This is a genomic window from Streptomyces sp. NPDC028907 (assembly GCF_055564995.1).
In genome coordinates, this window is sequence record NZ_JBVHVE010000007.1 from 112,359 (window position 1) to 167,272 (window position 54,914).

At 71.5% G+C, this 54,914-nt stretch carries 53 protein-coding genes and 1 tRNA gene (2 of these 54 cut by a window edge); 27 read left to right on the forward strand and 27 right to left on the reverse strand.

The window, feature by feature from the left end; translation table 11 throughout:
• Positions 1 to 539: the 5' portion of a TetR/AcrR family transcriptional regulator gene (locus ACZ4UU_RS22605; protein ID WP_471905194.1), read on the reverse strand. The gene continues 103 nt to the left of window position 1, outside the view; the window shows 539 of its 642 coding nt (coding positions 1-539); it begins with the start codon at positions 537 to 539; the stop codon falls past the left edge of the window.
• Positions 540 to 628: 89 nt separating this feature from the next.
• Here ACZ4UU_RS22605 and ACZ4UU_RS22610 point away from each other — a divergent pair, with 89 nt between their 5' ends.
• The 3 genes from ACZ4UU_RS22610 (at position 629) to ACZ4UU_RS22620 (ending at position 2,892) form a co-directional block, all read left to right on the forward strand.
• Positions 629 to 1,780 carry an acyl-CoA dehydrogenase family protein gene (locus ACZ4UU_RS22610; RefSeq protein WP_471905195.1) on the forward strand — a complete coding sequence of 384 codons (1,152 nt, stop codon included), beginning with the start codon at positions 629 to 631 and terminating at the stop codon, positions 1,778 to 1,780.
• Positions 1,781 to 1,851: 71 nt separating this feature from the next.
• Complete coding sequence (locus tag ACZ4UU_RS22615) at positions 1,852 to 2,139, forward strand: YiaA/YiaB family inner membrane protein (RefSeq protein WP_030054237.1); 288 nt, start codon at positions 1,852 to 1,854, stop codon at positions 2,137 to 2,139.
• A gap of 129 nt (positions 2,140 to 2,268) precedes the next feature.
• Positions 2,269 to 2,892: a TetR/AcrR family transcriptional regulator gene (locus ACZ4UU_RS22620; RefSeq protein WP_471905196.1), complete on the forward strand. Its 624-nt coding sequence runs from the start codon at positions 2,269 to 2,271 to the stop codon at positions 2,890 to 2,892.
• Positions 2,893 to 2,917: 25 nt separating this feature from the next.
• On the opposite strand, the gene ACZ4UU_RS22625 is transcribed toward ACZ4UU_RS22620, so the two are convergent.
• Complete coding sequence (locus ACZ4UU_RS22625; RefSeq protein ID WP_048586061.1) at positions 2,918 to 3,379, reverse strand: MaoC family dehydratase; 462 nt, start codon at positions 3,377 to 3,379, stop codon at positions 2,918 to 2,920.
• Between the two features lie 120 nt (positions 3,380 to 3,499).
• Here ACZ4UU_RS22625 and soxR point away from each other — a divergent pair, with 120 nt between their 5' ends.
• A complete protein-coding gene (soxR, locus tag ACZ4UU_RS22630) occupies positions 3,500 to 3,991 on the forward strand; it encodes a redox-sensitive transcriptional activator SoxR (protein WP_471905197.1) in 492 nt (163 codons plus the stop codon).
• Positions 3,992 to 4,098: 107 nt separating this feature from the next.
• Here soxR and ACZ4UU_RS22635 read toward each other — a convergent pair whose 3' ends face one another.
• On the reverse strand, positions 4,099 to 5,166 hold the full coding sequence (locus tag ACZ4UU_RS22635; RefSeq protein WP_471905198.1) for an RNA ligase (ATP): 1,068 nt from the start codon (positions 5,164 to 5,166) through the stop codon (positions 4,099 to 4,101).
• A 151-nt stretch (positions 5,167 to 5,317) separates the two neighbouring features.
• Here ACZ4UU_RS22635 and ACZ4UU_RS22640 point away from each other — a divergent pair, with 151 nt between their 5' ends.
• Positions 5,318 to 6,058 carry a hypothetical protein gene (locus tag ACZ4UU_RS22640; RefSeq protein WP_471905199.1) on the forward strand — a complete coding sequence of 247 codons (741 nt, stop codon included), beginning with the start codon at positions 5,318 to 5,320 and terminating at the stop codon, positions 6,056 to 6,058.
• Here ACZ4UU_RS22640 and ACZ4UU_RS22645 read toward each other — a convergent pair.
• Entirely contained in the window at positions 6,004 to 6,735 is a 732-nt protein-coding gene (locus ACZ4UU_RS22645) for a 3-keto-5-aminohexanoate cleavage protein (RefSeq protein ID WP_471905200.1), read from the reverse strand. The two genes, ACZ4UU_RS22640 and ACZ4UU_RS22645, sit on opposite strands and share 55 nt — an antisense overlap.
• Before the next feature lie 88 nt (positions 6,736 to 6,823).
• A complete protein-coding gene (locus tag ACZ4UU_RS22650; RefSeq protein ID WP_471905201.1) occupies positions 6,824 to 7,429 on the reverse strand; it encodes a hypothetical protein in 606 nt (201 codons plus the stop codon).
• A 231-nt stretch (positions 7,430 to 7,660) separates the two neighbouring features.
• Here ACZ4UU_RS22650 and ACZ4UU_RS22655 point away from each other — a divergent pair, with 231 nt between their 5' ends.
• A complete protein-coding gene (locus tag ACZ4UU_RS22655; protein WP_471905202.1) occupies positions 7,661 to 10,459 on the forward strand; it encodes a penicillin acylase family protein in 2,799 nt (932 codons plus the stop codon).
• Between the two features lie 34 nt (positions 10,460 to 10,493).
• Here ACZ4UU_RS22655 and ACZ4UU_RS22660 read toward each other — a convergent pair whose 3' ends face one another.
• Together ACZ4UU_RS22660 and ACZ4UU_RS22665 are read right to left on the reverse strand one after the other, a co-directional pair.
• Positions 10,494 to 11,837 carry a serine-threonine protein kinase gene (locus ACZ4UU_RS22660; protein WP_471905203.1) on the reverse strand — a complete coding sequence of 448 codons (1,344 nt, stop codon included), beginning with the start codon at positions 11,835 to 11,837 and terminating at the stop codon, positions 10,494 to 10,496.
• A 108-nt stretch (positions 11,838 to 11,945) separates the two neighbouring features.
• Positions 11,946 to 13,184 carry an exo-beta-N-acetylmuramidase NamZ family protein gene (locus ACZ4UU_RS22665; protein ID WP_471905204.1) on the reverse strand — a complete coding sequence of 413 codons (1,239 nt, stop codon included), beginning with the start codon at positions 13,182 to 13,184 and terminating at the stop codon, positions 11,946 to 11,948.
• Between the two features lie 185 nt (positions 13,185 to 13,369).
• Here ACZ4UU_RS22665 and ACZ4UU_RS22670 point away from each other — a divergent pair, with 185 nt between their 5' ends.
• Genes ACZ4UU_RS22670 through ACZ4UU_RS22680 form a run of 3 tightly spaced genes read left to right on the forward strand, consistent with a single transcriptional unit; the run spans position 13,370 to position 16,445 of the window.
• On the forward strand, positions 13,370 to 14,143 hold the full coding sequence (locus tag ACZ4UU_RS22670) for an SDR family oxidoreductase (RefSeq protein ID WP_471905205.1): 774 nt from the start codon (positions 13,370 to 13,372) through the stop codon (positions 14,141 to 14,143).
• On the forward strand, positions 14,140 to 15,813 hold the full coding sequence (locus tag ACZ4UU_RS22675) for a class I adenylate-forming enzyme family protein (protein WP_471905206.1): 1,674 nt from the start codon (positions 14,140 to 14,142) through the stop codon (positions 15,811 to 15,813). The genes ACZ4UU_RS22670 and ACZ4UU_RS22675 overlap by 4 nt, the downstream gene beginning before the upstream one ends.
• A 38-nt stretch (positions 15,814 to 15,851) precedes the next feature.
• Positions 15,852 to 16,445 (forward strand): TetR/AcrR family transcriptional regulator, encoded by a 594-nt coding sequence (locus tag ACZ4UU_RS22680; RefSeq protein ID WP_471905207.1) that lies wholly within the window; start codon positions 15,852 to 15,854, stop codon positions 16,443 to 16,445.
• Between the two features lie 219 nt (positions 16,446 to 16,664).
• Here ACZ4UU_RS22680 and ACZ4UU_RS22685 read toward each other — a convergent pair whose 3' ends face one another.
• From ACZ4UU_RS22685 to ACZ4UU_RS22695, 3 genes are all read right to left on the reverse strand, one after another.
• On the reverse strand, positions 16,665 to 17,879 hold the full coding sequence (locus tag ACZ4UU_RS22685; protein WP_471905208.1) for an acyl-CoA dehydrogenase family protein: 1,215 nt from the start codon (positions 17,877 to 17,879) through the stop codon (positions 16,665 to 16,667).
• Positions 17,880 to 17,885: 6 nt separating this feature from the next.
• On the reverse strand, positions 17,886 to 18,908 hold the full coding sequence (locus ACZ4UU_RS22690; RefSeq protein WP_471905209.1) for a phosphotransferase family protein: 1,023 nt from the start codon (positions 18,906 to 18,908) through the stop codon (positions 17,886 to 17,888).
• Positions 18,909 to 19,090: 182 nt separating this feature from the next.
• On the reverse strand, positions 19,091 to 19,387 hold the full coding sequence (locus ACZ4UU_RS22695; protein ID WP_471905210.1) for a hypothetical protein: 297 nt from the start codon (positions 19,385 to 19,387) through the stop codon (positions 19,091 to 19,093).
• Positions 19,388 to 19,499: 112 nt separating this feature from the next.
• Between ACZ4UU_RS22695 and ACZ4UU_RS22700 the strand changes: the two genes are divergently transcribed.
• Positions 19,500 to 20,570 carry an NADP-dependent oxidoreductase gene (locus tag ACZ4UU_RS22700; RefSeq protein ID WP_471905211.1) on the forward strand — a complete coding sequence of 357 codons (1,071 nt, stop codon included), beginning with the start codon at positions 19,500 to 19,502 and terminating at the stop codon, positions 20,568 to 20,570.
• Here ACZ4UU_RS22700 and ACZ4UU_RS22705 read toward each other — a convergent pair.
• From ACZ4UU_RS22705 to ACZ4UU_RS22720, 4 genes are all read right to left on the reverse strand, one after another.
• Positions 20,527 to 20,856 carry a DUF202 domain-containing protein gene (locus ACZ4UU_RS22705; protein ID WP_471905212.1) on the reverse strand — a complete coding sequence of 110 codons (330 nt, stop codon included), beginning with the start codon at positions 20,854 to 20,856 and terminating at the stop codon, positions 20,527 to 20,529. The two genes, ACZ4UU_RS22700 and ACZ4UU_RS22705, sit on opposite strands and share 44 nt — an antisense overlap.
• The gene (locus ACZ4UU_RS22710; RefSeq protein ID WP_471905213.1) at positions 20,853 to 21,245 is read right to left on the reverse strand and encodes a YidH family protein; all 393 of its coding nucleotides are present in this window, start codon (positions 21,243 to 21,245) and stop codon (positions 20,853 to 20,855) included. Before ACZ4UU_RS22710 ends, ACZ4UU_RS22705 begins: the two co-directional genes overlap by 4 nt.
• Positions 21,246 to 21,434: 189 nt before the next feature.
• Entirely contained in the window at positions 21,435 to 21,953 is a 519-nt protein-coding gene (locus ACZ4UU_RS22715) for an NUDIX hydrolase (RefSeq protein WP_471905214.1), read from the reverse strand.
• A 207-nt stretch (positions 21,954 to 22,160) separates the two neighbouring features.
• Positions 22,161 to 23,057: a DMT family transporter gene (locus ACZ4UU_RS22720; protein ID WP_471905215.1), complete on the reverse strand. Its 897-nt coding sequence runs from the start codon at positions 23,055 to 23,057 to the stop codon at positions 22,161 to 22,163.
• Between the two features lie 305 nt (positions 23,058 to 23,362).
• Between ACZ4UU_RS22720 and ACZ4UU_RS22725 the strand changes: the two genes are divergently transcribed.
• The 4 genes from ACZ4UU_RS22725 (at position 23,363) to ACZ4UU_RS22740 (ending at position 27,318) form a co-directional block, all read left to right on the forward strand.
• A complete protein-coding gene (locus tag ACZ4UU_RS22725; protein WP_471905216.1) occupies positions 23,363 to 24,313 on the forward strand; it encodes a hypothetical protein in 951 nt (316 codons plus the stop codon).
• Between the two features lie 36 nt (positions 24,314 to 24,349).
• On the forward strand, positions 24,350 to 25,894 hold the full coding sequence (locus ACZ4UU_RS22730) for an APC family permease (RefSeq protein ID WP_471905217.1): 1,545 nt from the start codon (positions 24,350 to 24,352) through the stop codon (positions 25,892 to 25,894).
• An 88-nt stretch (positions 25,895 to 25,982) separates the two neighbouring features.
• The gene (locus ACZ4UU_RS22735) at positions 25,983 to 26,711 is read left to right on the forward strand and encodes a molybdopterin-dependent oxidoreductase (protein WP_471905218.1); all 729 of its coding nucleotides are present in this window, start codon (positions 25,983 to 25,985) and stop codon (positions 26,709 to 26,711) included.
• Entirely contained in the window at positions 26,695 to 27,318 is a 624-nt protein-coding gene (locus ACZ4UU_RS22740; protein ID WP_471905219.1) for a cytochrome b/b6 domain-containing protein, read from the forward strand. The genes ACZ4UU_RS22735 and ACZ4UU_RS22740 overlap by 17 nt, the downstream gene beginning before the upstream one ends.
• Here ACZ4UU_RS22740 and ACZ4UU_RS22745 read toward each other — a convergent pair.
• Positions 27,272 to 28,102, reverse strand: coding sequence for a hypothetical protein (locus ACZ4UU_RS22745; RefSeq protein WP_471905220.1), 831 nt, complete (start codon positions 28,100 to 28,102; stop codon positions 27,272 to 27,274). The genes ACZ4UU_RS22740 and ACZ4UU_RS22745 overlap by 47 nt on opposite strands.
• Before the next feature lie 175 nt (positions 28,103 to 28,277).
• On the opposite strand from ACZ4UU_RS22745, the gene ACZ4UU_RS22750 reads away from it, so the two are divergent.
• Positions 28,278 to 28,442: a hypothetical protein gene (locus ACZ4UU_RS22750; protein WP_471905221.1), complete on the forward strand. Its 165-nt coding sequence runs from the start codon at positions 28,278 to 28,280 to the stop codon at positions 28,440 to 28,442.
• Positions 28,443 to 28,521: 79 nt separating this feature from the next.
• Here ACZ4UU_RS22750 and ACZ4UU_RS22755 read toward each other — a convergent pair whose 3' ends face one another.
• From ACZ4UU_RS22755 to ACZ4UU_RS22770, 4 genes are all read right to left on the reverse strand, one after another.
• Positions 28,522 to 29,574, reverse strand: a complete 1,053-nt coding sequence (locus ACZ4UU_RS22755) for an L-idonate 5-dehydrogenase (protein WP_471905222.1) — start codon at positions 29,572 to 29,574, stop codon at positions 28,522 to 28,524.
• A 14-nt stretch (positions 29,575 to 29,588) separates the two neighbouring features.
• A complete protein-coding gene (locus ACZ4UU_RS22760) occupies positions 29,589 to 30,350 on the reverse strand; it encodes an SDR family oxidoreductase (protein ID WP_471905223.1) in 762 nt (253 codons plus the stop codon).
• A 10-nt stretch (positions 30,351 to 30,360) separates the two neighbouring features.
• Positions 30,361 to 31,788: a GntP family permease gene (locus ACZ4UU_RS22765; RefSeq protein WP_471905224.1), complete on the reverse strand. Its 1,428-nt coding sequence runs from the start codon at positions 31,786 to 31,788 to the stop codon at positions 30,361 to 30,363.
• 82 nt (positions 31,789 to 31,870) lie between these two features.
• Positions 31,871 to 32,389 (reverse strand): gluconokinase, encoded by a 519-nt coding sequence (locus tag ACZ4UU_RS22770; protein WP_471905225.1) that lies wholly within the window; start codon positions 32,387 to 32,389, stop codon positions 31,871 to 31,873.
• A gap of 137 nt (positions 32,390 to 32,526) precedes the next feature.
• On the opposite strand from ACZ4UU_RS22770, the gene ACZ4UU_RS22775 reads away from it, so the two are divergent.
• Positions 32,527 to 33,228, forward strand: coding sequence for a FadR/GntR family transcriptional regulator (locus ACZ4UU_RS22775; protein ID WP_471905226.1), 702 nt, complete (start codon positions 32,527 to 32,529; stop codon positions 33,226 to 33,228).
• A gap of 145 nt (positions 33,229 to 33,373) precedes the next feature.
• Here the strand turns inward: ACZ4UU_RS22775 and ACZ4UU_RS22780 are convergent, their stop codons facing one another.
• From ACZ4UU_RS22780 to ACZ4UU_RS22790, 3 genes are all read right to left on the reverse strand, one after another.
• On the reverse strand, positions 33,374 to 33,748 hold the full coding sequence (locus ACZ4UU_RS22780; protein WP_471905227.1) for a YchJ family protein: 375 nt from the start codon (positions 33,746 to 33,748) through the stop codon (positions 33,374 to 33,376).
• Between the two features lie 13 nt (positions 33,749 to 33,761).
• Positions 33,762 to 35,105 carry a M1 family metallopeptidase gene (locus ACZ4UU_RS22785; RefSeq protein ID WP_471905228.1) on the reverse strand — a complete coding sequence of 448 codons (1,344 nt, stop codon included), beginning with the start codon at positions 35,103 to 35,105 and terminating at the stop codon, positions 33,762 to 33,764.
• Positions 35,106 to 35,182: 77 nt separating this feature from the next.
• The gene (locus ACZ4UU_RS22790; protein WP_471905229.1) at positions 35,183 to 39,040 is read right to left on the reverse strand and encodes a Pls/PosA family non-ribosomal peptide synthetase; all 3,858 of its coding nucleotides are present in this window, start codon (positions 39,038 to 39,040) and stop codon (positions 35,183 to 35,185) included.
• A 350-nt stretch (positions 39,041 to 39,390) separates the two neighbouring features.
• Between ACZ4UU_RS22790 and ACZ4UU_RS22795 the strand changes: the two genes are divergently transcribed.
• A complete protein-coding gene (locus ACZ4UU_RS22795; RefSeq protein WP_471905230.1) occupies positions 39,391 to 40,656 on the forward strand; it encodes a hypothetical protein in 1,266 nt (421 codons plus the stop codon).
• A gap of 12 nt (positions 40,657 to 40,668) precedes the next feature.
• Here the strand turns inward: ACZ4UU_RS22795 and ACZ4UU_RS22800 are convergent.
• Positions 40,669 to 40,756: transfer RNA gene (locus ACZ4UU_RS22800), tRNA-Leu, on the reverse strand.
• Between the two features lie 189 nt (positions 40,757 to 40,945).
• On the opposite strand from ACZ4UU_RS22800, the gene ACZ4UU_RS22805 reads away from it, so the two are divergent.
• From ACZ4UU_RS22805 to ACZ4UU_RS22815, 3 genes are all read left to right on the forward strand, one after another.
• Positions 40,946 to 42,271, forward strand: coding sequence for a M20/M25/M40 family metallo-hydrolase (locus ACZ4UU_RS22805; RefSeq protein ID WP_471905231.1), 1,326 nt, complete (start codon positions 40,946 to 40,948; stop codon positions 42,269 to 42,271).
• Between the two features lie 157 nt (positions 42,272 to 42,428).
• Positions 42,429 to 42,662: a chaplin ChpH gene (gene chpH / locus ACZ4UU_RS22810; protein WP_234763821.1), complete on the forward strand. Its 234-nt coding sequence runs from the start codon at positions 42,429 to 42,431 to the stop codon at positions 42,660 to 42,662.
• Between the two features lie 153 nt (positions 42,663 to 42,815).
• The gene (locus ACZ4UU_RS22815; protein ID WP_471905232.1) at positions 42,816 to 43,640 is read left to right on the forward strand and encodes a chaplin; all 825 of its coding nucleotides are present in this window, start codon (positions 42,816 to 42,818) and stop codon (positions 43,638 to 43,640) included.
• Between the two features lie 103 nt (positions 43,641 to 43,743).
• Here the strand turns inward: ACZ4UU_RS22815 and ACZ4UU_RS22820 are convergent, their stop codons facing one another.
• Entirely contained in the window at positions 43,744 to 43,932 is a 189-nt protein-coding gene (locus ACZ4UU_RS22820; protein ID WP_030053310.1) for a DUF5703 family protein, read from the reverse strand.
• 47 nt (positions 43,933 to 43,979) lie between these two features.
• Between ACZ4UU_RS22820 and ACZ4UU_RS22825 the strand changes: the two genes are divergently transcribed.
• Positions 43,980 to 44,684: a hypothetical protein gene (locus ACZ4UU_RS22825; protein WP_471905233.1), complete on the forward strand. Its 705-nt coding sequence runs from the start codon at positions 43,980 to 43,982 to the stop codon at positions 44,682 to 44,684.
• A gap of 105 nt (positions 44,685 to 44,789) precedes the next feature.
• On the opposite strand, the gene ACZ4UU_RS22830 is transcribed toward ACZ4UU_RS22825, so the two are convergent.
• Both ACZ4UU_RS22830 and ACZ4UU_RS22835 read right to left on the reverse strand, forming a co-directional pair.
• Positions 44,790 to 47,123 (reverse strand): helix-hairpin-helix domain-containing protein, encoded by a 2,334-nt coding sequence (locus ACZ4UU_RS22830; RefSeq protein WP_471905234.1) that lies wholly within the window; start codon positions 47,121 to 47,123, stop codon positions 44,790 to 44,792.
• Positions 47,120 to 48,103, reverse strand: a complete 984-nt coding sequence (locus ACZ4UU_RS22835) for an aldo/keto reductase (protein WP_471905235.1) — start codon at positions 48,101 to 48,103, stop codon at positions 47,120 to 47,122. Before ACZ4UU_RS22835 ends, ACZ4UU_RS22830 begins: the two co-directional genes overlap by 4 nt.
• A 185-nt stretch (positions 48,104 to 48,288) precedes the next feature.
• Between ACZ4UU_RS22835 and ACZ4UU_RS22840 the strand changes: the two genes are divergently transcribed.
• Both ACZ4UU_RS22840 and ACZ4UU_RS22845 read left to right on the forward strand, forming a co-directional pair.
• A complete protein-coding gene (locus tag ACZ4UU_RS22840; RefSeq protein ID WP_471905236.1) occupies positions 48,289 to 49,344 on the forward strand; it encodes an LLM class F420-dependent oxidoreductase in 1,056 nt (351 codons plus the stop codon).
• A gap of 252 nt (positions 49,345 to 49,596) precedes the next feature.
• Entirely contained in the window at positions 49,597 to 50,385 is a 789-nt protein-coding gene (locus ACZ4UU_RS22845) for a ferritin-like domain-containing protein (protein ID WP_471905237.1), read from the forward strand.
• Position 50,386: 1 nt separating this feature from the next.
• Here ACZ4UU_RS22845 and ACZ4UU_RS22850 read toward each other — a convergent pair whose 3' ends face one another.
• Complete coding sequence (locus ACZ4UU_RS22850) at positions 50,387 to 51,385, reverse strand: magnesium and cobalt transport protein CorA (RefSeq protein ID WP_471905238.1); 999 nt, start codon at positions 51,383 to 51,385, stop codon at positions 50,387 to 50,389.
• A gap of 62 nt (positions 51,386 to 51,447) precedes the next feature.
• On the opposite strand from ACZ4UU_RS22850, the gene ACZ4UU_RS22855 reads away from it, so the two are divergent.
• The 4 genes from ACZ4UU_RS22855 to mshC all read left to right on the forward strand — a co-directional run.
• Complete coding sequence (locus ACZ4UU_RS22855; RefSeq protein WP_471905239.1) at positions 51,448 to 52,134, forward strand: histidine phosphatase family protein; 687 nt, start codon at positions 51,448 to 51,450, stop codon at positions 52,132 to 52,134.
• Between the two features lie 67 nt (positions 52,135 to 52,201).
• Positions 52,202 to 52,792, forward strand: coding sequence for a DUF3090 domain-containing protein (locus ACZ4UU_RS22860; RefSeq protein ID WP_217214396.1), 591 nt, complete (start codon positions 52,202 to 52,204; stop codon positions 52,790 to 52,792).
• Positions 52,756 to 53,574 carry an SCO1664 family protein gene (locus ACZ4UU_RS22865; RefSeq protein WP_471905240.1) on the forward strand — a complete coding sequence of 273 codons (819 nt, stop codon included), beginning with the start codon at positions 52,756 to 52,758 and terminating at the stop codon, positions 53,572 to 53,574. Before ACZ4UU_RS22860 ends, ACZ4UU_RS22865 begins: the two co-directional genes overlap by 37 nt.
• Positions 53,575 to 53,688: 114 nt before the next feature.
• Positions 53,689 to 54,914: the 5' portion of a cysteine--1-D-myo-inosityl 2-amino-2-deoxy-alpha-D-glucopyranoside ligase gene (gene mshC / locus ACZ4UU_RS22870; protein ID WP_471905241.1), read on the forward strand. The gene runs 4 nt beyond the window's last position; only the first 1,226 of its 1,230 coding nucleotides appear in the window; its start codon is at positions 53,689 to 53,691; the stop codon falls past the right edge of the window.

Sequence of the window (54,914 nt, forward strand, 5' to 3'; positions counted from 1 at the left end):
GCGAGGAGGTGGGCCTGCCCGAGGTGGGGGTAGTCGGCCGGGTCGTAGGCGCTCGCGTCGTCCACGAAGCCTCCGGCGAACGAGCCCAGCGCCGAACCCATGATGAAGTACCGCATCAGCGCGCCGATGGAGGTGGCCTGAGCCGGTGGCCAGCCCGCCTCGACCATCGCGCCGTAGACGGCGTCGGCGAGCCGCAGTCCGGCCGGGCGGCGGCCGGGGCCGCGGGCCAGGACCGGGACGATGTTCGGGTGGTCGCGCAGGGCGGCCCGGTAGGAGACGGCCCAGTCGTGCAGCGCGGTCCGCCAGTCCCTGCCGTCCTCGAACATCGACAGGTCGACCTGCGCGCTGACCGAGTCGGCGACCGCCTCCAGGATCTCGTCCTTGGTGCGGAAGTGGTTGTAGAGGGACGGTCCGCTCACGCCCAGTTCGGCCGCGAGCAGACGCGTGGAGAGGGCCGCGAGCCCCTCCGCGTCCACCAGTGCGCGTGCCGTGTCGACGATCCGTTCGGTGCTGAGCAAGGGCTTGCGCGGTCGGGCCATGGCGCACATAGTAGGGCTGCATCCAGAAACTAGCAGTGCTAATTTAAATGTGCAGCTTTCAAGGTCCGCTATCTGTGGGGTGACTCGGCATGAACCTGGAGCTCAGCGAGGAGCAGACCGCGGCCCGGCAGCTCGCCCGGGACTTCGTGGACCGCGAGATCGCCCCGCACGTCGTCGCCTGGGACCGTGCCGAGGAGGTCGACCGCTCGATCGTCAAGAAGCTCGGCGAGGTCGGATTCCTGGGCCTGACGATCGACGAGGAGTACGGCGGCTCGGGCGGCGACCACCTCGCGTACTGCCTGGTCACGGAGGAACTGGGCCGCGGGGACTCGTCCGTGCGCGGCATCGTGTCGGTCTCCCTCGGCCTGGTCGCCAAGACCGTCGCCGCCTGGGGGAGCGAGGAGCAGAGGCGGCGCTGGCTGCCCGGCCTCACCGCGGGCGAACTGGTCGGCTGCTTCGGCCTCACCGAGCCGGGCACCGGCTCCGACGCGGGCAACCTCGCCACGCGAGCCGTGCGCGACGGCGACGACTACGTCATCAACGGCACCAAGATGTTCATCACGAACGGCACCTGGGCCGACGTGGTCCTGCTCTTCGCCCGCTCCACGGACGCGCCCGGCCACAAGGGCGTGACCGCCTTCCTCGTCCCCGCCGACACCCCCGGCCTGACCCGCCGCACCATCCACGGCAAGCTCGGCCTGCGCGGCCAGGCCACCGCCGAGCTGGTGCTCCAGGACGTACGCGTGCCCGCCTCGGCCCTGCTGGGGGAGGAAGGCAAGGGCTTCTCCGTCGCGATGTCGGCCCTGGCCAAGGGGCGGATGTCGGTCGCCGCCGGATGCGTCGGCATAGCCCAGGCCGCCCTGGACGCGGCCGTCCGGTACGCCGGTGAGCGTGAACAGTTCGGCAAGCCCATCGCCCAGCACCAGCTGGTCCAGGAGCTGATCAGCGACATCGCCGTCGACGTGGACGCCGCCCGGCTGCTGACCTGGCGGGTCGCCGACCTGATCGACCGCGGGCTGCCCTTCGCCGTCGAGTCCTCCAAGGCCAAGCTGTTCGCCTCGGAGGCCGCCGTCCGCGCCGCCAACAACGCCCTCCAGGTCTTCGGCGGTTACGGCTACATCGACGAGTACCCGGCGGGCAAACTGCTCCGCGACGCCCGCGTGATGACGCTCTACGAGGGCACGAGCCAGATCCAGAAACTGGTCATCGGCCGGGCGTTGACAGGGGTTTCGGCGTTCTGAGGGCGCTTCTGAGTACCGGATGAGTACTTCAGCGGATGTGTCCGGGGCCACAGCCGTCGAGCCTGTTCCCCATGAGTGACACACCGGTCAAGCAGCAGAGCACGGCCGCCTTCTACGGCCAGTCCGTCGCGTCCTTCGCGGTCGCCATGGCCGCCACCGGCATCGGCATCTACCAGCTGAACGCCAACGCCTGGGTGCGCGGCTTCCTGGCCATCGCGGTTCTCTACCTGGTGACCTCGGCGTTCACGCTCGCCAAGGTCATCCGGGACCGCCAGGAGGCCGGGCAGATAGTCAGCCGGGTCGACCAGGCGCGGCTGGAGAAGCTGCTGGCCGAGCACGACCCCTACGAGAAGATCTGAGCCGTGAGGGCTCGCGGCCGGTGGCCGAGGCGGGCCCGTGCGTGCCCGTCCGCGCGCCGCGCTCACTAAGCGCTCGCTCAGTATCGGCGGTATGGTGGGGGCTCTGTCAGCGAGAGGGGCGAGTGAGCGATGAGTACGGCGGAGGAGACGGCCGGCGGCGAGACGTCGGCGTGGGGTGAGGTCACGCCCGACGCGGCCCGGCGGCTGCTGATCGCCGCCGTGGAGGCCTTCGCCGAGCGCGGCTACCACGCCACCACGACCCGTGACATCGCCGGGCGCGCCGGCATGAGCCCGGCCGCGCTCTACATCCACTACAAGACCAAGGAAGAACTGCTCCACCGGATCAGCAGGATCGGCCACGAGAAGGCCCTGGAGATCCTGCGGTCGGCGGCCCGGCGCGAGGGCAGCCCCGCCGAGCGGCTCTCCGACGCCGTGAGCTCCTTCGTGCGCTGGCACGCCGGGGGTCGTACCACCGCGCGGGTCGTGCAGTACGAACTGGACTCCCTCGGCCCGGACGCCCGCGCCGAGATCCTCGCGTTGCGCCGGCAGTGCGACGCGGAGGTGCGCGGGATCATCGAGGACGGGGTGGCGGCCGGCGACTTCGACGTCCTGGACGTGAAGGGCACGACCCTCGCCGTGCTGTCGCTGTGCATCGACGTGGCCCGCTGGTTCAACGTCGACGGCCCCTGGACGCCCGACGAGGTCGGCGCGCTGTACGCCGACCTCGTGCTGCGGATGGTGGGGGCCGAGTAGACCCCGCCGGGGCGGCGGGGTCGGCCTACAGGTAGTACCGCGAGACGGACTCGGCGACGCACACGGGCTTGTCCCCGCCCTCGCGCTCCACGGTGAACGCGACGGCGACCTGGACGCCGCCCGTCACGTCCTCGACGCCGGTGATGGTCGCGGTGGCGCGCAGGCGGGACCCGACGGGCACGGGGGCGGGGAAACGCACCTTGTTCGTCCCGTAGTTGACGCCCATCTTCACGTTCTCGACCTTGATGAGCTGAGGCCCGAAGAGCGGAAGCAGCGACAGGGTGAGGTAGCCGTGGGCGATGGTGGTCCCGAAGGGGCCCGCCGCGGCCTTCTCGGGGTCCACGTGGATCCACTGGTGGTCGCCGGTGGCCTCCGCGAACAGGTCGATCCGCTTCTGGTCGACCTCCAGCCAGTCCGTGTACCCCAGTTGCTCGCCCACCGCCGCCTTCAGGTCGTCGGCGGAGGTGAAGATCCTCGGCTCTGCCATGTCCAGGCCTCTCGCGTCGCGTGTTCCAGAGTGCTATGCCTAAGCAACTGCTTAGCATGCTAGCGGCCGCGGTCCCTGTCAATGCGCCGGGGCGGTGACACGGTAGGTAGGTTTGAGGGCGTGCCCCAGATCCCCGAGAAGATCCACGAGCTCACGGTCGGCCAGCTCTCCGCCCGGAGCGGCGCCGCGGTCTCCGCCCTGCACTTCTACGAGTCCAAGGGCCTGATAAGCAGCCGTCGCACCTCCGGCAACCAGCGCCGATACACCCGTGACACCCTGCGCCGGGTCGCCTTCGTCCGGGCCGCCCAACGCGTCGGCATCCCCTTGGCGACGATCCGTGACGCCCTCGCCGAACTCCCCGAGGAGCGCACACCCACGCATGACGACTGGGCGCGGCTGTCGGAGGCATGGCGTTCGGAGCTGGACGAGCGCATCAAGCAGCTGAACCGTCTGCGCGACCACCTGACCGACTGCATCGGCTGCGGGTGCCTGTCGCTGGACACGTGCGTGCTGTCCAACCCGGACGATGTGTTCGGCGAGCGGCTTACGGGGTCGCGGCTGATGGTGGAGCAAGGGGGAGGGCGTGGGCGTAAGGGTGAGGGCTGTGGTTGAGGGTGGTGGGTGGCTGGTCGCGCAGTTCCCCGCGCCCCTGGGTGGATGGCAGCGCCGGCACACCGCCGGCACGGGTGAGCGACGCCGCACCCGTGCCGTGCCGGCGCTCACTCGTACTCGGTCCCACCCTTCCGCGTCAGATACGCAGGGCTGACCGCCTTCGCGATGGCCCGGCCGCCGGTCACCGGGCTGTACCGCTCGGAGGCCGGACGTATCACCACGCCCTCCCGCAGGTGCAGCTCCCGTCCCGAGACCGTCTCCCGGCCCGTGGCCACCTCCAGCACCCGTTCGATGTCGTACGGGCCCTCGAACAGCCGCGGCACCATGGGCAGTTCGCCGTCCAGAACCTCCGCCGCGTCCAGCCACCGCACCCGGCCGTCGATCTCCGCGGACACGTCGAACACGGCGTACCCCAAGGTCTCCCGTCGGCCGTCGGCCCCGTACGTCAGGTCCTGCACCCCCGCGCCGTACACCTCGCCGAAGACGCCCACCCGGCGCGCCCCCAGCCGCTCGGCCACCCGAGCCGCGGCCGCGGCGACACCGTGTCCGCGCACCGCCCGCCAGTACAGGTTCCGCGCCTCCTCCTTCAACGCCAGCGACTTCGCGCCGAAGCCCTTGGAGGAGACGTACACCCGGTCCTCGTCGGCGGCGTACGTCAGCAGGCACGCCGACCCGTGCAGCTTCTCGGTCAGCACCACGGGCTCGCCCGCCGTGAAGATGTCCGGGTACCGCTGGATGTTCTCGATGTCGACCCAGGGCAGCAGATCCGGCGCCGACTCCACCTCACCGGACATCGTGGGCGGGATCGGCGGCACCCACTTGGTGACGCCGAGCCGTTCGGCGAAGTCGGCGCCCTCCGCGGCCGCCCGCGCCAGATCGACGTCGGCCAGCGCCTTCGGCCGGCACACGATGCCCTGCGACAGCTCGCCGCGCAGCCGGACCGCCTTGACCCGGTCGGCCTTGCTGCCCGCCAGCCGCCCGGTCAGCCCCAGCTCCTCGATCAGCTCGGCCGGCAGCACGGCCTGCTCGGGGATGTACACGGCGGCCTCACCGGTGCGGTACGCGCCCTTGGCGACGACGGCCCGGTACAGGCCCACCTGGGCCAGCTCCAGCGCGTCGGCGTTGGGATGTTCGTGGACGGTCAGCACTTCGGCGGTGACGCGCAGCGTCGACATGAGGGCTCCTCGGTGTTCCTCAGGTGGGTTTCATCGCCCCCAACTGTCCGTATGGGAAAGGGCTGGATCGAACGGTTTAGCGGCTGCTATCGTCGCGATCTTCGGCCGACGGCCCGCTGTCGCGCACGGAGTCCTGACGGGACGAACTCCCATGTCCTCCGCCCCTCTTCCCTCGCTCGACGCCGCCCTCGCGGACATCGACACGGTCTTCAACGGCTTCGCCAGCCCCACGGAGATCGGCTGTGAGCGGTGCTTTCACCCCGAGGAGACGGCATATCTGCGCACGCCGTACACGCGCGTGCCGGCCGAACTGCTCCGCCGGTTCGTCTACAAGGTCCCCACCCACTTCGAGGACCATCCCGCCGTGATGCGGCGACTGCTGCCGCAGACGGCGCGGGCGATGGCGGACGGGAGCCTGGACGTGGCGTGGTGGGGGCATGGGCTGGCGCGCGTGGACTGGCGTTCCTGGCCGGCCCGCCAGGCCGATGCCGTCCAGGTCTTTCTGGCGGCCTGGTGGCGGGATGCGCTGGCGACCCCCGAGCCCCCGCATCCGATCACGGACATCTTCGCGTCCTGCTCCACGATCGCCGGGACCGTGACCCCCTTCCTCGCCGACTGGATCCGGCACCCTGTCGCCGACGCACACCTCGTGTCCTGCGCACGCTGGTGGCTCCCCGATCTCCTCGCCGATGACGCGCCGGTCAGCGACTGGTCCGACGAGAGCAAGGAGGCGGCCACCGCGGAGCTGTCGTCCTGGTTCGCCCGCGAGGCCCCGGCCCGCCTCCGCGCCCAGGGCGAGCCCGGCCTCGCGACGGAGGCCGAACTCCTCGCCCTGCCCTACGACGACCGCTGGGCCCACCCGTACTGGTACCGGCCCTCGGCCACCAACTGAGCGTTGGACCCGGCCCGTTCCCCGTCCGGCAGGACCAGCGTGTCCTCCAGCCCGATCCGCGTCGCCAGCCCCAACCGCCCCGCCAGCCGCAGCACCGGCCACGCCCCGCCGTCCTCCCCGTGCAGCAGCACCGGGCGGCTGAACGCCGGGCCCAGGTCGGCGAGCAGTGCGCTGGCGGTCGCCTCGGCTGTCTCGGCCGACGGGTCGGTCACCTCGGCCAGTACGCGCAGTACCCTCGGCCCAAGCGGCGAGGCGGCGAACCGCGCCGCGCCGTCCGTGCCGGACCAGATGCCGGCCTCGACGGCCACGCCCCGCTCGATCAGGGCCGCGGCCACGTCCTCGGCGCCTTCCTCATGCCAGTTGACCGAGGCGTGGTCCGGCAGGACGGTCCAGCTTCGGATGCGGGTCACCCGGGCCGCCGGATCCGGTTCCGCCCAGGCGCCCGTGGTCACCCCTACCGGCACCGACACCACCCGGTCCCGTATCGCCTCCAGCGTCGGCGCGAGCACGCGCGGGGACAGGCTGTCCCGTCCGCAGGGAGTCTTGGCGTGGACATGGATGTCGGTGGCTCCGGCCGCGACCGCCTCGGCCGCGGAGTCGGCCAGCGCCTCGGGCGAGAGCGGCACCACGGCGCCGTCGCCGGGCCCCCGAGTCCCGTTCAGACATACCTGGATCATGCCTCGATGATGTCAGCGGGCACGGACAACGGGGACAGCGCGACGCCGACAGGAGGGGGTGCGGCATCCCCTGCGCACCCCCGTCTTACTAGGCGGACATGAGCAGTCGCCGTTCGCGCCGGGACGCCGACAGCGCTTCCGGCGTGAGAACCGGACGCGGTACGACGATCCCGCACTCCGTGCAGACCGGGCCCGACGACGGTTCATGGGCCAGGTCGTACTTGTAGATCAGCCGGTCCCCGCCGCACACCGGGCACTCGCAGCCCGGGTCCCGCTCCAGCGCGGAGATCAGCCGGCGCAGCACCTCGGCCAGCGGTTCGTTCGGGTGGACCCGGGGGTTGTCGCACCAGGCGACTCCGAAACCGCCCCAGGTCAGCCGGTGCCAGTCGTCCACACTGCCCGGCCTGCGCAGTCCGTCGTGCTTTTCCTTCTTGCGCCGCTCGGCGAACTCGACCTCATAGGCCAGCCAGACCGAACGCGCCTCCTCCAGCTCGTCCAACGCGGCCACGAGCCGCGCAGGATCGGGGGAGCGGTCCTCGGGACCGAACCCTGCCCGGGAGCACAAGTGGTCCCAGGTCGCCCTGTGCCCGTAAGGAGCGAACCGCTCAAGGCACTTACGCAGCGAGTAGCGCCGTAGCGCCAGATCGCACCGCGGATCGCGCACCTGTCTCGCCAGACTCCGGAAACCGGCCATCGCCCTGCACCTCCGTCACACCTGCACCTGTACTTCGGTCACTTCGGCGTCGCCGCACGGACTTCGCGCGACGTTGACGAATAGACGTATCGACATGCGATTCGGCTCCATCCGATTTCCGTTGACCTCCACAGCGAGCCCTGGCGACTCCCAAACGTGACGCATGTTCATCTTCAATCCCGGGGATACCGCCGGTAACATCCCGGCTCACCCTCGTCGGTAGGAGCGGCCATGCCACGGCGTACCCCACACATCGCCCTCGTCGGACTGAGAACTCCCGGCAGATTCACCGGGTTCCTGAAGACCGCATCCATATGCGTTCTGATTGCCGGTCTTTTGTCGCCGCTTTCCCCGGCGGTCGGCGCGCCCCCGGCCGCGGCGGCCGAGGCGACAGCCGTCACCGACCACTGCGGGAACCAGTGCTCCGACATCCTTCCGCCTGGTCAGAACGGCAATGCCACCCTTGCCCAGATCCTCCTCAACCAGGCCTTCGGCAGCATGCCCGAACACGCCTCGGACCAGCTCGGGCCCTACGCCAACCTGGCCAAGGGCTACTCCGGCCTCACCAACGCGACGATCAACAACTTCTTCAACGACGCCTCGTTCGGCGTTCCCCCCGATCAAGTCGCCTCCACCGTCAATCCGGCCGGGCGCGGCGACGTGACGATCGTCCGTGACAAGAAGACAGGTGTGCCGCACATCACCGGAACCACCAGATACGGCACCGAGTTCGGCGCCGGCTATGCGGCCGCCCAGGACCGGCTGTGGCTCATGGACGTCTTCCGGCACGTCGGACGCGGACAGCTCACCTCCTTCGCCGGCGGCGCGCCCTCCAACCAGGGCCTGGAGCAGCAGTTCTGGCGCCATGCGCCCTACACCGAAGCCGATCTCCAGGCCCAGATCGACAACGCCGTGGCCACCAACGGCGAACGCGGCCGGTTGGCCCTCGCCGACGCCAAGGCCTACCTCGACGGCATCAACGCCTACATCGACGCCTCCGACAGCGGCCGCTACTTCCCCGGCGAGTACGTCCTGACCGGCCACAAGGACTCCGTCACCAACGCCGGCACCATCGAGCACTTCAAGATCACAGACCTGGTCGCGCTGGGCTCCGTCATCGGCGCCCTGTTCGGCTCCGGAGGCGGCGGCGAGGTGAACAACGCGATCTCCCTGCTGGCCGCCCAGGAGAAGTACGGCGTCGCCGAGGGCACCAAGCTGTGGGAGTCGTTCCGCGAGCGCAACGACCCCGAGGCCGTCGTCACCGTCCACGACAAGAGCTTCCCGTACGCCACCAAGCCCGCCGACCCGCAGGGCGAGGCCCTGCCCGACGCCGGCTCGGTGACCGAGGAACAGCTCGTGTACGACCGTACGGGCAGCGCCGCCGGATCGGCCGCGAGCACCGCGTCGACCACGGCGGCCAAGACGGCCATGACCTCCGCCAAGCGCGGCATGTCCAACGCTCTCGTGGTGGGCGGCGAGCACACCGCCAGCGGTCACCCGGTCGCCGTCTTCGGCCCGCAGACCGGCTACTTCGCCCCCCAGCTCCTCCTGCTCCAGGAGATCCAGGGCCCGGGCATCAGCGCCCGCGGCGCCTCCTTCGCCGGCCTGAGCATGTACGTCGAGCTCGGCCGCGGCCAGGACTACTCGTGGAGCGCCACCACCTCCGGCCAGGACATCATCGACACCTACGCCGTCGAGTTGTGCCAGGACGACCACCACTACCTGTACCGCGGCACCTGCACCGCCATGGACAAGGTCGAGCAGAAGAACGCCTGGAAGCCGACGACCGCCGACAGCACTCCCGAGGGCTCGTACACGATGCGGGTCTGGCGTACGAAGTACGGCCCCGTCACACACCGCGCCACCGTCGGCGGCAAGAAGGTCGCCTACACCACCCTGCGCTCGTCCTATCTGCACGAGGCCGACTCGATCATCGGCTTCCAGATGCTGAACGACCCGGACTACGTCAAGGGCCCGGAGGACTTCCAGAAGGCGGTGCAGCACATCAACTACACCTTCAACTGGTTCTACGTGGACTCCGAGCACACCGCCTACTACAACAGCGGCGACAACCCGGTCCGGGCGACCGGCGTCGACGCGGAGTTCCCGGTCTGGGCGCAGTCGGCGTACGAATGGCGCGGCTGGGACCCGGTGACGAACACCGCCCAGTACACCCCGCCCTCGGCCCACCCCAACTCCATCGACCAGGACTACTACATCTCCTGGAACAACAAGCAGGCCAAGGACTACACCACCGCCCCCTGGGGCGACGGCTCCGTCCACCGCGGCAACCTGCTGGAGAACCGGGTGAGGAAACTGGTCGACGCGGGCGGCGTGACCCGCGCCGCGCTGGTGAAGGCGATGGCCGACGCGGGCCTGGCCGACCTGCGGGCCGAGGACGTCCTGCCGGATCTGCTCAAGGTCGTGGGCAGCTCCCCGGTGACCGACTCCACGGCCGCGGCCGCCGTGAGCAAGCTCCAGACGTGGCTGACGGCGGGCGGCAGGCGCACCGAGACGTCCGCCGGTTCGAAGAAGTACGCCGACGCCGACGCGATCCGCATCCTGGACGCGTGGTGGCCGCTGCTGGTGAAGGCCGAGTTCGAACCGGGTCTCGGGAGCGAGCTGTTCGGTGCGATGACGAACAACCTGCCCATCGACGAGTCCCCGTCGGCCGCACACGGCCCGACCGGCCCGCACGCCGGAAGCTCCTTCCAGTACGGCTGGTGGAGCTACGTCGACAAGGACATCAGGGCCGTACTCGGCGAGTCGGTCCAGGGCCCGCTGGACCGGAAGTACTGCGGCGGCGGCAGCCTCAGCGCCTGCCGGGACGTCCTGATCAGCACCCTGAAGGAGGCGGCCGGCAAGAGCGCGGCCCAGGTCTACCCGGGCGACGAACAGTGCTCGGCGGGCGACCAGTGGTGCGCCGACTCGATCGTCCAGCGCACGCTGGGCGGCATCAAGCACGGCAAGATCAGCTGGCAGAACCGCCCGACGTATCAGCAGGTCGTGGAGTTCACCTCGCACAGATGACGGACGTACGAGGCGACTTCTGAACGGCGGCGGGTCAGTGGATACGGCCCGCCGCCAGCACCACCCGCGCCAGCTCCCGGTGCACGATGTCGCTGTGCGCCCCGGCCGGCGGCCCGCCCCGCTTGACGACCGCCGACGCGTCGATGTTCACGCAGCCCGAGGTGGGCAGCTTCGCCCTCAGCGCGTCGGCCAGCTTCAACGACCGGGTCCCCGGCACCGCCTGCACCCCGTCGTGCCCCATCGCACCCCACTTGTCACCCAGCATCCGGCCGACGTCCAGGGCCGCGATCCCGCGCGCGTCCCCCGCCATCCGGGAAGCCAGCGGATACATGGTGGACAGGGCCGAGTCGTGCCGTGAGTAACAGCACACCAGCGGTCCGTCGACCCGGTTCTGCTGCCCCTCCAGCACCCCGCTCGCCCGTGTGTCGTGCGGCAGCCGGGACGCGAACGCGTAGTGCGAGAAGGCACCCTGGAGCAGGGTCACGGACTTCACCGTGCGCACGCCCTTCGGCAGCCCGCGCAGCGCGAACGACACCAGCCGGGCGCCGAAGCTGTGCCCGACGAGATGCACCCGCACCTCGCCCGTCCGCTCGGCCAACTGCCCGATCACCCGACCGAGACCCCGCTCACCGACCGTCCCCGCGCGCCGCTTCATGGCGTAGTACGTCGCCTGCCGCAGCAGCTCGTGCGCGCCCTCCCAGGGGTTCGGCAACGAGAACGACGCCGCGCCGTCCGGAGGCCCGTCCGGGGATGTCCCGTCCGGCGCTTCGAGTTGTGCCAGCGCCCGCGCGAACTCCTCGCACAGCGCGGCGGTCGAGCCGGAGAACATGTCCGGCGAGTCCTGCGGCACCCCCTCGCACAGCGTGTCCGCCGCGAACAGCGCCTGCGGCCCCGGCGGTACGACGTCCACCAGCATCCGCACCAGCCGCCCGAACTCCGCCAACTCCGCCTCCTCGCGCGGCTGCTGGTCGAGCAGCCGCGCGATCTGGTCGATCACGGTCGCCCGCCCGGGAAACGTGTCCAGCAGCGCGTGCCGCGTGTCCTTGTCGAGCACCGGCCGACGGGGCATCTCGGCCGCCACGGCCCGCGGGAAGTCCGGGATCGGCTCGTCGGAGAACCGCATCGACGGCCAGACCACTCCGACGTACCCGATCCTCGCCGCCGGAGCGAGCCGCGGGATCGGCGCGAAGAACCGGTCGTAGAGCCGCGTCGCCCCCGAGCGGTCGCTGTTCCAGCCGTGCGCGAAGACGATCAGATCACGGACGCCGTGCCGGGTCACCCCGGCCAGCAGCCGGTCCCGCCGTGCGGCGTCCGGGTCCCCGTCCGCGTCGAAGGTCAGCTCCCAGTAGGGAGTCACGCTCATTTCCGGTTCCGCCATGACAGGCCCCCTCGTCCCCCGAAAACGGTCCGATACGGGCGCATCGTCCTGCTGGCGGGCGGGATTGGCCATACGTCGTCACCCATCAGAGGCACTCGGTGAGGGCGCTCATTTGTACAGCAGGTACTCCTCGCGCATCCGCCGGAACGCCGCCAACTCCCGCTGCCAGCCCGCCACCACGTCGTCGGTGCCCGCGCCCGCGTCGATCATCGTGCGCACCCGGGTGGAGCCGGTGAGCTTGTCGATCCAGTTGTCGGGCCGCCAACCGAACCCGCTCCAGACCCTCTTGGCGGTCACGAGCAGGCCGATCCCGGTGCGGACGGGGTCGTACGCGGCACGATCGCGCACGTGGATCTGCACGCCGCCGATGGTCCTGCCCTGGAACTTCGAGAAGGTCGGCGCGAAGTACGCCTCCCTGAAGCGCACGCCGGGCAGGCCGAGTTCGTTCGCGGCCGCGGCCCAGCGGCCGTCGATGCCCTCGGCGCCCAGCAGCTCGAAGGGCCGGGTGGTGCCACGGCCCTCCGAGAGGTTCGTGCCCTCGAAGAGGCAGGTGCCCGAGTAGACGAGGGCGGTGTCCGGGGTCGGCATGTTGGGGCTCGGCGGCACCCACGGCAGGTCCGAGGCGTCGTAGAAGTCGGACCGGCGCCAGCCCGTCATCCGTACGGTCTCCAGCGGCACCGGCGCGGTGAGGAACTCCCCGTTGAACAGCCGCGCCAGCTCGGCGACCGTCATACCGTGCGCCTGCGAGATGGGCTCACGGCCGACGAAGGTGGCGAACTCCTTGTGCAGGACCGGGCCTCGGGCCGACCGTCCGGTCACCGGGTTCGGCCGGTCCAGCACGACGAAGCGCTTGCCGGCGAGTCGGGCGGCGTCCATGCAGTCGTAGAGGGTCCAGATGTAGGTGTAGAAGCGGGCGCCCACGTCCTGGATGTCGAAGACGATCGTGTCGACGCCGGAAGCGGTGAAGATGTCGGCGAGGGGCTGACCGCTCTTGAGATACGTGTCGTAGACCGGGAGGCCGGTCGCCGGGTCGTCGTAGCGTCCTTCCGAGCCGCCGGCCTGGGCGGTGCCCCGGAAGCCGTGTTCGGGGCCGAAGACGGCGATCAGGTCGACGCGGTCGTCGGCGTGCATGACGTCGACGATGTGGCGGACGTCTCTGGTGACGCCGGTGGGGTTGGTGACGATCCCGACGCGGTCCCCGCTCAGCTGGGTGTAGGCGTTCGCGGCGAGGTTCTCGAAGCCGGTGCACAGGTGCCTGCGGCGCTCAGTGGCGGCGGCGGAGGGGGCTGCGGAGAGGGTTGTTGCTGCCGTTGTCGCTGCGAGGAGAGCTCGTCTGGATAGGCGCATGAGGGGCACGGTATTGCTGCCGCAGGTTGTGGGGAAGGTGCCGGTACGTCGTGGCTTGTCGCGCCCCGCGGCGGGCCGCATATGTACACAGTCCCGCGCCTCTGGCGGCGATGCGGTCCCCCTTCCCAGTTACATACCGACCGGTTAGTCTGGCCATCTCCGCAGAGCCGTAGTCGAAGGAGCCGATGGTGGAAGCCGTTCAGGGTGCTGGAGTGGTCGTCACGGGGGCCGGGGGCGGTATCGGGGCGGCGCTTGCGCGTCGGTTCGCCGCCGAAGGGGCCCGGGTGGTCGTCAATGACCTGGACGGTGTGAAGGCGGCTGCCGTCGCCGACGAGATCGGTGGCATCGCCGTGCCCGGTGACGCCTCCTCGATCGTCTCCGAGGCCCGGGACGCGCTCGGCGGCACCGTCGACGTCTACTGTGCCAACGCCGGCGTCGCCTTCGGGTGCGCGGAGCCGGGGCAGGCGGTCGACGAGAAGTCCTGGTCGCTGTCCTGGGACGTCAACGTCATGGCACACGTGCGTGCGGCCAACGCGCTGCTCCCGGACTGGCTGGAGCGCGGCAGCGGGCGGTTCGTCTCCACCGTCTCGGCCGCCGGACTGCTCACCATGATCGGCGCCGCGCCCTACGCGGTCACCAAGCACGGCGCCTACGCCTTCGCCGAGTACCTGTCGCTGACGTACCGGCACCGTGGCGTGAAGGTCCACGCCATCTGTCCGCAGGGTGTGCGCACCGACATGCTGGACGCCACCGGCAGCGCGGGGGACCTGGTGCTGAAGCCCACCGCGGTCGCGCCGGAGGACGTCGCGGACGCGCTGTTCAAGGGCATGGCGGAGGACCGTTTCCTGATCCTGCCGCACCCCGAGGTCGCCGGGTTCTACGAGGCGCGGGCCGCCACGCCCGACCGCTGGCTGGCCGGTATGAACCACATCCAGCGGAAGTGGGAGGAGGCCCGATGACCGACGCCTCCGCCTCCCGGTACGCGGCCAAGCCCTGGCTGGCCCTGCTGTCCGACGCCCAGCGCGCCCCGATAGACCCGGCCCACACCCTCGTGCACGCCCTGCGCCGGGTGGTCGCCGAGACCCCGGACCGCACCTTCCTCGCCTACTTCGACGGCCGCCTGACCTACCGCGAGGCCGACGAGCTCAGCGACTCCGTCGCCGGGCACCTCGCCGCCCGCGGCCTGGAGCGCGGCGACCGGGTGGCGATCCTGCTCCAGAACTCCCCGCACTTCGTGCTCGCCCTGCTGGGCGCCTGGAAGGCGGGGGCGGTCGTCGTGCCCGTCAACCCGATGTACAAGTCGGGGGAGGTGGGCCATGTCCTGCGGGACGGTGAGGTGGCCGCGCTGATCTGCTCCGACCGGGCCTGGGAGTCGTATCTGCGCGAGACGGCGGCGGACTCGCCGGTGCGGATCACGCTCACCGGATGCGAGTTGGATTTCCAGACGCGCAACGACGCGCGCGTACTGTCCTTCGAACGGCTCGCGCAGGCCGACGACGCCGACGACCTGACGGCCGTCTCCCGCGCCGGCCACAAGGCGCCGCGGGGCCGTGACCTCGGGCCGTCCGACATCGCGCTGATCAGCTACACCTCGGGCACCAGCGGCACCCCCAAGGGCGCAACCAACACGCACGGCAACATCATGTACAACGCCGAGCGCCAGCGGACCGGTCTTGAACTGCCCGAGGCGCCCGTCTACTTCGCGCTCGCGCCCCTCTTCCACATCACCGGGATGGTCTGCCAGCTCGGCGCCTGCCTGGACAGCGCGGGCACGCTGGTACTGGCGTACCGCTTCGAGGCGGGTGTCGTGCTCGACGCCTTCGCCGAGCACGGCCCGCACTACACCGTCGGCCCGTCGACGGCCTTCATGGCGCTCGCCGCCCACCCGGCCGTCACCCGCGACCACTTCGCCTCCTTCCGGATGATCTCCTCCGGCGGCGCCCCGCTGCCGCCCGCCCTGGTGGAGAAGTTCCGGGCCGGCTTCGGTCCGTACATCCGCAACGGGTACGGCCTGACGGAGTGCACCGCCCCCTGTGCCTCCGTCCCGCCCGGCCTGGAGGCGCCCGTCGACCCGGTCTCCGGCACGCTGGCCGTCGGTCTGCCCGGTCCCGAGACGGTCGTCCGGATCGTCGACGACCAGGGCCATGAGGTCCCCTTCGGCGAACAGGGCGAGATCCTCGTCCGAGGCCCGCAGGTCGTCCCCGGTTACTGGCGGCGCCCCGACGCCACCGCCGAGACCTTCCCCGACGGCGAACTGCGCACCGGGGACATCGGCTTCATGGACGCCGAGGGCTGGCTGTACGTCGTCGACCGCAAGAAGGACATGATCAACGCGTCCGGCTTCAAGGTCTGGCCGCGCGAGGTCGAGGACGTGCTCTACACCCACCCGGCGGTGCGCGAGGCCGCCGTCGTCGGGGTGCCCGACGGGTACCGCGGGGAGACCGTCAAGGCGTACATCAGCCTCCGTCCGGGTGCGGAAACCGACCCCGGCGCACTCGCCGAGTACTGCAGGGAGAGACTGGCCGCCTACAAATATCCGCGTCAGGTGGAGATCCTGCCCGACCTGCCGAAGACGGCAAGTGGCAAGATCCTCCGACGGGAGCTCCGTTCCCGTGTGAACGAGGGTTAGACAGCAGCGGACATCTCGGAAGGGCAGGTGGCGGCACAGTGGCCAGGACGACGGACGGAGACGGTACGCCCGTCCCGCAGCGGCTGCTCGCCGCCGCCACCCGGCTCTTCGCCGAGCGTGGCTACGACCGCACCTCGGTGCAGGAGATCGTGGAGGCGGCCGGCGTCACCAAGGGGGCGCTGTACCACTACTTCGGTTCCAAGGACGACCTTCTGCATGAGGTGTACGCGCGCGTGCTGCGTGTTCAGCAGGAGCGGCTGGACGCCTTCGCGGACGCCGACGAGCCGATCGAGAAGCGGCTTCGGGGCGCGGCGGCGGACGTGGTCGTGACGACCATCGAGAACCTCGACGACGCGATGATCTTCTTCCGTTCGATGCATCACCTGAGCCCCGAGAAGAACAAACAAGTGCGGGCCGAGCGCCGGCGGTACCACGAACGCTTCCGCGCGCTGATCGAGGAGGGCCAGGAGGCGGGCGTCTTCTCCAAGGCGACCCCGGCCGACCTGGTGGTCGACTACCACTTCGGCTCCGTCCACCACCTGTCCACCTGGTACCGCCCGGACGGCCCCCTCACGCCCCAGCAGGTCGCCGACCACCTGGCCGACCTGCTGCTACGGGCTCTCCGCCCCTGAGCCGGGATCAGCGCCCCCGCCGCCCCTACCCGTCCCATACCTGGGGGCTGCCGCCCCCAGACCCCCGCTTCGGCCCTGCGGGCCTCGTCCTCAAACGCCGGACGGGCTGAATAATCCAGCCCCTCCGGCGTTTGAGGAGCGGGGTCTGGGGCGGAGCCCCAGAAGGATGGGACGGGTAGGGGCGGCGGGGGCGAGACACTTCCCCCGGCGCCCCCGGCGTCACATGTACTTCTTCAGTTCCCGCCGGGCCAGCGACCGCTGATGCACCTCGTCCGGACCGTCCGCGATCATCAGCGTCCGCGCCCCGGCGTACAGCTCCGCCAATGGGAAGTCCTGGCTGACACCCCCCGCACCGTGCAGCTGGATCGCCCGGTCGATGATGTCGACCACCGCACGCGGCGTAGCGATTTTGATGGCCTGGATCTCGGTGTGGGCGCCCTTGTTGCCCACGGTGTCCATCAGCCAGGCCGTCTTGAGGACCAGCAGCCGCAGCTGCTCGACCGTCACCCGCGCGTCGGCGATCCAGTTGTGCACGACTCCCTGCTGGGCCAGCGCCTTCCCGAACGCCGTACGGGACACCGCCCGCCGGCACATCAGCTCGATCGCCCGCTCGGCCATGCCGATCAGCCGCATGCAGTGGTGGATACGACCGGGACCGAGCCGCGCCTGGGCGATGGCGAAGCCGCCGCCTTCCTCGCCGATGAGGTTGGCCACGGGCACGCGCGCGTGGTCGAAGATCACCTCGGCGTGGCCGCCGTGGTAGTGGTCCTCGTAGCCGAAGACCTGCATCGCGCGCCTCACCGTGACGCCCGGGGTGTCACGGGGGACCAGGATCATGGACTGCTGGCGGCGGATGTCGTCCCCGCCGGGGTCCGTCTTGCCCATCACGATGAAGATCTTGCAGTCCGGGTTCATCGCCCCGGAGATGTACCACTTGCGGCCCGTGACGACGTAGTCGTCGCCGTCCCGCTCGATCAGCGTCGTGATGTTGGTGGCGTCGGACGAGGCCACCTCCGGCTCGGTCATCGCGAACGCCGAGCGGATCTCACCGGCCAGCAACGGCTCCAGCCACTGCTTCTTCTGCTGCTCGTCGGCGAACTGGTACAGCACCTCCATGTTCCCGGTGTCCGGCGCCGCGCAGTTCGTCGCGGTGGGCGCGAGCTGCGGGGAGCGGCCGGTGATCTCGGCGAGCGGGGCGTACTGGAGGTTGGTGAGTCCGGCTCCGTACTCGGCGTCGGGGAGGAAGAGGTTCCACAGGCCCTGCCGGCGTGCCTCGGCCTTGAGCTCCTCGACCACGGCCGGGGTGTCCCACGGGGACGCCAGCGCGGCCCGCTGCTCCTCGGCCACCGCCTCCGCCGGATAGACGTACTCGTCCATGAAGGCGAGCAGCTTGGCGCGCAGTTCCTCGGTGCGCGCGTCGAACGCGAAGTCCATGGCGGATCAGCCTTCCTGAAGGGTGGTGAGGCCGTGCTGGATGAAGACGGGGACCAGGTCGCCGATGCGGTCGAAGCCGCGGCCGACCGTCTGGCCCAGCGTGTAGCGGTAGTGGATGCCCTCCAGGATCACGGCGAGCTTGAACCAGGCGAACGCCGTGTACCAGGAGACCGCGGAGACGTCGCGCCCCGAGCGCGCGGCGTACCGCTCGATCAGTTCGGCCGGTTCCGGGTGACCCGGGGCCTCGGCCGTGGTGGAGACGGGTGAGTCGGGCATGCCCAGCGGCATGCTGTACATCACCAGCAGACCCAGGTCGGTCAGCGGGTCGCCGAGCGTGGACATCTCCCAGTCGAGGATCGCCTTGATCGTGTCGTCCGCACCGATCAGGACGTTGTCGAGCCGGTAGTCGCCGTGCACCACGGTCGCGGTGGGGGAGGCGGGCAGCCGGCGGCCGAGCGTCGCGTGGAGCTCGTCGATGCCGGCCAGCTCACGATTGCGGGAGGCGTCCAACTGCTTGCCCCAGCGGCGCAGTTGCCGGTCCAGGAAGCCCTCGGGCCGGCCGAAGTCCGCGAGCCCCACCGCCGCCGGGTCCACGGCGTGCAGTTCGACGAGGGTGTCCACCAGCGACAGCACCGCGCCCCGGGTGCGCTCGGGGCCGAGCGGGACGAGCTGGTCGGCCGTGCGGTACGGGGTGCCCTCGACGAACTCCATGACGTAGAACGGCGCCCCGAGCACCTCCTCGTCCTCGCACAAAAGCACCGGCCGCGGCACCGGCACGTTGGTCGGGTGCAGTGCGCTGATGACCCGGTGCTCGCGTTTCATGTCGTGCGCCGTGGCGAGGACATGGCCGAGCGGAGGGCGGCGTACGACCCACTTCGAGGTGCCGTCGGAGACCGCGTAGGTGAGGTTCGACCGTCCGCCCTCGATCAGCCGGCCGGTCAGCGGACCCTGCGCCAGACCGGGCCGCTCGCGCTCGAGCAGGCCGCGCAGCCGGTCGAGATCGAGACCGGGCGGATGGTCGGGGCTCATACATCGCTCCTGGAAGGCAGGTGAACGGGACCTGACTTATGATGCCGACCAGTCGGTATGTAGTCCAGTGGGCGAGCCGAACGTGATCGGGGCCACGATAGGCCGACAGCTCCCCGCGCGGTGCGTCGGGGAGCTGTCGATGGGGTTTTCCCGGCCAGTGCACCGGTGGTCTGGCGGTGGCCTCAGTGGTCGTCCCAGTGGCCCTCGTGGGCGGCGTGCCGGTGGCCGTCGTGGAGATAGTCGACGTGGTCGCCGTGCAGGACGCTCTCGTGTCCGCAGTCGGCGCCGTGCTGATGGGTGTGGCCCTCGTGTGCGACGTGCCCGTTCGCCTCGCACTCGTCCCAGTGCCCGCTGTGCTCGCGGTGCAGGTGGCCGTCGTGCGCGTAGTCGGTGTGGTCGCCGTGCGGCACCGCGGTGTGCCCGCAGTCCGGACCGTGGGTGTGGGTGTGAGAGGGGTGTTCCGCGTGCAGGGTGGTCATCGTGCTCACCTTCGGAGGCGGGGGTCGTGACGTCGGACAGGCTGCCACGCGAACGCCGCATATCGGGTCATTCGGCTTGCGTGGCGTCCTGCCACGCCGGAGGGTCGAACCCATGAAGGGGATCAGCTACACACGCTACGGCGGGCCCGAGGTGCTCGCATACGGAGAGCTGCGCGAGCCGCGCGTCGGCCCCGACTCCGTGCTGGTCAAGGTGCGGGCGGCGGCCGTCAACCCGGTCGACTGGAAGTGCCGCGAGGGCCACATGGACCGGCTGCTGGAGCCGGCCTTCCCGGTGGTGCCGGGCTGGGACGTCTCCGGGGTCGTGGTCCAACCGGGCGTGTCCGTCACCGAGTTCGGCGTCGGCGACGAGGTCATCGGCTACGTACGCGAGGACCTGCTCTCCCACGGCACCTTCGCCGAGTACGTCGCCGCCCCCCTGCGCACCCTCGCGCGCAAGCCCCGCAACCTCACCTGGGAGCAGGCGGCCGGACTGCCCCTGGTCGGGCTGACGGCGTATCAGGTGCTGACCAAGGTCCTCGACGTGCGGCGCGGCGAGACCGTCCTCGTGCACGCGGCGGCCGGCGGCGTGGGCTCGATCGCCGTCCAGCTCGCCCACCATCTGGGTGCCCGGGTGATCGGCACGGCGAGCCCGCACAACCACGACTTCGTCCGCGGCCTCGGCGGCGAACCCGTCGAGTACGGCGACGGCCTGACCGAACGGGTGCGCGGTCTCGCGCCCGAGGGTGTGGACGCCGCGTTCGACACGGTCGGCGGCGGCGCGCTGAAGGCCTCGCCCGACCTCCTCGCCCCCGAGGGCCGCCTGGTCTCGATCGCCGACCCGGATGTCTTCGACTACGGCGGCCGCTACTACTTCGTCCGCCCCGACGCGACGGACCTGCTCCGGCTCTCCGAACTCGCGGAGGAGGGCGTGGTGACCGTGCACGTCTCGGAGACGTTCCCGCTGGAACGAACGGCGGACGCCCACCGGCTCAACCAGGAGGGCCGCACCCGCGGCAAGATCGTGGTCACGGTGGACTGGGAGACGGAGGAGGAGCCGGTGGCACCGGAAGGGTTGTGGCAGGAGCCGGACCAGAGCGCGTGGTTCTTCGAAAGCCCTCGGGAAAGGCCCTGGAGAGGTCTCAGAGGACCAGGGCCGCTCCGCACACCGCCAGGGCCACCGTGAGCAGGACCGTGGCCGTGGCATACCGGGGGGTCAGGGGCGAGGGTTCGGGTGACGAGGCCAGGGCGTGGATGCGGCGGTGGGCGAGGGCCACGAAGGCCAGCCACAGCCCGCAGCACAGGGCGCACGCGACGATCCCGGCCACCGAGACGCTGCCCTGCAGCGCGGTCTTCACGGCGAGTACGGCGGCCACCGCGCCGGACAGCGTCGTACGGCGCCACGCGAGGCGCGTCCGCTCGGGCTGCAGTCCCGGATCCCGTACCGGTTCCGCGGCCGCCCCCGCGCTCACCCCTCCCACCCGACGAGGACGACGACGACCATCGCGACGGCGACGACCGCGACCACGAGGCTCAGCATCGCCGGGAACCGCGACACCGGCAGATCCTCGCCCCGGCGCATCGCCCGCTCGCAGCGCACCCAGTGGTTGACCGCGCGCAGCGAACACAGCACGCCCGCCGCGAGCAGCGCGAGCGCGAGCCCGACCCGCCAGCCCCAGCGCAGGTCCGGCAGGAACTGGTCCACCGCGAAGCCGCCGCCGATGAGGGCGAGCGCGGTACGCAGCCAGGCCAGGAAGGTGCGCTCGTTCGCCAGTGAGAAGCGGTAGTCGGGGGTGCCGCCCTCCTGCCGGACTCCCTGCGGCGCGAACCACAGCCGGACGTTTCGTACGTACTCGATCACATGCACGACCCTATCCGGGCGGCGACCGAGGGGCGTGTCAGTGCCGCCCGCTACGGTTGGGGGCCCGGCAGCCCGCTGGCGCTGTGCGACGGGCAGTACAGCCCGCGCACGGTGCCTGCCGCCCTCGGCATCACCGCCCGACCAGGAGCGGGCTCTCGCCGACGCGCTCGCGGGCCGTTCCCGGGCGGATCAGCCGGCCGTCGTCCGATAGGCCCGGAGCCGCTCGTACGCCGCCAGCCCGTCCGGCACCCAGGCCCACTGCGTCAGCCGCCGCTCCACCTCGGCCTCCGGCAGGAAGTCGTGCCAGGCGACCTCCTCCACCTGCGGGCTCACCGGCAGTTCGCAGCGCACCTCGTACACCGCCGACCACCAGGTCTGCCCGGCGCCGTCGTCGTAGAGGAACTTGAACAGGAACGAGGGCCGCGGCAGCCCGCTCACGCCGAGTTCCTCCTCGGCCTCGCGCAGCGCGGCGTCCTCGTACGACTCGCCCGCGCCGACCACTCCGCCGACGAACATGTCGTACCGCGACGGGAACACCAGCTTCGTCGGCGTACGGCGATGTACGAAGAGGCGTCCCTGCGCGTCCCGGGCCTCAATGAACACACAGCGATGGCGCAGCCCCTTGGCATAGGCCTCACCGCGCGGCGACTGCCCGACGACCCGGTCCTGCTCGTCGACGATGTCGAGGATCTCGTCAGCGGAACTCATGGGGCCATCCAATCAGGACGGCATCGCTCCCACCGCCCCTACCCGTCCTGTCCCTGGGGACTGCAAGGACCTGAAGGAGCGCGGGGAACCGCGCGACCAGCCCCCGCTCGCCCGCACCCGAAGGACGGTCGGGGTCGAAGGGGCGGAGCCCTTGGGGATGGGACGGGCAGGGCGGCGGGGGCGAAGACACCCGGGGCGTCGCCGCGATCAGGTCGTCGCGACCGCCGCGGCCGTCCGCTTCGGCTGTACCGCCCCGCAGGGCATCGCGGAATGCGTGCCGAGGAGGATGATGCCGACCACGATCCCGGCGAGGCCCGCGGCCTCCCAGGCCAGGGCGCCCGAGTCGGCGCGCAGGCGGTCGCCGAGGAAGCCGACGCCGCAGAGGATGCCGGCCAGCGGCTGGGCCGCGGTGAGGGCCGGGAGCGACATGCGCAGGGAGGCCGTTTCGAAGGCGCTCTGGACGAGGATCAGGCCGGTGAGGCCGAGCGCGACCACGGCGTAGGGCTGCCAGCTGGTCAGGACCTCGGCCATGCCGCCCTCGGCGAAACGCTGGCCCGTCACCCGCGTCAGGGCGTCCTGCACGCCGTACAGCAGACCGGCGGCGGTGGCCAGCAGCGCAGGCCCGGCGCTGAGCCGCGAGCGCTTGGCGTAGGCCGTCAGCAGCAGGGCCACCCCGACCATGACGCCGATGATCAGCCACTGCCGGAAGGGCCCGCTGGGCGCCGTTCCGCCGTGCGGCTGGCCCGCCACGATGAACGCCGTCACACCGCCCGCGAGCAGGGCGAGACCCGTCCAGCCCTGGCGGCCCAGTGGCTGCTTGGTCTGGCGGCGGGAGAGCGCGAGCGCGAACAGCAGGTTGGTCGCCAGCAGAGGCTCCACCAGGGAGATCTCACCCTGGCCCAGCGCCATCGCGCCCAGGGCCATGCCGACCACCATGAGTCCGATGCCGCCCAGCCAGCGGGGCACCTTCATCAGGTCGAGCAGGATCCGGGGGGAGAGGAAGTCGCTCAGTGGCGCCTTCTGCGCGGCGTTCTGCTGGAGCACGAAGCCGAAGCCGAGACAGCACGCGGCGCTGACGGCGAGTATCAGGATCTGGAGCGACACGCTGCGTACCTCGATCATCCTGCCGGGCGGACGGGGTGCGTAAGGGCCGACTGTAGCGGCCTTAGGCCCGGCGAGCGCGTCCCGCAATCCTGCGGTGCCCGCGACGCCGACGCTATGACGTACGCCACACCAATCGAACAATTCCGGCATTACGGGCTGGCTGCGCGTCACATCAATCCCACATGTAACAGGAGTTGACGCGTGTAACGAGTCGACCGCCCTTGACGCGAACCGTTGGCTGCGGATTTGCTGTGCGTGATCGGTTGATGACAGTCCACATTCACCCCCCGACAGAACCCAAAACGGTGCCCCCACCTCCGCCACCCCTCGGCCGCGGCCGCAAGCGCGCATCCCACGCCTTCGACGCGGCCCTCGACGACACCGAGCTCGCCGCCGCCCGTACCGCTCTCGCGCAGGGCAGATGGCAGACGGCCCGCTCGCTGCTCGCCCGGACCGGCGACGACTGGGACCGCAGAGGGCACCGCGTCACCGTCCTCGCCCAGGAGCCGTACTGCGCCCCCTGGACCCGTGACTGGCTGCTCGCCGAACCCGACTCCGCCGACGCCGCCGTCCTGCTCGCCCTCGCCCAGGTCCAGCGCGCCCTGCGGGGCAAGGAGAAGCCGGTCCGCGCCCGCGAGTCCTGCCACGCCGCGGCCGCCATGGCGCCCGCCGACCCCACCCCCTGGCTCGGCCTGCTCATGCTGGAGAGCGCCCTGGGTGCCGAGGAGGCGGTGCGCCGCCACTTCGCCGAGGTCCGTGCCCGGTACGCCGACCACCACCATGCCCACCACCTGATGGTCGCCCGCCTCGCCGAGCGCCGGACCGGATCGGGCGCCGACCCGCTCCACGAGGTCTACGACTTCGCCAACGAGGCCGCCGAGCACGCCCCCGCCGACTCCCCGCTCGCCGTCCTCCCGGTCGTCGCCCACGCTGAGCGCTACCGCGTTCTCGCCGGATCCGGACACGAGCCCGGCGACGCGGCCGCCTCCGGACACTGGTCCGGCCGCCGGGCCCGGCAGGTGATGCGGGCCGCCTTCGACTGGTGGCTGGAGTGGGAGCAGGAGGGCCATCCGCGCCGGCTGATCGACCTGAACTACCTCGCCCACGCCAAGGTCTGCGAGGGCCGCGGCGCCGAGGCCGCCGCCCTGTTCCACCGCATCGGCGAGCACGCCACCCCGTCGCCGTGGTCGTACCCGGACCGCGACCCCTACCCCGCCTTCCGCGCCGCACGCGACACCGCGCTCGGCACGGCGTAACGCCCCCAACCGCAGTCGACCCAAGGACGGTCCCCGATGACCACGGGCAGTTCCAGCACGAGCAGAGCCTCCACAGGAAGTGGCGGCATCAGTACGTTCAAGGGACAGGACCGCGCCCTGCGCGCCGACCGGCTGGGCACGACGGGCCTGCTGCTGTCCGTGCTCGCCGCCACGGCACCCCTCATGGTCGTCGCGGGTGTCATGCCCACGACTTTCGGGGTGATGGGTGTCCTCGGCCAGCCGCTGCTCTTCGTGATCCTCGGCCTCGTCCTCGCGCTCTTCAGCGTCGGATACGCCGAGATGAGCCGGCACGTCCACAACGCCGGCGCCTTCTACGCGTACATCTCCCGCGGCCTCGGCGGCACCGCCGGCGCGGGCGCCGCGATGGTCGCGCTCGTCGCCTACAACGCCCTCCAGGTCGGCATCTACGGCATCTTCGGCTTCGAGGTCTCCGGGCTGTTCGCCACCTACCTCGACATCGAGCTCGCCTGGTGGATACCGGCGCTGCTGGCCGTGCTCCTGGTCGGCGGCCTCGGCTGGCTGAAGATCGACCTCAACGCCCGCGTCCTCGGCGTACTGCTGCTCATCGAGGTCGCCCTCGTGGTCATCTTCGACGTCGCCGCGCTCGGCGACCCCGGCAAGGAAGGCCTGTCCCTGCACGCCTTCAACCCGGACACCCTCACCGGCGCGGGTATAGGCACCGCCCTCTGCTTCTGCGTCGCCGCCTTCCTCGGCTTCGAGCAGGCCCCCGTCTACGCCGAGGAGACCAGCCGCCCGCACCTCCTCGTGCCCCGCGTGATGTACCTGGCCATCGGCGGCATCGCCGTCTTCTACACGATCACCTGCTGGGCCTACACCGTCGCCGCGGGCCCCTCGGCCATCGTCGGCACCGCGCAGGAACAGAGCGCCGGACTGCTGTTCTTCCTCACCGAGGACCTGCTCGGCACCGGCTTCACCGACGTCCTGCACGTGCTCTTCGTGACCGGCATGTTCGCGGCGATGCTCAGCTTCCACAACGTCGTCGCCCGCTACGCCTTCGCCATGGGCCGCGAGGGCCTGCTGCCGTCCGCCTTCGGCCGGACCAGCGGCGCGAGCGGCGCCCCCGGCACCGGATCGCTGCTCCAGACCGGGATCTCCCTGGTGGTCGTCGCCGCGTTCGCGCTCGCCGACGACAAGCCGACCGGCGACCCGACCGCACCGGTTCTGCACCTGTTCACCTGGATGGGCAGCCTCGGCGCGCTCGGCGTCACCGCCCTGATGGCCGCCGCCTCGGTCTCGGTGATCGTCTTCTTCCTGCGCCGGGGCGCGGCGGCCGCCCAGTTCTGGCGGCTGGCCGCCTCCGGTCTCGCCGTTCTCGCCCTGCTGTTCATCGTCGTCTGGACCGTCAAGGACTTCGACGTCCTGATCGGCGCGGGCCCCGGCTCGGCCCTCGGCTGGGCCCTGCCCGCCGTCATCGCCCTCGCCCTGGCCGTCGGCGTCGCCCAGGGCCTGCTCCTGCGCTCCCGTGCCCCCGAGACCCACGCCCGCATCGGGCTGGGCAACGAGGCGTTCCAGCTGGAGAAGGCCGCCCGCGGCGATTGACGAGAGCCGGTTGAGAGGTGGTTACGGAAATCTGACGGGCACCCGCGTTCCCTGGCCCGGCGGGGGGACGCGGGTGTTCGATAAGTACGTGAACTCCGAACAACCCGAAGAGCAGCGGGGCAAACCCATCGGCCGCCGCGTCCTCCTCGGCACCCTCGGCCTGGGCGCCCTCGGCGTGGTCACCGCGCCCACCCTCCAGCGCGGCCTGGAGTCCTTCCTCGCAGGCGCGTCCGACAAGGACCCCACCGGCCTGACCGGCCTGCTCCCCAACGGCGGCGGCTTCCGCTACTACTCGGTCACCTCCTCCGTCCCCCGCAAGAACGCCGAGACCTACCGCCTCACCATCGACGGCCTCGTCGAGCATCCCGGCACCTACACCCTGGCCGAGCTGCGCGCCCTGCCGCAGACCCGGATGGTGCGCGACGTCCAGTGCGTCACCGGCTGGCGGGTGCCCGGCACCCCCTTCGAAGGGGTCCGCCTGTCCCGGCTGCTGGACGCCGCCGGAGTGCGCGAGGGGGCCGGGGCGGTGCGCTTCACCTGCTTCGACGGGGCCTATTCCGAGAGCCTCACCCTCGACCAGGCCCGCCGCGCGGACGTCCTGGTCGCCCTGCGCATGCAGGACAAGGACCTCAGCCACGCCCACGGCGGCCCCGCCCGCCTCTACGTGGCGCCCATGTACTTCTACAAGTCCGCCAAGTGGCTCTCCGGCATCACCGTCACCAAGGACGTGCAGCCGGGCTACTGGGAGGAACGGGGCTACGACATCGACGCCTGGGTCGGCCGCTCGAACGGACGCGACGATGAGCCTACGACTTGACGCCCCCGGCAGGGCCACCGGCGTCCGGCGCTTCGGGCCCGCCTCCCGCTGGGTGCACCGCACCACGGCCGCGCTGATGGGCGTGTGCGTGGTGACCGCGGCCTGTCTGTACGTCCCGCAGCTCGCCGAACTCGTCGGCCGCCGCGAGCTGGTGGTCCGTATCCACGAGTGGGCCGGCCTCGCCCTGCCCGCCCCGGTCCTCGCGGGCCTGGCCTCCCGCCTGTTCCGCGCCGACCTCGGCTTCCTCAACCGCTTCGGCCCGCACGACCGCGTGTGGCTGCGCGCCGCGTTTCGCCGTGACAAGGGGGCCGCGTCCCGGCCTGCTGGCAAGTTCAACGCCGGGCAGAAGATCTACGCGGCCTGGATCGCCGGGGCGACGCTGGTGATGCTCGGCACCGGGCTGATCATGTGGTTCACTCATCTGACGCCGCTGGTGTGGCGCACGAGTGCCACCTTCGTCCATGACTGGCTGGCCCTCACCATCGGGATCGTCCTCGCCGGTCATATAGGCATGGCGCTGGCCGATCCGGAGGCGCGGCGGGGGATGCGGACGGGGTCGGTCAGCCGGGAGTGGGCGGAGCGGGAGCATTCGTTGTGGCGTCCGTGACGGTGCGCTCCGCCGGTGGGGCGGCATGGGTTGTTGGCGGACCGTAGGTGACTTCGGCAGGAGCGCTTGCGTCTGAGCCCGGGGTCGGCTCCAGTACCACGTCCGGCGCGGTGACAGTGAACGCGATCGGCAGGCGGACCTCGATGCCCGCGTGCCGGACGGTCACGTCGGCCGGGCCTGCCTCCAGCGCTGGTACGACCACTGACAGCACGAGCCGGTCGCCGGACTCCGACTTCAGGACGGGCACCCCGGGCACCTGCTGTTCGCCGATGGTCACGTCTGCGTCCCGCAGTAGCTCCGCGGGGTCGAAGTAGGCGTCCGCCAGCTCGATCCCGATCGTCTCGCCGGGCCGGGCCTCGCCGTCGCCGCCCGTGTCCACGCCGGCGATCCGGTAGCTGCACGCCGGGGGCCCGCTCGTCGACGGCTTCAGTCGCACGGTGGACTCGGGATGCCGCCGATGGAAGTCGAGCAGACCTTCCAGGACGGCGTACGCGGCACGGCCCTTGCAGGTGTCGGCCGCGTCCGCCAGGGCGGCATGCTCCCGGACCGTCTGCTTCCAGCTGCCGCCCTCGCCCTGTACGGCAAGACAGGCGGTGGCCAGCCCGCGCAGCAGCGTCCACTCGGCGTCGGTCGTGGTCCGGGGGATCACGCTCAGGGCGGCCCGGCACTCGCCGGGATCGTGGAGGAGGTCGTACACGCTCGCCTGGTCCGGAGTGCCGTCGGTGTCCGGCGAGTCGGGGCCGGGCGGCAGCCAGCCGGGGACTTCGAGGAGTTTGGGGCTCATGGAGGGGCTGGGCGCGGGCCTCGGCGTCTCCTTCCGCGCGCCGCCCCGGGAAGGGCTGGGCGTGGCCGTCACCGCCGGCGGGCCCGCATGACCTTCGGGTGACTGCCGCAACGGGGGAGTGGCCCAGCCCGGCGGGCCGTTCGGCACCTCGCGGGGACCGGCCGAGGGTCCGGACGTGACGATCGTGCCCCGGCCACCCCTGCCGTCCGCAAGTCCACCCCCGTCACTCGTGAAGGCCGCGGCGGCCACCGCCACCGCCCCCACGACGAGCAGCCCCGAGATACGCATCCCGAGGGAAACCGCCATCACGCCCCCCGAAGTCCTCGCCCCCGACGACTGAGGCAGCCGCCGAGGGTCACCTCATCATCAGGCCGAAGGCGGTCTCGGGGAAGCCGCTTCAGATGATCGTCCCTGCGAGTTCAGACACCCGGCGCCGCGGAGTCCGGCCCTCCGAAGTCCAGCAGCACCTTGCACGCTTCGCTCCGGTCCGCCGCCAGCGCGAACGCCGCCTCGGCCTCCCGCACCGGCATCACCGCGCTGACCAGCCCGTCGAACGATGCCTGGGCCGCGAGCAGTTCGAGCGCCGCGTCGAACTCCGTGTCGAAGCGGAACGCCCCGCGCAGCTCGATCTCCCGGCTCACCACGAGGTTCCCCGCGAACGGACTCCGCCCCGGCGGCAGCATCCCCAGCTGCACCACGACGCCGCCGCGCCGCACCAGCCGCAGACAGGCGTCCAGGCCCGCGGCGACGCCCGACGCCTCGATCGCCACGTCCACTTCGTACGGCCACCCGGCGTCCTGCGGATCGTCGGCCCGTACGAGGGTGTCGGCACCGGCGATGCGCGCGTACTCCAGAGCCGTCGGCAGCAGGTCCGTCACCGTGACCCGCCCGGCGCCCGCGGCCTTCGCCGCCGCCACGACCAGACACCCGATGGGCCCGGCACCGGTCACCAGGACATGCCTCCCGGCCACCTCTCCGGCCCGCCGCACGGCGTGCAGCGCGACGGACAGCGGCTCGGCGAGCGCAGCCCGGCGCAGTTCGAGACCGGCCGGGAGCGGCCTCAACTGGTCGGCCGGCACAACGACTTGTGCGGCGAACCCGCCCTGGACATGCGGGAAGCGGGCCGCGCTGCCCAGGTAGTGGGTGTCCCGGCAGACGTTGCGTCGCCCGTCCGCGCACTCCGGGCAGACCCCGCAGGGCGTGGCCGGGTGCACGGCGACGGCCGTTCCGGCAGCCGGGCCCGACGCGCCCGGGGAGCCGTACGACACGACCGTGCCGACCACCTCGTGCCCGAGCAGCATCGGTTCCCTGAGCCGGAAGTCACCTACCCCGCCGTGCCGCCAGTAGTGCAGATCGGAGCCGCAGACCCCGCCGTACCGCACGGCCACCAGCGCCTGCCCCGGACCCGGGACCGGCACCGGCAGCTCCTCGACCCGCAGGTCGTCCTGACCGTGGATCACACAACCGAGCATCCGCGAGGCCTCCTTCACAGCACGCTCGTCATGCCGCCGTCGACGTACAGCACCTGCCCGCTGACGAAGTCCGCGGCCGGGGAGGCGAGGAACAGCACCCCGCCCACCAGGTCCTCGGTACGGCCCCAGCGGCCGGCCGGGGTGCGGCGGCGCACCCAGGCGCTGAACTCCTCGTCGGCGACTAGGGGCCCGGTCAGCTCGGTCTCGATGTAGCCGGGGCCGAGGCCGTTGACCTGGACGCCGTGCGGCCCCCAGTCGGCGCACATGCCCTTGGTGAGCATCTTCAGGGCGCCCTTGGTCGCGGCGTAGGGCGCGATGCCGGGGCGGACCACCTCGCTCTGCAGCGAGCAGATGTTGACGATCTTTCCGTGGCCGCGTTCCGTCATCCGCCGGGCCGCCTCACGGCCCACCAGGAACGCGCTGGTCAGGTTGGTGTCGAGGATGCGGTGCCAGTCGGAGTCGGTGAACTCCAGGAGCGGGGCGCGCAGTTGCATCCCCGCGTTGTTGACCAGGATGTCCAGCGGGCCCACCCGCTCCTCGACATCCGCTATACCGGCGGCCACCGAGGGTCCGTCGGTGACGTCGAACACGGCCGTGTGGACGTCACCGGGCAGTTCGGCGGCGGCCTTGGTGAGGCGTTCGCCGTCCCGGCCGTTGAGGACCACCGTGCAGCCGGCCTCCGCAAGACCGCGGGCGAGCGCCAGGCCGATGCCCCGGCTGGAGCCGGTGACCAGGGCCGTGCGGCCGCTGATGTCGAAGAGGGGGTGAGCCGTCATCGTCGTACCCCTAAATGACCAGTGAGAGCAGCAGGACCAGACCGCCGGCGACCACCGAGATGATCGTCTCCATCACCGACCAGGTCTTGATGGTCTGGCCGACGTCCAGCCCGAAGTACTCTTTGACCAGCCAGAACCCGGCGTCGTTCACATGGCTGAAGAAGAGCGAACCGGCGCCGATGGCGAGGACCAGCAGGGCCGCGTGGGTCGTCGACATCTCGGCGGCCAGCGGTGCCACGAGCCCGGCGGCCGAGACCGTGGCCACCGTCGCCGAACCCGTCGCCAGCCGGATCGCCACCGCGATCAGCCAGGCCAGCAGCAGGGCCGGGATCGACCAGTCCTTGGAGATGTCCAGGACCATCTGACCCACACCGGTGTCGATCAGGGTCTGCTTGAAGCCACCGCCCGCGCCCACGATCAGCAGGATGCCCGCGATGGGCGCGAGGCTCTTCTCGACCAGCGGCGAGATGCGCTCCTTGCCGAACCCGGCCGGCTTGAGCAGCGTGAAGATGCCCAGAAGCACGGCGGCGAGCAGCGCGATCATCGGGGAGCCGACGACGTCGAACACGCGCTGCACGGTGTTCTCGGGGTCGTCGATCACGATGTCGACCAGCGCCTTCGACAGCATCAGGACGACGGGCAGGAGGATCGTGAGCAGCGTCGGCCCGAAGGCGGGGCGCTGCTGCGGTTCCTTGGAGGCCCGCTCCTCGGGCGACTGGCCGGATTCCCCGAGCGCCTGGAGCATGCGCTCCGGTGCCGGGACGTCCACCCAGCGGGCCGCGTACCGCGAGAACACCGGACCGGCGATGATCACCGTCGGGATGGCGATCAGGACGCCGAGCGCCAGCGTGACGCCCAGGTCGGCGCCGACCGCGTCGATCGCGACCAGCGGGCCGGGGTGCGGCGGGACCAGGCCGTGCATGACGGAGAGGCCGGCGAGGGCCGGGATGCCGATGCGCATCAGCGAGTAGTTGCCGCGCTTGGCGACCATGAGGACGACGGGGATCAGCAGTACGACACCGACCTCGAAGAACAGGGGCAGGCCGATCACCGAGGCGATCAGCACCATCGCCCACGGCATCGAACGGCCGCCCGCCTTGGCGAGGATGGTGTCGACGATCTGGTCGGCGCCGCCGGAGTCGGCGAGCATCTTGCCCAGGATCGCGCCGAGGGCGATCAGCACGCCGACGCCGGCCACCGTGGTGCCGAGTCCGGCGCTGAAGCTGGTGATGACCTTGTCGAGCGGTGCTCCGGCGATGGCGCCGAGCGCCAGCGACCCGAGGGTCAGCGACAGGAACGCGTGGAGTTTGAACTGGGTGATGAGCAGGACGATGACGGCGATGCCCGCCAGGACGGCGATGCCCAGCTGAGCGTGGCCGGCCGAGGTGATGGGCTCGACGGTGTCCGCTGCCAGCATCTCGACGCTGAGTCTGGTCACGGGGGTTCCCTTGCAGGTACGGGGGTTGGGGGAGGGATGGTGCCGCGGGGGGTGGCGGTGGTGCGGGGTGTTGCGAGGGGTGTTACGCCGCTGAGCCCGGAAGCTCGCTCAGCGCCTTGGCTGCCCGTTCGGTGATCTCCTCCGGGCTGCCGGCGACATCCACGGCGGCTCCGGCCTCGTCGGCCTGGAGCGGCTGGAGCGTGGCGAACTGCGAGTCCAGCAGCGCGGTCGGCATGAAGTGCCCCTGCCGGTGCGTCATCCGGTCCTCGATGAGCGATCGGTCGCCGGTGAGGTGCACGAACACGACGCCGGGCGCGGCGGCCCGCAGCCGGTCACGGTAGGACCGCTTCAGCGCCGAGCAGCTGACCACCCCGCCGAGCCCGGCCCGCTCGTGCGCCCAGGCGCCGATGGCGTCGAGCCACGGCCACCTGTCGTCGTCGTCGAGCGGGGTGCCGGCCGACATCTTGGCGATGTTGGCCTGCGGGTGGAAGTCGTCGCCCTCGGCGTACGGGACGCCGAGCCGGGCGGCGAGCAGGGGACCGATGGTGGTCTTGCCGGTGCCCGCGACGCCCATGACCACGACGACATGGGGGGTACTCATCGCTGCCTCACTGTCTGCTGTCTTCGTCGACACGTGATGTCGACGCCACTGAAACTCATTAGGTACGACTAATTCAAGACCCTGTGACATATAAGTCTGACTTTTTGATCGCGTGATCTGCCCCGTACGCTGAGTGCATGAGCACAACGGGCCGGGGGCTGCACGGCCAAGTACTGGAAACCCTCGGCCCCGCGATCACGGCGGGTGAGTACCCGCCGGGCAGCGTTCTGCGCACGGACGAACTGGCGCAGCGCTTCGACGTCTCCCGCTCCGTGATGCGCGAGGCGGTCCGCGTCCTGGAGTCCATGCACCTGGTGGAGTCCCGCCGCCGCGTGGGCGTGACGGTCCGTCCCAAGGCCGAGTGGAACGTCTACGACCCCCAGGTCATCCGCTGGCGCCTGGCCGGCGCCGACCGCCCCCAGCAGCTGCGCTCACTCACGGTGCTGCGCTCGGCGATCGAGCCGGTGGCGGCGGGCCTGGCCGCGAAGCACGCGACGGCCGACCAGTGCGCCGAACTCACCGAGTGCGCCCTCGGCATGGTCGCCCACTCCCGCGGCCACCAACTTGAGGGCTACCTCGTCCACGACGTCGCCTTCCACCGAGTCGTCCTCAACGCCTCCGGCAACGAGATGTTCGCCCGCCTCGGCGACGTCGTCGCCGAGGTCCTCGCGGGCCGCACCCACCACGAGGTCATGTTCGAGGACCCCGATCCGGCCGCGGTCACCCTGCACGTTCAGGTCGCGGAGGCGGTCCGCGCGGGCGACGCGGCCCGCGCCGAACACCTGACCCGCGAGATCACCATGGGCGCCCTCCAGGAACTGGACATCCTGGCGCCATGACCGAGGACCGCCGCCGCGCGGACATCGAGCGCATCATGGAGCCGCTGAAGGCGAACATGCCCGAGGCGGACGACTTCGGCTTCGAGGCGATCCACGAACCCGGCTGCCTCACTGTCTGGGCCACGTCCTGCGGGACATCCCCTGGTCAGGCCGGGAACTCCCCGTCCACGTACACCCAAGCCCTGTCCACCCGCTCGAACCGGCTCCGCTCATGCAGTGACCCGCCCCGGTAGGACGCCCGGAACTCCACCGTGCCGGACGTGTGGAACGCCGTACCGTCACCGGTCGCGAGGATCTCCAGCCCCGTCCACCGCATCCCCGGATCGAGTTCCAGCCGCGCGGGCCGCGTCCGCGGATGCCAGGTCCGCAGCAGATACGCCGCGTCCTGCTTCACGAACGCGCTGTACCGCGACCGCATGAGCGCCTCGGCGGTCGGCGCGGCCGCCGCACCTGAGTGATAGCGGCCGCAGCACTTGTCGTAAACCTCGGGCAGCCCGCACGGGCAGGAACGCGTCGTCATGCCCGCCATTGTCCTAGCCCGCCGCCCGTGTCCGCGCCCCCGGCAGCGGCGGCAGCGCCGCCCCGTGCACCCACGCCTCGAACAGCTCCTCCACCGGCTCGGTCGCGAAGCGGGCCACGTGGGAGGTGAAGGCGGCCGTCGTCACCGTGCCGCCGCGGTGCAGCTGGCCCCAGGCGCGCAGCATGCGGAAGAAGGCGATGTCGCCCATCGCGCAGCGCACCGCGTGCAGGACGAGCCCGCCGCGTTCGTAGAGGCGGTCGTCGAACATCGACTTGCGGCCGGGATCCGCCAGCCGCAGGTCCTGCGGCTGCGCGGACAGCAACCGGTGCGCGGCGGCGGCGAGTTGCTGGGCCGTACGCCCGCCCGAGCGCTCCGACCACAGCCACTCGGCGTACTTGGCGAAGCCCTCGTTCAGCCAGATGTGCCGCCAGTTGGCGATGGACACGCTGTTGCCGAACCACTGGTGCGCCAGCTCGTGCGCGACCAGCCGCTCCGAACCCCGCGCCCCGTCCACGTGGTTGGCGCCGAACAGCGACAACCCCTGGGCCTCGACGGGCACATCGAGTTCCTCCTCGGTCACCACGACCGCGTACTCGTCGAACGGGTACGGCCCGAACAGTTCCTGGAACAGCTCCATCATCTGCGGCTGGCGCGCGAAGTCCCGGGAGAACTCCGGCAGCAGATGCGCCGGGATGTGCCCGTGCTGCGGCACTCCGCCCAGGCCCGGATCGCCCAGCAGCACCGTCTGGTACTTGCCGATCGACAGGCCGACCAGATAGCTCGACGTCGGCGCCGACTGCTCGTACACCCAGGTGGTCGTGGACGCCTTCGTCGTCCGGGTCAGCAGCCGCCCGCCCGCCACCACCGCGTACGCCGACGGCGTGGTGATCGAGAGCTGGTAAGAGGCCTTGTCGGCGGGCCGGTCGTTGCACGGGTACCACGACGGCGCCCCGATGGGCTGGCTCGCCACCAGCGCCCCGTCCTCCAGCTCCTCCCAACCGAGCCCGCCCCAGGGGCTGTTCACCGGCTTGGGGTTGCCCGACCAGTGCACCTCGACCGTGAAGGCGGCCCCGGCGCGGACGGGCTTGGCCGGGCGGACGCGCAGCCGTCCGCCGCGGTGCGTGTAGTGCGGCTGCCGTCCGTCGACCCGGACCCGCCCGATCCTGAAGTCGGCCAGGTTCAGCACGAACTCGGTCAGCGGCGCCCGTCCCGCGATGGCGTTGATCCGGGCCGTCCCGGAGAGCCGGTTCGGGGCCGGGCGGTAGTCCAGCGCGAGCTCGTACCGGTGCACCCGGTACCGGGGATCGCCGTGCTCCGGGAAGTACGGGTCCGCGCCCGCCGCCTGCTGAACTGCCACTGCTGTCTGTGCTCCCTGCGCCGTACTGATGCCACTCCCCGCCGGCCCACGCCTCTCCGGCTCCGAGTGGGCCGGCATCAGGGACGCCATGCCTCGATCGGATTGCCGAGCCAACGGGTGTCGTCGGGGACGGACTCCGCGGCCATGACGAGCGAGGCGGGACCCAGCGTCGTACGGGCCCCGATCACGCTGCCGGGCAGGACGATCCCGCCAGGACCCAGCGTCGCGCCCTCACGGAGGACCACAGTATCCGTCCGCAAGATCCGGTCGTGGAAGAGGTGTGTCTGGAGCACACAGCCCCGGTTCACGGTGGCCGCGTCCTGAAGCGTCACCAGATCCGTCTCCGGCAGCCAGTAGCTCTCGACCCACACGCCCTTGCCGATCCGCGCCCCGAGCCCGCGCAGCCAGGCCGTCATCACCGGCGTACCCGGCACGGAACCCGCCAACCACGGCACCGCGAGCACCTCGACGAACGTGTCCGCCAGCTCGTTGCGCCACACGAAGGACGACCACAGCGGATGCTCCCCGCTGCGATGCCGCCCCACGAGCAGCCACTTGGCCACGACGGACACCAGCCCCGCCACGGCCCCGGCACCCAGCAGCACCAGCCCCGACAGCAGCGGCGCCCACACCCCCAGCGCACACAGCGCGGCGATCGTCAGCACCGCAAGACCCGCCGAGCAGAACACCGGCACGATCCGGCACAGCTCAACCAGCCCACGCGCCCACAGCAGCCGGGCCGGCGGATCGTACGTCAGGCTCTGGTCGCCGTCGGCGGCGGCACGCGGCAGCTTCACCGGCGGCAGCCCCAGATACGACGTGCCCTTCTTGGCCTTCTTCGGGGTCGCCGACAGCACCCCGACCAGACCGCCGTCCGGCACGGAACGCCCCGGCGCGGTCATCCCGGAGTTCCCCAGGAAGGCCCGCCGCCCGATCTGAGCCCGCCCGATCCGCATCCAGCCACCACCGAGCTCGTACGGCGCGGTCAGCGTGTCGTCGGCCAGGAACGCGCCCTCGCCGACCGTCGTCAGGCTCGGCAGGGCCAGCACCGTCGACACCTCGGCACCCCGCCCGATCCGCATCCCGAGCAGCCGCAGCCACACCGGCGTGACCAGCCCGGCGTACAGCGGGAACAGCGTCTCGCGCGAGCGGTCCATCAGTTGCGTGACCGTCCAGGCCTGCCAGCCGACCCGGCCGTGCGTCGGGTGCGTGCCCTCGCGCAGCCCGAGGCTCAGCAGCCGTACGGCGAGAAGGATCAGCACGGCGTACGCCAGCCCGAAGGCGAGCGTCGCCGGTACGAGCGCCGGCGCGGCGCCGACCAGCGGCGCGTCCGGCGTGAGGAACACCCGGGCCACGAGGAACGCGGCCGCCCCCGCCAGCACCGGCAGCGCGGTGAGCGCGAAGCCTGTGACGCCGTACATGACACGCCAGTACGTCCCACGCCGCGGCCGTTCCTTCGGCCAGTTGCGCTTGGCCTTGCCCAGTTTGACCGCGGGCGCGCCCGCCCATCGCTGACCGGTGGGAATCTGACCCGTCACCGCCGAACCGGGCGCCACCTCGGCCCGCTTGCCCACCCGGGCCCCCGGGAAGAGCATGCTGCGCGTGCCGACGACGGCATGCGCGCCCACCTTCACCGTGCCGACCTCCAGCCGGTCCCCGTCCAGCCACCACCCGGACAGATCCACCTCGGACTCGACGGCCGCGCCCCGGCCCAGCTTCAGCAGCCCGGTGACCGGTGGCAGCGAGTGCAGGTCGACATCGGGCCCGACCTTGGCGCCCAGCGCCCGCGCGTACCGCTCCAGCCACGCCCCGGTCAGCGAGGTGGCCCCGCTGAACTCGGCCAGCCGCTCGGCCGTCCACAGCCGTACATGCACACCGCCACCGCGCGCGTACCGGCCGGGCTTCACCCCCCTGAGCAGCAGCCGCGCACCCCCGGCCGCCAACGCCAGCCGCCCCGGCGGACTGAACAGGACCACGGCTCCGACCGCGACGAGCCACCAAGGGGCCGTGGGCAACCACCCGTAGGCGGGCAGCAGATTGCCGAGCGCCGCCAGCGCGACGGTCCAGCGCAGGCCGAGCAGCGTGAACAGCGGAAGGAGCAGCAGGACCTGGATCACCTGCGCGCGCCTCGGCACCGGGGCGATCACCCGCTCCGCCCCGTCGTCCTGCGCGGAGTCCTCAAGCCGTCGGGCCAGCTTCCGCAGCACCGGCTGCTGGTAGATGTCCAGGACGGCCGAACTCGGATAGCGGGTCCGTAGCCGGGTCGTCAGCTGCGCGGCGGCCAGACTGCTGCCGCCGATCGCGAAGAAGTCGTCGGAGGCGCTGGTCACGGGGATGCCGAGCACCTCGGTCCACTGCTCGGCGAGCCAGGCCTCGGTGCCGTAGAGCTGCTCGGCCGGACCACCGCCGCCCTCCAGGCCCGCGAGCGGCCAGGGCAGAGCGTTGCGGTCCACCTTCCCACTCGTACGGGTCGGCAGATCCTCGACCGGCGCGAGCAGCGGCACGAGCGCCGCTGGCAGTTCCGCCCGCAGCCTCTCGACCGCCGCCGCCTGGTCCCAGCCGTCCTGAGTGACGACATACCCGACGAGCAGCTGATTGCCACTGCGGGCGGTCCGCACGGCGGCGGCCGCACCGGCCACCCCGGGCAGCGCCTGCAACGCGACATCCACCTCACCGAGCTCGATCCGCCGCCCGCCGAGCTTGATCTGCTCGTCGGCCCGCCCCAGGAAGACCAGCCCCTCGGGCTCCGCCTTGACGAGGTCACCACTGCGGTACGCGCGCTCCCACCCCAAGGACTCCAGCGGCGCGTACTTCTCCGCGTCCTTCTCGGCGTCGAGATACCGCGCGAGCCCGACCCCGCCGATCACCAGCTGCCCGCTGCCGCCCATCGGCACGGGCTCCCCGGCCTCGTCGACGACGGCCAGCTCCCAGCCGTCCAGCGGCAGCCCGATCCGGATCGGCTCCTCGCCGCTCATCAGCGAGGCGCAGGCCACGACGGTCGCCTCGGTCGGCCCGTACGTGTTCCAGACCTCGCGCCCCTCGGTCACCAGCCGCTGCGCCAGCTCGGGCGGACAGGCCTCACCACCGAAGATCAGCAGACGTACGTCGCCCAGGGTCTCGGGCTCCCAGAGCGCGGCCAGCGTCGGCACCGTCGACACGACCGTGATCTCCTGCTCGACCAGCCACGGCCCGAGATCGGCACCGCTCCTGACCTGCGAGCGCGGCACCGGCACCAGACAGGCGCCGTACCGCCACGCCAGCCACATCTCCTCGCAGGACGCGTCGAACGCGACCGAAAGACCCGCCATGACCCGGTCCCCGGGCCCGATCGGCTCCTCGGTGAGGAACAGCGCGGCCTCCGCGTCCACGAACGCGGCGGCACCGCGGTGCGAGACGGCGACGCCCTTCGGCTTCCCGGTGGAACCCGACGTGAAGATGATCCACGCGTCGTGCTCGACGCCGGGACGCCCGGCGGCACACTCGGACGTACCGTGCACGGCGATCTCGTGCCCGGCCTCGATCACGGCCCGTACGTCCGCCTCCCCGAACACCAGCTCCGCCCGCTCGTCCGGGTCCTCGGCGTCCACGGGGACGTATGCCGCACCGACCGCGAGCACGGCGAGGATCGCGACGTAGAGGTCATTGGTCCCGGACGGTACCCGCACGCCCACCCGGTCCCCGAGCCCGACGCCGGCCGCGGCGAGCCCGCGCCGCAGCCGCTGCACCTCGACGGCCAGCGCCCGGTAGGTGAGGCTGGTCGTGCCGTCGTCGAGAGCGGGCTCGTCCGGATACGACCGTACGGACGCCTCGAAGACGTCGACGAGGGTGCGCGGTGAGGCCGCCGGACCCCCGGAGAAACGTGCCGTGTCGCCGAACTTCTCGCGGATCTCATCGTCGAGCAGGCCGAGAGCGCCGCCCTCGTGAATGGCTGCCATCCGGTCCTCGCGTCTCGATCCCGGATGCCTCCGGGGCGCTGGCGGGCCCGCAGGTTCGCCTGGGGTTGTCCGGCTCCAGCTCCGTAACAAGCCGGAAATTTTAGTACGACGCTAGGTTCGCGGCCCTTGGTTCACCACCCGGGACGCCCGTTCGGGGCGTCCGGGGCGCTGACCGACCTGCGTTGACCTGGTGATCTTCGACCGACGAGACATGCCCCACACAGCGCGTGACCAAGGGGTGGACACAGTGTCCGGATGGCTCATTCCGAGATGCCGAGACACCCGTGTTCGGCGGGAATGGACACGAACCGCGGGCTGCCGCGGGTCGGTGTCCCGATGCCGGAGGCCTGATGTCGAACCCCGTACACGGCGGTCGCGCGGGGAGAACCCTGCGGAGCGCGGCCTCGGCGGTTCTGATCGTCCTCGCATGCGTCCTGACCCCCGTCACCGTGATCACGGTCTGGGTGCACGACATCGCCCTCGACACCGACCGCTACGTCAGGACGATGAAGCCGCTCGCCACCGACCGCGCCATCGAGGACGCGGTGCGCCACCGGCTCGTCGACGCGGTGGACGTCCGCGTGAACGGCAAGCAGATCACCGCCGACATCTCGAACTGGCTGAAGTCGCAGGGCCTGCCGCCCCGGGCGGCCGACGCCGTCAAGGCACTGGCCCCCCAGGTGGACGAGGCCGCGCACGCCGCGGCAGACCGGGTCGCGAAGCGCTTCGTGGAGAGCGACCGGTTCGAGAAGCTGTGGGTCACGGCGAACCGGACCGCCCACTCGGCCGTCGTGCACGCCCTCACGGGCAAGGGACGCGGGGCGATCGGCGTCGCGGAGGGGACCGTGACCCTTGACGTCGGGACCGCTGTGGAGCAGGTCAAGAAGGATCTCGTGGACGCCGGTGTGCAGCCGGCCGCCAAGATCCCGGCCGTCGAGAAACAGGTGGTCCTGTTCCAGTCCGACCAACTCGACCAGTTCCAGGACGCGGCGCACGCGCTGGACCTGGCCGGCTACTGGATGCCGGTGATCACCGTGCTCCTGGGGGCGGCGGGCATCCTGCTGGCCCACCGTCGCAGACGGGCGCTGGCGAAGGCTGCCCTGGGAGCGGCCGTGGGCTGTCTGATCGTCGCCATCGGCCTCGTCGTCGCCCGCCGCTACTACCTGGACCACCTCCCGCCGAGCGTCCTGTCCGAACCGGCGGCGGCCGCGGTCTTCGACACCCTGCTGCGCTTCCTGAAGGCCACGCTGCGCACCGTCATCGTGCTCGGTGTGATCGTCGCCCTCGGCGCCTACCTCGTCGGACCGGGCCGGCTGCCGCGCGCGGTGCGCTCCGGCTCCGAACGCGGCGCCGACTCCGCGGCCCGGTGGGCGGAGGCCCACGGCATCACCACGGGCCGGGCCGGCACCTGGACCGAGGACAACCGGAAGTGGCTCACGCTCGGAGCCCTGCTGGTGATCGCGCTGGTGTTCGCGCTCTGGAACGACCCCACGACCCTCACGGTCCTGGTCCTGGCGATCATCCTGCTCGCGGCACTCGCCGTGATCGCCCTGCTGGCGGCCGACGGCCGCGGCACGGCCGAAACGGCCCCGGAAAAGCAAGAAACCCCTGATTGACAGGGGTTTCGCTGGTGTCCGAGGGGGGACTTGAACCCCCACGCCCGATAAAGGGCACTAGCACCTCAAGCTAGCGCGTCTGCCATTCCGCCACCCGGACAAGGTGTCTGTCGTGCGGGGTTTCCCCCCGCGGCGACAGAGAAAACACTACCAGGCTTTCGACGGTGCCCGATCACCCCCCGTCGCGGCGTTAACGGCGTGTGACGGGACGCGGCCGGTCTTGGGCCGGCGACCGCGGAGGGGGAGGATGAGGGGGACCACCAGCAGCAACAGCGCGGGAGGAAGCAGCGTGAGCGAGACGGACACGGCCAGGGGCGTCACCGGCGAGGACGAGGTCGTGGACCTCTGCCGCGAGCTGATCCAGATCGACACCAGCAACTACGGCGACCACTCGGGACCCGGCGAGCGCAAGGCGGCCGAGTACGTCGCCGAGAATCTCGCCGAGGTGGGCCTCGAACCGAAGATCTTCGAGTCCCACCCGGGACGCGCCTCCACGGTGGCCCGCATCGAGGGGGAGGACCCGTCCCGGCCCGCGCTGCTCATCCACGGCCACACCGACGTCGTACCGGCCAACGCCGACGACTGGACCCACCACCCCTTCTCCGGCGAGGTCGCGGACGGGTGCGTGTGGGGGCGCGGGGCCGTCGACATGAAGGACATGGACGCGATGACCCTGGCGGTCGTACGCGACCGGCTGCGCAGCGGCCGCAGGCCCCCGCGCGACATCGTGCTCGCGTTCCTCGCCGACGAGGAGGCCGGCGGCAAGTTCGGCGCCCGGTTCCTCGTCGACAAGCACCCCGACCTCTTCGAGGGCGTCACCGAGGCGATCAGCGAGGTGGGCGGGTTCTCGTTCACCGTGAGCGAGGAGCGGCGGCTCTATCTGATCCAGACGGCCGAGAAGGGCATGCACTGGATGAAGCTGACCGTGGCCGGTACGGCCGGACACGGGTCGATGATCCACCGGGACAACGCGATCACCGAACTGTCGGAGGCCGTCGCGCGCCTCGGCCGGCACAAGTTCCCGGTGCGGGTCACCAAGACCACCCGGGCCTTCCTCGACGAACTCGGCGACGCCCTCGGCACCGAGCTGGACCCGGAGAACATGGAGGGCACCCTCGCAAGGCTCGGCGGTATCGCCAAGCTCATCGGCGCGACCCTGAGCAACACCGCGAACCCCACCCAGCTCGGTGCCGGCTACAAGGTCAACGTCATCCCGGGCGAGGCCACCGCGCACGTCGACGGCCGCTTCCTGCCCGGGTTCGAGGAGGAGTTCCTCGCCGACCTCGACACGATCCTCGGCCCGAACGTACGGCGCGAGGACGTGCACGCCGACAAGGCCGTGGAGACCGGCTTCGACGGGGCGCTCGTCGCGGCGATGCAGTCCGCCCTGGTCGCCGAGGACCCGGCGGCCAAGGCGATCCCCTACATGCTCTCCGGCGGAACCGACGCCAAGTCCTTCGACGACCTGGGCATCCGGGGCTTCGGCTTCGCTCCGCTGAAGCTGCCGCCGGAGCTGGACTTCGCGGGCATGTTCCACGGCGTGGACGAGCGGGTACCGGTGGACGGGCTGCGATTCGGGGTCCGGGTGCTCGACCGGTTCATCGATGCGTCCTGAATTGGCCCGCTGAAAGCACACTTCGGTATTCGACCAGACGTACTGGCCGTGACCGGCGCGAGTGAACGCGCTCATCAGGTCGTAGCCCTATTAGTTCCTCCTCGTTACAGGTGATGCGATCAGCTACTTGTGATCGCATTGCCAACAAGGAGGAATAATGATCAAGAAGGTCGTCGCTGCTGCGGCTGCCACCAGTGGGCTGGTTCTCGCGGGCGCGGGCCTGGCCGTTGCCGACTCCGGTGCCCAGGGTGCCGCGGTGCACTCCCCGGGTGTCCTGTCGGGCAACGTCGTCCAGGCGCCGATTCACGTCCCCGTGAACGTCTGCGGCAACACGGTCTCCGTGATCGGGCTGCTGAACCCCGCCTTCGGCAACACCTGCATCAACAAGTGACGTTGTGCCTCGCCCTGTGAAAAGGGCTGAGCCCGTCGGCCCCGGAGCGCGTGCCATGCGCTCCGGGGCCGACCGGCCTTTGGGGGCGTCGGGCTATTTCCCGGCGTCCTTTCTTCGGATCTTCGGAACAAGGTCGAAGGCAGGTATTCAACAATGCGACAGGTCACCCGCAAGGGCCTGATGACCGTGGCGGCCGCGACCGGCATCGTCGCGGCCGCGGGCGGCGCCGCCCACGCGACCGGCTCGGCCGCGCACGGCTCCACCTCGAACTCGCCCGGCGTGCTGTCGGGCAACACGGTGCAGGCGCCGGTGCATGTGCCGGTCAACGTCTGCGGCAACACCGTCGACGTCGTCGGCGTGCTCAACCCGGCGAGCGGCAACAGCTGCGCCAACACGGGCGGCGGCCACGGTTCCGGCGGCGGCTCGGCGGCGTCGGCCGACGGGCACGCCACCGACTCCCCGGGCGTCGCCTCCGGCAACCACGTCGAGGCGCCGGTCCATGTGCCGGTCAACGTGTGCGGCAACAGCGTCGACATCATCGGCATCGGCAACGCCACCGAGGGCAACGACTGCGCCAACAACGGTGGCGGGGGCCACCAGAACCCGCCCGGGTCCCCGGAACAGCCGGGCAACCCTGGCAACCCGGGAAACCCCGGTAACCCTGGCCATCCCGGCAACCCCGAGCAGCCGGGCAATCCAGGTAACCCGGAGCACCCCGGCAACCCCGGAAGCCCGCAGCACCCCGACGAGCCGAGCCACCCCGGTTCCCCGAGCACGCCGCCCAGCGCGGGCGACGTGACGCCGGGCGGCTCCTCGCACGGCAACAACCCGGGCGCGCACTTCGTCACCCAGCCCCGGGGCGACGCGGAGCTCGCCCGGACCGGCAGCGACCTGCCGATGGGCCTCGCCCTGCCGGTCGGCGCGGGCGCGCTGCTGGCCGGCACGGTGCTCTACCGCAAGGCCCGGCCTTCGGCGTAGCGCTCTGCCGTCCGGCGGGAAACGGAGCGGGGCCCGCGTCGGCGGGGCCCGCTCCGGTGTGTTTCTCTGCTGGTGTCCCTGTCTCGCTGTCTGTCGCCTCAGCTCACCATGTGGCCCGCACCTGGCGGATGATCCGGCGCCGCAGCCGCACCTTGCGGCTGCCGTCACGCAGCAGGCTCAGGCGGTCCAACTCCCAGTGTCCGTACTCGGCATGGTCCGTCAGCAGGCGTGTGGCGTCCTTGCGGGAGACCCCGCGCGGTACGTACACGTCGACAAATTCGTATTCCGGCATCGCATCTATTGTGCGGGCTGGGGCCCGGTACGGATAGCGTCTGCACTATGTCTGATGCTGTGCAGCCCACCGCTGCCGAGGTACGCGCCGCCGCCGAGGCGGTCAAGACCGCGCTCGACCGCCACCTGGCCGCGGTCGAACGCCGGTCGGGTGAGGACGATCCGGCCGTCTACGAGGCGTTCAACCAGCTGGCCGCGGCCGCCGAGACCTACGACGAGCTGCTCTACGACCGCTACGACGAGGTCACGCCCTTCGAGATCCCCGGTGCGGAGGACGCGCTGCCGCCGTACACGGGCCCCGAGGAACCGAATGCGCTGAGTGTGCTGATCCGCCGCGACTACGCCGTGGCGGAGCCGCAGCGGCTGCTGGCGCAGGCCCAGCGGGTCGAGGCGGTGGACTACGACGAAGACGCCGACGCGGACGCCTCCGGCACGGTGCACGGGGCGCTGGGCACGCTGTTCGGCGAGTTCGAGCCGGACGAGATCGCATCCCGGCACAAGGAGTTCGGCCTGGAGGAGGGCGACTCCACGCTGTGGGTGGTCGCCTCGGACGACCAGCCCGACCCCGGGGAATGGCTGGAAGCGCCCTTCGAGGGGGTCGATCCGCAGAGGGTGGTCTGCCGCTTCGACGTCAGCACGGTGTTCGACGACGACCTCGACGACGGCGACGCGGAATCCGACGAGGACCTCGAAGACGAGCTCGACACGGATCTGGACGAGGACGACCTCGAACCGTTGGACGCGGATCGCTGACGCGGATCACGGCTGCTTCGACGGCGGCGGTCACGGATCGATCCCGTGAGCGCCGCCGTCGTCATGTGCGGGGCGTGATGGACGCGCTCTCTCCCGAGCCGAGCGTCAGCCGGTCGACGGCAGTAGCGGTCCGAGCAGGACGGCGAGGCGGGTCGTGCGCGGCTTCGCCGGGACCTCGGCGACCGCTCGGGGCAGGGCCTGCTCCACGCCGTGGACCACGGACAGATGGCGGTCGGCCCGGCCGAACGCCGTGTAGACCCAGGGTCGGTTCAATGTCTGCGCGGCATCGCCCGGCAGTACCACGACCACCGCCGGCCAGCCGGCGCCCGCCGCCTGGTGCGCGGTCAGCGCCCAGCCGTGCCGTACGGACTGCTCGACCCGTTCCTTCGGTACGACGACGGCCTCGCCCGCGCAGGACAGGTGCAGTCCCTCGGCGTCGGCCTTCACCACCTGGCCCGGCACAGTGCGGCCCGGCGCCGGCGAGTACGCGACGCGGTCACCGGGGTCGAAGCCGCCGAACCGGCCGGGGCCGGGGTTGAGGCGTTCCTTGAGCGCGGCGTTGAGGGCGCGCGTGCCGGCCGCGCCGCCGTGGCCCGGGGTGATCACCTGGGTCTGTTCGGCCGGGATGCCGATCGCCCGCGGCACCGAGTCCGCGACGAGCTGCACGGTGCGGTGCACGGCCTCGCCCGCGTCGCGCACCGGCACGATCACGACTTCCTTGCCGGGCGCCTCGACCTGGTTCAGCTCGCCTACGCCGATACCGGACACCAACTCGCCCAGCGGCCCCGGATCAGGCAGTCGCGACGCGATCTGCGGACAGACCCGCGCCGCCAGCAGATCGGCGAACACCCGGCCGGGCCCCGCCGACCACAGCACCGCTGGATCACCGGCGAGCACCAGCCGGGCCCCGTCCGGCAGCGACTCCGTGAGCAGGGCCGCCGTCTCCACGTCCAGCTGCGGTGCGTCGAGCAGGACGAGCAGATCGAGGTCGAACGCACCGTCCGCGTCCCGGCCGGGCCCTTCGGCACCGGAGAGCAGACCGGCCACGGTGGCGACTCCGGGCCCGTCCAGCAGCGTCGAGAAGCGGTCCCGGCCGACCGGGCTGTGCGTGGCCGCCCAGGCCCGCAGCCCCAGGGCGTGCGCCGCGTGCAGCAGCGCCGCCGGTTCGGCCCGGGACGCCTGCCCACCGGTGTGCAGCACCAGGCCGTGGGCCGCGGCGGCGCGGATCAGGTCGGCCGCGGAACCCGCGGCGGCCGCCGTACGCTCCCACTCCTCGGCCGAACCGTCCTGCTTCGGCGCCGAGTTGATCAGTCGGGCCAGTCCGTCGGCCAGGCTTTCCTCCGCGAGGGCGTACCGTTCCAGGCCGACGAGGACACGGACCGGCCGCTCGTCGTCCTCCTCCGCCTCGTCGTCCCCCCGGGGCGCCGGTGCGCCGGGCTCGTCCAAGGCGTCCTGGAAGGCCAGGGCCTCGCCCTCGGCCAGGGCGTCCTGCACGGCCGTCGCGGCGTCGGGCACACCCCGCTGGGCCAGCGCCGCGGTGAGCGTCGGCATCTCCAGAGCGGTGTGCCCGGCCACGGCCGCCTGCTCCAGGAGCCAGACCGTGATCGCCCGGCCGCGCCGCTCGTCGTCGGGACCGCACTCCGCGCCGAGCAGCGCACGGGCGAACCCGTCGGCCTGCTCGGTCCGCACCCCGGCGACCCGCAGCAACTGCCAGGGATCCGCGCGCAGTTGATCGGCCGCCCCCTCGCCGAGGGCCGCGGCGACCTGCGGGGCGAGCGACTCCGGGGCGCCGCCGTCGGCCAGCACGCCGCGCACGGACTCGACGGTCTCCGGCGCGGGACCCGCGGGCGCCTCGGACGCCACGGGCCGGGGCTGACGTACCGGCTCCGGGGCAGGGCGGCGCGGTGGCTCCGGCTCGCTGAACACCGTGGCGACCGGCTTGGCGCCGCTCTCCACGGCTCGTACGGCGGCGAGCAGATCGGCGGCCTTCCCGCTGAGCTTGGTCCCGCTCTCGACGGGCCCCTGCTTCTCGGCCTTGCGCCGCTCGATCCGCTCCCGCTCGACCCGCTGGGCGGCAAGCTCGGACTCGGCCTCGGACAGCTGCGCCGCGGACGAGTCCGCCACGGAGCTGCCGTCGCCCTCCTGGCTCTGCGACGCAGGAGACCCGGTGGCGGTGCCCGCGGCGCCTCCGGCCGTGGAACCCCCGGCGGTGTCACCGTCGCCGTCGCCTGACTCGGCCGCAGGGCTCACGCTCCCGCGGCCCTCGCCCCCCACAGCGCCTTCGGTGCTTTCAGCCATCGGTTCCTCACCGTCGCCGGCCCCCGCGTCCCCCGCCGGCCGCTGCCCGGAACCTGCGGCCTCCGGTGCCCCGTCCTGCGTCGCGGCCCCCGGTGTCCCCGGCTCGGTGTTCTCCGTGGTCTCGGGCGGCTCCGTGCTCACAGCGTGCTCCAGTCGTGATCGGGATAGCGGTGCACGGGCGCCGACACGTCGTCGAGCGCCCGGCAGATCTCGTCAGGAAGACTAAGGGCCTCCACTGACAATGCCGCCGCGAGCTGCTGCGCGTTGCGCGGGCCGATGACGGGCGCGGTCACGCCGGGCCGGTCGCGGACCCAGGCGAGGGCGACCTGGAGCGGGGTGACGGCCAGTCCGTCGGCCGCCGTCTGCACGGCGTCCACGATGCGGCTCGCCGTGTCGTCGAGGTACGGCGCGACGAAGGGCGCCAGATGCTCCGAGGCGCCGCGTGAGTCCGGGGGAGTGGCGTTGCGGTACTTCGCCGTCAGCACGCCCCGGCCGAGGGGCGAGGACGGCAGCAGGCCGATGCCCACATCCAGCGCGGCCGGCAGCACCTCGCGCTCCACGCCGCGCTGGAGCAGGGAGTACTCCAGCTGTGTGCTGGCCAGCCGGGTCCGGGTGCCGGGCGCCGCCAGCTGCCAGGTCGCCGCCTTGGCGAGCTGCCAGCCGCAGAAGTTGGAGACACCGGCATAGCGGGCCCGGCCGCTGCTGACCGCCAGATCGAGGGCCTGGAGGGTCTCCTCCAGCGGGGTGGACGGGTCGTAGGCGTGGATGTGCCAGACGTCGACGTAGTCCGTGCCGAGCCGGGCCAGCGAGGCGTCCAGCGCGGAGAGCAGATGGCCGCGCGAGCCGTCGAACCGGCGGTCCGGGTCGGGCACGCTGCCCGCCTTCGTCGAGATCACCAGGTCCCGGCGCGGGACCAGCCCTTCTATCAGCCGGCCGAGCAGGTACTCGGCCTCCCCGTCGCCGTACACGTCGGCCGTGTCGACGAGGCTGCCGCCCGCTTCCCAGAACGTCTTCAACAGGTCCGCGGCATCATGCTCGTCGGTGTCCCTGCCCCAGGTGAGGGTGCCGAGTCCGATCCGGGACACGCGCAGGCCGGTACGGCCGAGATGCCTCTGCTCCATGAACGCCGAGATTACTGGCCAGAACCTGCCATGTGGGGGCCTGTGGATAACCAGTTTTCAGGACGGTCACCTGGGGTCCGCACGGCCGTCGGGGCGATGCCCGCCACACCGGCCTCCCCGGGGGACGCCCCCCGCGCTATGGTCGGGCGCACAAGGGACGTTACTGATCGGTAAGGGGATCGGCCATGCAGCTCGGGATCAACCTCGGCTACTGGGGTGCCGGAATGGACGCGGACAATCTGGCCGTCGCGCAGGAGGCCGACCGGCTGGGGTACGCCGTGTGCTGGGCCGCCGAGGCGTACGGCTCGGACGCGGCCACGGTGCTGAGCTGGGTCGCCGCCCAGACCGAGCGCATCGACGTCGGCTCCGCCATCTTCCAGATCCCGGCCCGCCAGCCCGCGATGACCGCGATGACGGCCGCGACCCTGGACTCGCTCTCCGGCGGCCGCTTCCGCCTCGGCCTCGGCGTCTCCGGACCGCAGGTCTCCGAGGGCTGGTACGGCGTCAAGTTCGACAAGCCGCTGGCACGCACGCGTGAGTACGTCGAGATCGTCCGCAAGGCGATGACCCGCGAACGGCTGTCGTACGAGGGGCAGCACTGGACGCTGCCGCTGCCCGGCGGCCCCGGCAAGCCGATCAAGCTCACCGTGCACCCGCAGCGCGAGCACATCCCGCTGTACATCGCCGCCATCGGCCCGAAGAACCTCGAACAGACCGGTGAGATCGCCGACGGCGCCCTGCTGATCTTCCCCTCCGCCGAGCACCTGGAGGACACGACGATCAAGTACCTGCGCGCCGGGCGCGAGAAGGCCGGCCGGAGCCTCGACGGGTTCGACGTCTGCCCGACCCTGCCGCTCGCCGTCGGCGACGACAAGGACATGGCCACGCTCGCCGACACCTTCCGCCCCTACACCGCGCTCTACGTCGGCGGCATGGGCAGCCCCAAGCAGAACTTCTACAACCAGCTCGCCCAGCGCATGGGCTACGAGAAGGAAGCCGCCGAGATCCAGACCAAGTACCTCTCCGGCGACAAGCAGGGCGCCGCGGCCGCCGTACCGCACGACCTGATCGACAAGACCACGCTGCTCGGCTCCGTCGACCGCATCGCCGACCGGATGAAGGCCTACGCCGCGGCCGGGGTGACCACCCTGTCCCTCGCACCCGCGGGCTTCACCCTCGACGAGCGCCTCGCCTCGCTCCGCGCCGGAACCGAGGCCCTGGAGCGCGCCGGGCTCGCGTAGCACGCGCCGACACCGGGACGCCGTACAGCCCGGGGAGTTTTCAGCGGCCGTGGTGGGGGCTCGGGGGTCTTCCCCGCCACGGCCGTCACGCAGCACAACGCGCGCGTGCCCCACCCGGTTACGCCCCCGTCGTGACCCCGGTGGTCATTCTTTTGGCGGAGTTGTCCGACACAGCTGTTGCAGCACCTCTCTCGCCGCATTTGACTCGTTCTTTGCGGAATCCTGCGGCGTCCTGCAGAGAGGTGCCCCACGATGCTTTCGGCCAAGAGTCTGTTCCAGGAGATCATCGACAACGACGAGTCCTTCCGGCTGTTCTGCTCCATCGCGGCCAGCGGCGAGTCCCAGGGCGGCTGGGAGAACGCGCGGATCGCCGCGCTGGTCCCCAAGAGCGAGCGCGCTCTCGCGCCCAAGATCACCCGGCACGGGGCGGACGAGGACAAGCACGGGCGGATCTTCAACGCCCTGATGAAGAAGCGCGGCCTCCAGCCCGCCCCCGTGCCGTCCGAGACCGACTACACGATGCTGCTGGAGCGGCACGGCATCGGCCTCGCCCACGACAAGCTCAAGGGCGACGAGCCGCTCACCGTCCAGGACATCGTCACCTACCTGTCGCACAGCCGGGTCACCGAGCAGCGCGCCTCCGAGCAGATGGACCTGCTGCGCAAGCACTTCGCCGACCACCCCGACCTCGGCCGCGCGGTCCGGATGATCTCGGGCGACGAGGACAACCACCTCGCCTACTGCCACGAGGAACTCCTGCGCTTCGCCGCTCAGGGGCACGGCCGGGCCATCCAGCGGACGCTGCGCGAGTGCGCGCTCGCCGAGATCCGGATCTACCGGGACGTCAGCCTCGCGGTCATGGACCACATGGGCCGCATCCTCGGCTGGTCCCGACCCAAGGCTGCCGTCCTCGCCGCGGGCATCCACGCCGTGTACGCCTGGGAGCGGCTGGTCGGCTGGCGGCGCATGGTGTCCCTGAAGATGCCCGAACGCCGTGACGCCCTCGGCGGACCGGCCACCTCCGCGCCCGAGTTCGCCTGACCTACAGCCAGCCCCGGCGTTTGAACAGCCGGTACAACAGCACCTCCAGGGCGGCCATGCCCGCGATCAGCAGCGGATACGATCCCGTCCAGCGCAGCTCGGGCATGTGCTCGAAGTTCATGCCGTAGATCCCCGCGATCATCGTGGGGATCGCGGCCATGGCCGCCCACGCGGAGATCTTCCGCACGTCGTCGTTCTGCCGGACGCTCATCTGCGCCAGATGCGCCGAGAGGATGTCCGAGACCAGCCGGTCCAGGCCCTCCACCGCCTCGTTCACCCGCGTGAGGTGATCGCTGACGTCACGGAAGAAGGGCTGTGCCTTGTCGTGCACGAAGGGCACACGAGCCGCGATCATGCCAGTGCCGGCGAGCCGGGACAGGGGCTGTGCGAGCGGGCCGGTGGCCCGGCGGAACTCCAGGATCTGCCGCTTGAAGGCGTAGATCCGGGACGCGGTGTGCCGTGAGCCGCCGCCGATCGGCGAGAACACCTCGGCCTCCAGCTCCTCCAGGTCAGTGCCCAGCTCTCCCGCCACCTCGACGTAGTGGTCGACCACCGCGTCCGCGATCATGTACAGCACCGCCGTGGGACCGTGCCGGAGCATCTCCGGCTCGTGTTCGAGACGGCTGCGCACCGCCCCCAGCGGCGCCTCCTCGCCGTGCCGGACGGTCACCACGAACGAGTCGCCGATGAAGACCATGACCTCGCCGGAGGAGACGATGTCGCTCTTCGCCTCGTAGCCGACCGGCTTCAGGACCATGAACAGCGAGTCGTCGTACACCTCCAGCTTGGGCCGCTGGTGCGCCTTCAGGGCGTCCTCCACGGCCAGCGGATGCAGCCCGAACTCGTCGGTGACCTTGTCGAACTCCCTCTCCGTGGGCTCGTACAGGCCGATCCAGACGAACGCGTCGCCCCGCAGACGGCACAGATCCAGGGCGTCGGAGAAGTCCGCGGGCCCCTCCGTCCGGCGCCCGTCCCGGTAGATGGCGCAGTCGACGATCACGGAGCGTATTCTCCCGCCATCCCCTCGCGGGCGCACCCGGTCGTATGCCTACGCTGGGCCGCATGCCCACCCTGATCCTGGTCCGCCACGGACGATCCACCGCCAACACCGAGGGGCTCCTCGCCGGGTGGACGCCCGGCGTCGCCCTCGACGAGCGCGGGGCCGCGCAGGCCGCCGCGCTGCCCGGACGGCTCGCCGCGCTGCCGATCTCCGAGGTCGTCGCCAGTCCGCTCCAGCGCTGCCAGGAGACGATCCGGCCGCTGCTGGAGGCCCGGCCGGAACTCACCGCGCACACCGACGAGCGGATCGGGGAGTGCCACTACGGCGACTGGTCCGGCCGCAAGCTCGCCGAGCTGGCGGACGAGCCGCTGATGGAGGTCGTCCAGGCCCATCCGTCGGCCGCCGCGTTCCCCGGCGGTGAGTCGATGCGCGCGATGCAGACCCGCGCCGCCGAGGCCGTACGCGAGTGGAACGCGCGCGTGGAGCGCGATCACGGCGCCGACGCCGTGTATCTGATGTGCTCGCACGGCGACGTCATCAAGTCCCTCGTCGCGGACGCACTCGGTCTTCATCTCGACCTCTTCCAGAGGATCTCCGTTGAACCGTGTTCCATCACCGCGATCCGCTACACACGCCTGAGGCCGTTCCTCGTACGCCTCGGCGACACCGGTGATTTCGCGTCCCTCGCCCCGCGCGAGGAGCCGCCGGCCGACGACGCGACGGTCGGGGGCGGCGCGGGCGCACCGTGATCGTCCGGCGCAGTAGGGTGAAGCGGTCGAAGCAGCGCCGTACCCACGATTCCAATGGAGACAGGACGTGTCCCGTCAGGTGTTCCTCTACGACCCCCCGGACCGCTTCGTGGCCGGTACGGTCGGACTGCCCGGGCGCCGTACGTTCTTCCTCCAGGCCACCGCAGGCTCCCGGGTGACCAGCGTGGCCCTGGAGAAGACCCAGGTCGCCGCCCTCGCCGAGCGCATGGACGAACTGCTCGACGAGGTCGTACGGCGCAGCGGCGGCAGCGCCGCCGTGCCCGCCATGGCGCCGAGCGAGGTCGCCGACACCGCCCCGCTGGACTCCCCCGTGGAGGAGGAGTTCCGCGTCGGAACCATGGCGCTGGCCTGGGACGGCGAGGAGCAGCGCATGATCGTCGAGGCGCAGGCGCTGGTGGAGCTCGACGCCGACTCCGAGGAGGACCTCGCCGAGGCCGAGGAACGCCTCCTCCAGGACGAGGAGAACGGGCCGCCGATGCTGCGGGTCCGGCTCACCGGCGCGCAGGCGAGGGCCTTCGCCAAGCGTGCCCTGGACGTCGTCAACGCGGGGCGGCCGCCGTGTCCGCTGTGCAGCCTCCCGCTCGACCCGGAAGGACACGTATGTCCGCGCCAGAACGGATACCGCCGCGGAGCGTGACCTCGGTGGAGCTGCTCACCGAGGGTGAGCTGACCGTGCGCGGACGCATCCGCGAGGCGTCCAACGCGGCGCTGTTCTGCACGGTCGCCTACGAGGGCCGGGAGGCGTCCTGCGTGTACAAGCCGGTCGCCGGTGAGCGGCCGCTGTGGGACTTCCCCGACGGCACGCTCGCGCAGCGCGAGGTCGCCGCGTACGAGGTCTCCGAGGCGACCGGCTGGGGGCTCGTACCGCCCACCGTGCTGCGGGACGGGCCGTACGGCGAGGGCATGGTCCAGCTGTGGATCGAGGCGACGCCCGAGGCCGAACTGCTCGCCCTGGTCGACGGCGAGGAGCCCGCGCCCGGCTGGAAGGCCATCGGCTTCGCCGAGGTCGGCGAGGGCAAGACCGCCCTGCTGGTGCACGCCGACGACGACCGGCTGCGGCGCATGGCCGTCCTGGACGCCGTGATCAACAACGCCGACCGCAAGGGCGGGCACCTGCTGCCCACCGAGGGCGGCCGGCTCTACGGCATCGACCACGGCGTCACGTTCAACGTCGAGAACAAGCTGCGGACCCTGCTGTGGGGCTGGGCGGGCGAACCGCTGGCCGGGGAGGCCGTCGAGGCGCTCGGTGCCCTGCGGGAGGCCCTGAAGGAGGGCGGCGACCTGGTGGTGCGCCTGGCCGCACTGATCACCGCGGCCGAGTTGGAGGCCACACGCGCGCGCGTGGAGGCGCTGGTGACGTCCGGGAGGCATCCGGAGCCGAGCGGGGAGTGGCCGGCCATTCCGTGGCCGCCCGTCTAGCGGGACACTGGGCCGGGGCACTGCATTGAGTGCCGTATCGCGCAAGAAGGCCTTACCGGCCATCCGGCCTGGTCCGGTTCGTATCCGGAACATCCGTCCGGTTAGGCTCATGACATGTATGCCTGGCCCGCTTCTGAGGTCCCCGCCCTGCCCGGTGAGGGCCGCGACCTGAGGATCCACGACACCGCGACCGGGGGTCTGGTCACCCTGGACCCCGGTCCCGTCGCCCGTATCTACGTCTGCGGCATCACGCCGTACGACGCCACCCACCTGGGACACGCGGCGACCTACAACGCGTTCGACCTCGTGCAGCGCGTGTGGCTCGACACCAAGCGGCAGGTCCACTACGTCCAGAACGTCACCGACGTCGACGATCCGCTCCTCGAGCGGGCCGAGCGGGACAACGTCGACTGGGTCGCCCTCGCCGAGAAGGAGACCGCCCTCTTCCGCGAGGACATGACGGCCCTGCGCATGCTGCCCCCGAGGCACTACGTCGGCGCGGTCGAGGCGATACCCGGCATCGTGCCGCTCGTCGAGCGGCTGCGGGACGCCGGTGCCGCCTACGAACTCGACGGGGACACCTACTTCTCCGTCGAGTCGGACCCGAACTTCGGCAAGGTCTCGAACCTCGACGCCGCGGCGATGCGGCTGCTGTCCGCCGAGCGGGGCGGCGACCCGGACCGTCCGGGCAAGAAGAACCCCCTCGACCCGATGCTCTGGATGGCCGCCCGTCCCGGCGAGCCCAGCTGGGACGGCGGTTCACTGGGGCGCGGCCGGCCCGGCTGGCACATCGAGTGCGTCGCCATCGCCCTGGACCACCTCGGCATGGGCTTCGACGTCCAGGGCGGCGGCTCCGACCTGGCCTTCCCGCACCACGAGATGGGTGCCTCGCACGCCCAGGTGCTGACCGGCGAGTTCCCCATGGCCAAGGCGTACGTCCACGCCGGCATGGTCGCCCTGCACGGCGAGAAGATGTCCAAGTCCAAGGGCAACCTCGTCTTCGTGTCCCGGCTGCGCCGCGACGGCGTCGACCCCGCCGCCATCCGGCTCGCCCTCCTCGCCCACCACTACCGGGCCGACTGGGAGTGGACCGACCAGGTCCTCCAGGACGCCCTCGCCCGCCTCGACCGCTGGCGTGCCGCGGTGTCCCGGCCCGACGGCCCGCCCGCCGAGGCGCTCGTCGAGGAGATCCGTGAGGCCCTCGCGAACGACCTGGACGCCCCGGCCGCGCTGGCCGCGGTCGACCGCTGGGCCGCCGCGCAGGAGGAGAGCGGCGGCACGGACACCGGCGCCCCCGGTGTGGTGTCGCGGGCCGTGGACGCCCTGCTGGGTGTCGCCCT

Bases quoted from the DNA above. Each gene is read 5' to 3' on its own strand.
- ACZ4UU_RS22610 (WP_471905195.1), top strand. From the start codon at position 629: ATGAACCTGGAGCTCAGCGAGGAGCAGACCGCGGCCCGGCAGCTCGCC.
- ACZ4UU_RS22615 (WP_030054237.1), top strand. From the start codon at position 1,852: ATGAGTGACACACCGGTCAAGCAGCAGAGCACGGCCGCCTTCTACGGC.
- ACZ4UU_RS22620 (WP_471905196.1), top strand. From the start codon at position 2,269: ATGAGTACGGCGGAGGAGACGGCCGGCGGCGAGACGTCGGCGTGGGGT.
- ACZ4UU_RS22625 (WP_048586061.1), bottom strand. From the start codon at position 3,379: ATGGCAGAGCCGAGGATCTTCACCTCCGCCGACGACCTGAAGGCGGCG.
- ACZ4UU_RS22635 (WP_471905198.1), bottom strand. From the start codon at position 5,166: ATGTCGACGCTGCGCGTCACCGCCGAAGTGCTGACCGTCCACGAACAT.
- ACZ4UU_RS22640 (WP_471905199.1), top strand. From the start codon at position 5,318: ATGTCCTCCGCCCCTCTTCCCTCGCTCGACGCCGCCCTCGCGGACATC.
- ACZ4UU_RS22645 (WP_471905200.1), bottom strand. From the start codon at position 6,735: ATGATCCAGGTATGTCTGAACGGGACTCGGGGGCCCGGCGACGGCGCC.
- ACZ4UU_RS22650 (WP_471905201.1), bottom strand. From the start codon at position 7,429: ATGGCCGGTTTCCGGAGTCTGGCGAGACAGGTGCGCGATCCGCGGTGC.
- ACZ4UU_RS22655 (WP_471905202.1), top strand. From the start codon at position 7,661: ATGCCACGGCGTACCCCACACATCGCCCTCGTCGGACTGAGAACTCCC.
- ACZ4UU_RS22660 (WP_471905203.1), bottom strand. From the start codon at position 11,837: ATGGCGGAACCGGAAATGAGCGTGACTCCCTACTGGGAGCTGACCTTC.
- ACZ4UU_RS22665 (WP_471905204.1), bottom strand. From the start codon at position 13,184: ATGCGCCTATCCAGACGAGCTCTCCTCGCAGCGACAACGGCAGCAACA.
- ACZ4UU_RS22670 (WP_471905205.1), top strand. From the start codon at position 13,370: ATGGTGGAAGCCGTTCAGGGTGCTGGAGTGGTCGTCACGGGGGCCGGG.
- ACZ4UU_RS22675 (WP_471905206.1), top strand. From the start codon at position 14,140: ATGACCGACGCCTCCGCCTCCCGGTACGCGGCCAAGCCCTGGCTGGCC.
- ACZ4UU_RS22685 (WP_471905208.1), bottom strand. From the start codon at position 17,879: ATGGACTTCGCGTTCGACGCGCGCACCGAGGAACTGCGCGCCAAGCTG.
- ACZ4UU_RS22690 (WP_471905209.1), bottom strand. From the start codon at position 18,908: ATGAGCCCCGACCATCCGCCCGGTCTCGATCTCGACCGGCTGCGCGGC.
- ACZ4UU_RS22695 (WP_471905210.1), bottom strand. From the start codon at position 19,387: ATGACCACCCTGCACGCGGAACACCCCTCTCACACCCACACCCACGGT.
- ACZ4UU_RS22700 (WP_471905211.1), top strand. From the start codon at position 19,500: ATGAAGGGGATCAGCTACACACGCTACGGCGGGCCCGAGGTGCTCGCA.
- ACZ4UU_RS22715 (WP_471905214.1), bottom strand. From the start codon at position 21,953: ATGAGTTCCGCTGACGAGATCCTCGACATCGTCGACGAGCAGGACCGG.
- ACZ4UU_RS22730 (WP_471905217.1), top strand. From the start codon at position 24,350: ATGACCACGGGCAGTTCCAGCACGAGCAGAGCCTCCACAGGAAGTGGC.
- ACZ4UU_RS22740 (WP_471905219.1), top strand. From the start codon at position 26,695: ATGAGCCTACGACTTGACGCCCCCGGCAGGGCCACCGGCGTCCGGCGC.
- ACZ4UU_RS22745 (WP_471905220.1), bottom strand. From the start codon at position 28,102: ATGAGCCCCAAACTCCTCGAAGTCCCCGGCTGGCTGCCGCCCGGCCCC.
- ACZ4UU_RS22755 (WP_471905222.1), bottom strand. From the start codon at position 29,574: ATGCTCGGTTGTGTGATCCACGGTCAGGACGACCTGCGGGTCGAGGAG.
- ACZ4UU_RS22760 (WP_471905223.1), bottom strand. From the start codon at position 30,350: ATGACGGCTCACCCCCTCTTCGACATCAGCGGCCGCACGGCCCTGGTC.
- ACZ4UU_RS22770 (WP_471905225.1), bottom strand. From the start codon at position 32,389: ATGAGTACCCCCCATGTCGTCGTGGTCATGGGCGTCGCGGGCACCGGC.
- ACZ4UU_RS22775 (WP_471905226.1), top strand. From the start codon at position 32,527: ATGAGCACAACGGGCCGGGGGCTGCACGGCCAAGTACTGGAAACCCTC.
- ACZ4UU_RS22780 (WP_471905227.1), bottom strand. From the start codon at position 33,748: ATGACGACGCGTTCCTGCCCGTGCGGGCTGCCCGAGGTTTACGACAAG.
- ACZ4UU_RS22790 (WP_471905229.1), bottom strand. From the start codon at position 39,040: ATGGCAGCCATTCACGAGGGCGGCGCTCTCGGCCTGCTCGACGATGAG.
- ACZ4UU_RS22795 (WP_471905230.1), top strand. From the start codon at position 39,391: ATGTCGAACCCCGTACACGGCGGTCGCGCGGGGAGAACCCTGCGGAGC.
- chpH (WP_234763821.1), top strand. From the start codon at position 42,429: ATGATCAAGAAGGTCGTCGCTGCTGCGGCTGCCACCAGTGGGCTGGTT.
- ACZ4UU_RS22815 (WP_471905232.1), top strand. From the start codon at position 42,816: ATGCGACAGGTCACCCGCAAGGGCCTGATGACCGTGGCGGCCGCGACC.
- ACZ4UU_RS22820 (WP_030053310.1), bottom strand. From the start codon at position 43,932: ATGCCGGAATACGAATTTGTCGACGTGTACGTACCGCGCGGGGTCTCC.
- ACZ4UU_RS22825 (WP_471905233.1), top strand. From the start codon at position 43,980: ATGTCTGATGCTGTGCAGCCCACCGCTGCCGAGGTACGCGCCGCCGCC.
- ACZ4UU_RS22835 (WP_471905235.1), bottom strand. From the start codon at position 48,103: ATGGAGCAGAGGCATCTCGGCCGTACCGGCCTGCGCGTGTCCCGGATC.
- ACZ4UU_RS22840 (WP_471905236.1), top strand. From the start codon at position 48,289: ATGCAGCTCGGGATCAACCTCGGCTACTGGGGTGCCGGAATGGACGCG.
- ACZ4UU_RS22845 (WP_471905237.1), top strand. From the start codon at position 49,597: ATGCTTTCGGCCAAGAGTCTGTTCCAGGAGATCATCGACAACGACGAG.
- ACZ4UU_RS22855 (WP_471905239.1), top strand. From the start codon at position 51,448: ATGCCCACCCTGATCCTGGTCCGCCACGGACGATCCACCGCCAACACC.
- ACZ4UU_RS22865 (WP_471905240.1), top strand. From the start codon at position 52,756: ATGTCCGCGCCAGAACGGATACCGCCGCGGAGCGTGACCTCGGTGGAG.